This is a genomic window from Pantoea sp. Acro-807 (assembly GCF_011752675.1).
GTDB lineage: Bacteria > Pseudomonadota > Gammaproteobacteria > Enterobacterales > Enterobacteriaceae > Pantoea > Pantoea eucrina.
Window position 1 is genome coordinate 1308226 of the sequence record NZ_VWXE01000001.1, and the last position, 52217, is coordinate 1360442.

Annotated in this window: 41 protein-coding genes and 2 tRNA genes (1 of these 43 running past the window's edge); 20 read left to right on the forward strand and 23 right to left on the reverse strand. The window is 59.6% G+C overall.

The features are described 5' to 3' along the window. The 3 genes from F3J39_RS06335 to vsr form a co-directional block, all read right to left on the reverse strand. On the reverse strand, positions 1-277 hold the 5' portion of the coding sequence (locus tag F3J39_RS06335) for a DUF808 domain-containing protein (RefSeq protein WP_039385175.1). The gene continues 635 nt to the left of window position 1, outside the view; 277 of the gene's 912 nt are visible here — the first part of the coding sequence; the start codon lies at positions 275-277; its stop codon lies off the left edge, out of view. A 20-nt stretch (positions 278-297) separates the two neighbouring features. Then, positions 298-564, reverse strand: coding sequence for a hypothetical protein (locus F3J39_RS06340; protein WP_039385177.1), 267 nt, complete (start codon positions 562-564; stop codon positions 298-300). A gap of 70 nt (positions 565-634) precedes the next feature. Continuing rightward, entirely contained in the window at positions 635-1111 is a 477-nt protein-coding gene (vsr, locus tag F3J39_RS06345) for a DNA mismatch endonuclease Vsr (protein WP_166713953.1), read from the reverse strand. A 165-nt stretch (positions 1112-1276) separates the two neighbouring features. On the opposite strand from vsr, the gene dcm reads away from it, so the two are divergent. After that, positions 1277-2689, forward strand: coding sequence for a DNA (cytosine-5-)-methyltransferase (gene dcm / locus F3J39_RS06350; protein ID WP_166713954.1), 1413 nt, complete (start codon positions 1277-1279; stop codon positions 2687-2689). 46 nt (positions 2690-2735) lie between these two features. On the opposite strand, the gene F3J39_RS06355 is transcribed toward dcm, so the two are convergent. Next, a complete protein-coding gene (locus F3J39_RS06355; protein ID WP_094111324.1) occupies positions 2736-2990 on the reverse strand; it encodes a hypothetical protein in 255 nt (84 codons plus the stop codon). 72 nt (positions 2991-3062) lie between these two features. Then, positions 3063-3767 carry a phosphohydrolase gene (locus F3J39_RS06360; RefSeq protein ID WP_039385186.1) on the reverse strand — a complete coding sequence of 235 codons (705 nt, stop codon included), beginning with the start codon at positions 3765-3767 and terminating at the stop codon, positions 3063-3065. A 584-nt stretch (positions 3768-4351) separates the two neighbouring features. Here F3J39_RS06360 and F3J39_RS06365 point away from each other — a divergent pair. The 3 genes from F3J39_RS06365 (at position 4352) to F3J39_RS06375 (ending at position 6181) form a co-directional block, all read left to right on the forward strand. After that, on the forward strand, positions 4352-5041 hold the full coding sequence (locus tag F3J39_RS06365) for a hypothetical protein (protein WP_039385187.1): 690 nt from the start codon (positions 4352-4354) through the stop codon (positions 5039-5041). Positions 5042-5225: 184 nt separating this feature from the next. After that, entirely contained in the window at positions 5226-6002 is a 777-nt protein-coding gene (gene mtfA / locus F3J39_RS06370; RefSeq protein ID WP_039385190.1) for a DgsA anti-repressor MtfA, read from the forward strand. A gap of 103 nt (positions 6003-6105) precedes the next feature. Further along, positions 6106-6181 (forward strand) — tRNA-Asn (locus tag F3J39_RS06375). 58 nt (positions 6182-6239) lie between these two features. Here the strand turns inward: F3J39_RS06375 and F3J39_RS06380 are convergent. Next, positions 6240-7097: a glucose 1-dehydrogenase gene (locus F3J39_RS06380; protein WP_071667965.1), complete on the reverse strand. Its 858-nt coding sequence runs from the start codon at positions 7095-7097 to the stop codon at positions 6240-6242. 274 nt (positions 7098-7371) lie between these two features. Here F3J39_RS06380 and F3J39_RS06385 point away from each other — a divergent pair. Continuing rightward, positions 7372-7447: transfer RNA gene (locus F3J39_RS06385), tRNA-Asn, on the forward strand. Between the two features lie 62 nt (positions 7448-7509). Here F3J39_RS06385 and F3J39_RS06390 read toward each other — a convergent pair. Further along, on the reverse strand, positions 7510-8637 hold the full coding sequence (locus F3J39_RS06390; RefSeq protein ID WP_282097877.1) for a hybrid-cluster NAD(P)-dependent oxidoreductase: 1128 nt from the start codon (positions 8635-8637) through the stop codon (positions 7510-7512). 359 nt (positions 8638-8996) lie between these two features. On the opposite strand from F3J39_RS06390, the gene F3J39_RS06395 reads away from it, so the two are divergent. Further along, positions 8997-10262, forward strand: coding sequence for an aromatic ring-hydroxylating dioxygenase subunit alpha (locus tag F3J39_RS06395; RefSeq protein WP_094111323.1), 1266 nt, complete (start codon positions 8997-8999; stop codon positions 10260-10262). 68 nt (positions 10263-10330) lie between these two features. Here F3J39_RS06395 and F3J39_RS06400 read toward each other — a convergent pair whose 3' ends face one another. From F3J39_RS06400 to F3J39_RS06435, 8 genes are all read right to left on the reverse strand, one after another. Further along, positions 10331-11122, reverse strand: a complete 792-nt coding sequence (locus F3J39_RS06400) for an electron transfer flavoprotein subunit beta (protein WP_104085146.1) — start codon at positions 11120-11122, stop codon at positions 10331-10333. Next, positions 11112-12350 carry an electron transfer flavoprotein subunit alpha/FixB family protein gene (locus F3J39_RS06405; RefSeq protein WP_166713955.1) on the reverse strand — a complete coding sequence of 413 codons (1239 nt, stop codon included), beginning with the start codon at positions 12348-12350 and terminating at the stop codon, positions 11112-11114. Before F3J39_RS06405 ends, F3J39_RS06400 begins: the two co-directional genes overlap by 11 nt. Then, entirely contained in the window at positions 12350-14308 is a 1959-nt protein-coding gene (locus F3J39_RS06410; RefSeq protein ID WP_166713956.1) for a (Fe-S)-binding protein, read from the reverse strand. Before F3J39_RS06410 ends, F3J39_RS06405 begins: the two co-directional genes overlap by 1 nt. 87 nt (positions 14309-14395) lie before the next feature. Next, positions 14396-16459 (reverse strand): dimethylglycine demethylation protein DgcA, encoded by a 2064-nt coding sequence (gene dgcA, locus F3J39_RS06415; RefSeq protein WP_166713957.1) that lies wholly within the window; start codon positions 16457-16459, stop codon positions 14396-14398. 91 nt (positions 16460-16550) lie between these two features. Further along, positions 16551-17078, reverse strand: a complete 528-nt coding sequence (locus tag F3J39_RS06420) for a DUF5943 domain-containing protein (RefSeq protein ID WP_039385210.1) — start codon at positions 17076-17078, stop codon at positions 16551-16553. A gap of 37 nt (positions 17079-17115) precedes the next feature. Then, complete coding sequence (locus tag F3J39_RS06425) at positions 17116-18093, reverse strand: dipeptidase (protein WP_039385212.1); 978 nt, start codon at positions 18091-18093, stop codon at positions 17116-17118. Between the two features lie 214 nt (positions 18094-18307). After that, positions 18308-19456 (reverse strand): GlxA family transcriptional regulator, encoded by a 1149-nt coding sequence (locus tag F3J39_RS06430; RefSeq protein ID WP_039385214.1) that lies wholly within the window; start codon positions 19454-19456, stop codon positions 18308-18310. Positions 19457-19791: 335 nt separating this feature from the next. Beyond that, entirely contained in the window at positions 19792-21168 is a 1377-nt protein-coding gene (locus F3J39_RS06435; RefSeq protein ID WP_039385216.1) for an L-serine ammonia-lyase, read from the reverse strand. Positions 21169-21476: 308 nt separating this feature from the next. On the opposite strand from F3J39_RS06435, the gene glyA reads away from it, so the two are divergent. From glyA to F3J39_RS06480, 9 genes are all read left to right on the forward strand, one after another. Beyond that, the gene (gene glyA, locus F3J39_RS06440) at positions 21477-22742 is read left to right on the forward strand and encodes a serine hydroxymethyltransferase (RefSeq protein ID WP_039385219.1); all 1266 of its coding nucleotides are present in this window, start codon (positions 21477-21479) and stop codon (positions 22740-22742) included. An 85-nt stretch (positions 22743-22827) separates the two neighbouring features. Further along, positions 22828-24081: a sarcosine oxidase subunit beta family protein gene (locus tag F3J39_RS06445; RefSeq protein ID WP_166713958.1), complete on the forward strand. Its 1254-nt coding sequence runs from the start codon at positions 22828-22830 to the stop codon at positions 24079-24081. 11 nt (positions 24082-24092) lie between these two features. Further along, complete coding sequence (locus F3J39_RS06450; protein WP_065648985.1) at positions 24093-24380, forward strand: sarcosine oxidase subunit delta; 288 nt, start codon at positions 24093-24095, stop codon at positions 24378-24380. Between the two features lie 12 nt (positions 24381-24392). Next, complete coding sequence (locus F3J39_RS06455; RefSeq protein WP_166713959.1) at positions 24393-27413, forward strand: sarcosine oxidase subunit alpha; 3021 nt, start codon at positions 24393-24395, stop codon at positions 27411-27413. Next, on the forward strand, positions 27406-28077 hold the full coding sequence (locus F3J39_RS06460; protein WP_082032665.1) for a sarcosine oxidase subunit gamma family protein: 672 nt from the start codon (positions 27406-27408) through the stop codon (positions 28075-28077). Before F3J39_RS06455 ends, F3J39_RS06460 begins: the two co-directional genes overlap by 8 nt. Before the next feature lie 67 nt (positions 28078-28144). After that, positions 28145-29005 carry a formyltetrahydrofolate deformylase gene (gene purU / locus F3J39_RS06465; protein ID WP_039385228.1) on the forward strand — a complete coding sequence of 287 codons (861 nt, stop codon included), beginning with the start codon at positions 28145-28147 and terminating at the stop codon, positions 29003-29005. Positions 29006-29186: 181 nt separating this feature from the next. Then, positions 29187-30845, forward strand: a complete 1659-nt coding sequence (locus tag F3J39_RS06470; RefSeq protein WP_108569565.1) for a BCCT family transporter — start codon at positions 29187-29189, stop codon at positions 30843-30845. A 64-nt stretch (positions 30846-30909) separates the two neighbouring features. Beyond that, a complete protein-coding gene (locus F3J39_RS06475; RefSeq protein WP_166713960.1) occupies positions 30910-32787 on the forward strand; it encodes a DUF294 nucleotidyltransferase-like domain-containing protein in 1878 nt (625 codons plus the stop codon). Positions 32788-32794: 7 nt separating this feature from the next. Then, positions 32795-33553, forward strand: a complete 759-nt coding sequence (locus F3J39_RS06480) for a 3'-5' exonuclease (RefSeq protein ID WP_039385234.1) — start codon at positions 32795-32797, stop codon at positions 33551-33553. Here the strand turns inward: F3J39_RS06480 and F3J39_RS06485 are convergent. Next, on the reverse strand, positions 33542-34963 hold the full coding sequence (locus tag F3J39_RS06485) for an EmmdR/YeeO family multidrug/toxin efflux MATE transporter (RefSeq protein WP_039385236.1): 1422 nt from the start codon (positions 34961-34963) through the stop codon (positions 33542-33544). The genes F3J39_RS06480 and F3J39_RS06485 overlap by 12 nt on opposite strands. A gap of 272 nt (positions 34964-35235) precedes the next feature. Between F3J39_RS06485 and F3J39_RS06490 the strand changes: the two genes are divergently transcribed. Next, positions 35236-36690, forward strand: coding sequence for an AMP nucleosidase (locus F3J39_RS06490; protein ID WP_166713961.1), 1455 nt, complete (start codon positions 35236-35238; stop codon positions 36688-36690). 54 nt (positions 36691-36744) lie between these two features. Here the strand turns inward: F3J39_RS06490 and F3J39_RS06495 are convergent, their stop codons facing one another. Beyond that, positions 36745-38043 carry an NCS2 family permease gene (locus F3J39_RS06495; protein WP_217647492.1) on the reverse strand — a complete coding sequence of 433 codons (1299 nt, stop codon included), beginning with the start codon at positions 38041-38043 and terminating at the stop codon, positions 36745-36747. A 405-nt stretch (positions 38044-38448) separates the two neighbouring features. On the opposite strand from F3J39_RS06495, the gene F3J39_RS06500 reads away from it, so the two are divergent. Then, a complete protein-coding gene (locus F3J39_RS06500) occupies positions 38449-39189 on the forward strand; it encodes a response regulator transcription factor (protein ID WP_039385241.1) in 741 nt (246 codons plus the stop codon). Here F3J39_RS06500 and F3J39_RS06505 read toward each other — a convergent pair. The 5 genes from F3J39_RS06505 to F3J39_RS06525 all read right to left on the reverse strand — a co-directional run bounded on the left by F3J39_RS06505 (position 39132) and on the right by F3J39_RS06525 (position 44663). Next, positions 39132-40178, reverse strand: a complete 1047-nt coding sequence (locus F3J39_RS06505; RefSeq protein WP_071667971.1) for a carbohydrate kinase family protein — start codon at positions 40176-40178, stop codon at positions 39132-39134. The two genes, F3J39_RS06500 and F3J39_RS06505, sit on opposite strands and share 58 nt — an antisense overlap. Before the next feature lies 1 nt (position 40179). Next, positions 40180-41040, reverse strand: coding sequence for a ketose 1,6-bisphosphate aldolase (locus F3J39_RS06510; protein WP_145338969.1), 861 nt, complete (start codon positions 41038-41040; stop codon positions 40180-40182). A 115-nt stretch (positions 41041-41155) separates the two neighbouring features. Continuing rightward, complete coding sequence (locus F3J39_RS06515; protein WP_039385245.1) at positions 41156-42094, reverse strand: ABC transporter substrate-binding protein; 939 nt, start codon at positions 42092-42094, stop codon at positions 41156-41158. A 72-nt stretch (positions 42095-42166) separates the two neighbouring features. Then, complete coding sequence (locus F3J39_RS06520) at positions 42167-43150, reverse strand: ribose ABC transporter permease (RefSeq protein ID WP_108569559.1); 984 nt, start codon at positions 43148-43150, stop codon at positions 42167-42169. Positions 43151-43160: 10 nt separating this feature from the next. Continuing rightward, entirely contained in the window at positions 43161-44663 is a 1503-nt protein-coding gene (locus F3J39_RS06525) for a sugar ABC transporter ATP-binding protein (protein ID WP_039385247.1), read from the reverse strand. A gap of 145 nt (positions 44664-44808) precedes the next feature. Between F3J39_RS06525 and F3J39_RS06530 the strand changes: the two genes are divergently transcribed. Then, positions 44809-47391 carry an ATP-binding protein gene (locus F3J39_RS06530; RefSeq protein ID WP_104085159.1) on the forward strand — a complete coding sequence of 861 codons (2583 nt, stop codon included), beginning with the start codon at positions 44809-44811 and terminating at the stop codon, positions 47389-47391. A 10-nt stretch (positions 47392-47401) separates the two neighbouring features. Here the strand turns inward: F3J39_RS06530 and F3J39_RS06535 are convergent, their stop codons facing one another. Next, positions 47402-47974, reverse strand: a complete 573-nt coding sequence (locus tag F3J39_RS06535; RefSeq protein ID WP_166713962.1) for a phosphonate C-P lyase system protein PhnH — start codon at positions 47972-47974, stop codon at positions 47402-47404. Positions 47975-48253: 279 nt separating this feature from the next. On the opposite strand from F3J39_RS06535, the gene F3J39_RS06540 reads away from it, so the two are divergent. Together F3J39_RS06540 and F3J39_RS06545 are read left to right on the forward strand one after the other, a co-directional pair. Beyond that, on the forward strand, positions 48254-50410 hold the full coding sequence (locus tag F3J39_RS06540; protein ID WP_166713978.1) for an EAL domain-containing protein: 2157 nt from the start codon (positions 48254-48256) through the stop codon (positions 50408-50410). 297 nt (positions 50411-50707) lie between these two features. Next, positions 50708-51190 carry a transposase gene (locus F3J39_RS06545; protein ID WP_104085161.1) on the forward strand — a complete coding sequence of 161 codons (483 nt, stop codon included), beginning with the start codon at positions 50708-50710 and terminating at the stop codon, positions 51188-51190. Positions 51191-52217: the final 1027 nt, after the last annotated feature.

Below are 52217 nucleotides of genomic sequence, written 5' to 3' on the forward strand. Positions count from 1 at the left end.
GCATCAGCAACGGCGTGATAAGCCAGGGAGCAAACGCCGAAATCACCAGCGCCAGCGGCACCAGGATCAGCTTATTCAGAAATGAGCCTTTCGCAACGCCCCAGACCACCGGCAATTCGCGATTGGCTTTGACGCCCGTGACCTGCTGCGCATTAAGCGACAAATCGTCGCCCAGCACGCCAGCGGTTTTTTTTGCCGCAACCTTGCCCATGACTGAAATGTCATCCAGCAGCGTTGCAATATCATCCAGAAGCGTAAGTAAACTGGTTCCTGCCAAAATGGTAATCCTTATTCCGGTTAGTGTTCCTGACAACAGGGGCAGCGCTCAACCCACGTCACCGACATGTCGGCGATGCCCTCACAGTCCCATTCAACGCGTAACGTTTTTCCCTGCGTATCCGCTGCGTGCAGATATTTACTCACCGGACTTTCGGTCATGCCGCTGATCTCCTCTGTGGCAATCAGCCGATCGTCGAGCCAGATGCGTGCCGTGGCCTGTGTCGCCACCAGCCGCTCGTCACGCAGCTGATAGAGCCGCCTGACCGTCAGTTTAATACTGCTCATGGTAGTGCTCCGCGTCCCAGAGAAAAACGTGATCTAAACGGTTATTGCCGCGAAAAGCAATCATCGCCGGCTAGAGTGGTTGGTAATGATGCAATCCCTGGTGATCCAGCTCCGCGCTCTGCCCGGCGGCCAGCAGCCACTCCTCAAGGCGCTCAATCAGCTGATTGTCATTCAGCCGCAGCTTACCGCGCAGCGCGCACTCCCAGACAATCAGAACCTTCCAGCCGGTCTCCTGCAGCTGCTGCACATAGCGCCGGTCACGCTCAACGTTACTGTTGATTTTGCCGTTCCAGAAACTGGTGCGCGTGGCGGGCATTTTAAACAGATAGCAGTGATGACGATGCCAGAAACAGCCGTGCACAAAGATAATGGCCTGCTGCTCAGGCAGCACGAAATCGGGCCGCCCCGGCAGCGCTTTATCCTGCACGCGAAAGCTGAAGCCGCGATCTTTCAATATCGCGGCCACGCGCTGTTCAATCGCCGTATCCTGATTGCGGATCGCGCGCATATTTTTACTGCGGATCTCTTGTGAGTGAACGTCAGCCATGCCGTTTCCTTTTCCTGCGGGCCTATTCAACTTTAGCGTTTTACGGCAAAAGCGAAAGCGGCGGCGTAAAAGAGTGCGGCACGGCGCGCAGCGCCACACGACGCGCTAATTTCAACCCTGACAGATGAGTGGTAGCATAGCCGCTCAACTGTTAAGGAAAAACGCATGCTCGCTCCCGATCCCGCCGCACCGGCTACCCCCTCTTCATTAACCGCTGCGCAGGATGATTTAGCGCTGTTACTGCAGGTACTGGATATCTACGCGGCGCGCGATGTAATGCAGACCCTCAACGCCGCCGGCACAGGCCACTGGAGCGTGGCGAAGCTGAACCGTCTGCGCAGTGGCAAAGCCGCGTCGATAATGCTTCTGCCGTCTGAGATCGCCAGCCTGCGCGCCCTGCTGCCATCGCGACCGGCCCACTATGATAGGCCCGCCTTTCAGTTTATCGATCTCTTTGCCGGTATCGGCGGCATCCGGCGCGGCTTTGAGCAGGCCGGCGGCGAGTGCGTTTTTACCAGCGAATGGAATAAAGAGGCGGTCCGCACCTATAAAGCGAACCACTACTGCGATCCGCTGCGCCACCGGTTCAATACCGATATTCGTCTCGTCACGCAGCCAGCCGGCCTCACTGAGGAGGCGGCTATCTATCAGCATATCGATCGCGCTATCCCCGATCACCAGGTGCTGCTGGCCGGCTTTCCCTGTCAGCCTTTTTCACTGGCGGGCGTCAGTAAAAAGAACGCGCTCGGCCGGGCGCACGGCTTTGAGTGTGAGGCGCAGGGCACGCTGTTTTTTGACGTGGCGCGCATTCTCGCGGCTAAAAAGCCCGCGTTTTTTGTGCTGGAAAATGTCAAGAATCTGAAGAGCCACGATAAGGGCCGCACCTTCGCCATTATTATGGCAACGCTGGATGAGCTGGGTTATGACGTGGCGGATGCGGATGATAAAGGCACACCGGACGCCAAAGTGATCGACGCGCGCTATTTTCTGCCGCAGCACCGTGAGCGCATTGTGCTGGTGGGCATCCGGCGCGATAGCGGCGTTAAGCAGCCCTTTTCACTGCGCGCGTTGCCGGCGCTCTATCCGCCGCAGGTGCCGCCACTGCAGAGTTTGCTGGACGCAGATCCGGGTGAAAAATATACCCTGTCGCCAACGCTCTGGCACTACCTCTATCGCTATGCGCAAAAGCACAAGGCGAAAGGCAACGGCTTTGGCTTTGGCCTGAACGATCCGCAGAATCCGCACTGCTGCGTGCGCACGCTTTCAGCGCGCTACTACAAAGATGGCTCGGAGATCCTGATCGATCGCGGCTGGGATCGCGCGCTGGGTGAACAGAACTTTACCGCTGCTGAGAACATGGCGCGGCGACCGCGCCGGCTGAGCCCGCGCGAGTGCGCGCGCCTGATGGGGTTTGAAGCGCCGGGTGAAGCGCGGTTCCGCATCCCGGTCTCCGATACCCAGGCCTATCGTCAGTTTGGCAATTCCGTGGTGGTGCCGGTATTTGCTGCGGTAGCGAAATTACTGCTGCCGCTGATTGAATACTACAGGCTGAACGCGCCAGAGCAGGCTGATAGCTGATCGCGCATAAGAAATAGCTCACCCGCCGGGCGGCGGGTGGCAGAGACTACTTCTTCTTCTTGCTCTTTTTCAGTAGCGCACGGATCTGGCGCAGTTCCGTAGCGCTTAACCGGTCGTCCGGCGTCTCATCGGAGTGCAGATTATCTACCGCCGTCTCCTGCTGCGGGGCACTCTGCAGGCTCGCCTGCAGCCGGTTAACAATCTCCTGACTCATTGAAAGCTGATTGTCAGCAGCCAGCTGCTTAATCTCCTCTTTCAGTGCCGGATCAATTTTAATCGTAATGTTCACGGTTTCAGTCATTTCCACACTCCCTGCTATTTTTTTCACAAACGTAGCGGAAGATGAGGACAGTTAACAGCCTGTCATAAAAATTTAATATTCTTGTAACGTGCAGCAGAAGTCGCGCAGCACGGATTCATCAACCCCCGCCAGGTTCCCCTGTAGCTCCGCACAGAGTTTGGCCATATAGTGCACCAGAAAATCGGCGTTATATTCAGCCAGACGACGTCCCGCTGCCGTCTGCATGGTTTCAGGCAGGCGCAGCAGCTTTTTCTGAAAGTGATCCAGCGTCCACTTCACATCGTCGAGCTCGCGATCGCGCCCCAGCGGATCGTCACTGTCAAACAGCGGCCGGCCCAGTGCGCCAGCCGTATAGAATACGCGTGCCAGTCCGATAGCCCCCAGCGACTCCAGACGATCGGCATCCTGCACAATTTTTGCTTCTGCGGTCAGCGGCGTAATGGCAGCACTAAAACTGTGCGCCTGCACCGCGTGCGCCACGCTATCTATAAGTTCAGCGGGAAAATCGGGAAAATCCTGCTGCAGAATACGGCGCGTCTCTTCAGCGGCAAACGTAGAGGCAAGATGACGCTGCGGATGGTTCTTCGGCAGATTCACCACGTCGTGAAAGTAGCTGGCGGTCAGTACCACCATGGCATCGGCAGGCGTCTCCTGCATGATACGCGCCGCGCTCATCCAGACCCGACGCAGATGCCCTGTGTCGTGCGCCTTATCGTCATGCTGCCAGTTCAGCCGCAGCCAGTGCTCATAACGTTGTTGCCAGTGTGTAATGGACATGATGCTTCTCCTGTTATGACATGTGGTGCGCGGCGGGAGCTCTTCAGACTCAGCCCTATCTTAGCGGGCAGGTCATGACACTTTTCTTACAGCATTTTTGGGGTAAGAGGGAAAAATCTGCGATCCTGATCATGTTATAGCGTTGTTAAGCCCGCTTGCCCAGTAGCCTTTTTGTTTTCAGCTTTTCCTTATGACGTTTCACTATCGTCAGATTTAGTTAACATAGTTTATGTGTCGCGCTTAACCGCGATGCCAGTGCGCGGGGAATTTAAGCGGTCACTCCTCGCTGACAGATAGCCAGTTATTAGCGGAGAAAAAGGTGAAATAGTCTGAAAATATTTCTATTTTGGCCGTTATAACGTACTGTATAGGGGAAATTTCCGCATTTCGCCGGTACGTTAAGCGATCTGCACCCCACTTTTTGCCTGGATGTTTTTTTAATACCGGAACAGGAAGGGAACGCCTGATTATCAGGTGACAAATTATTAAGCAAATTTGTTTGAAACCTTTATGCTAAGGGTCTCGTCCTGTACAGGATGTAACGTCAACGCTTTCCGGGTTCGTGATATAACAAGAGGTAAAAAATGAAAGAACGGCCGATTCTTTTTTCCGAACAGCGGGTTCGCGCCCTGCTGGTTGGCCAGCAAACACAGACCCGACGCATTATGAAAACGCAGGCATTTGGTCCAGGACAGGACCACCATGAAGGCGTTCATGCGTTTGATGTCAGTGCGAATCATCTTCACGGCTACAAACTGATGTCGATGTCCGATATCAGCGCGCACTGTCCCTTCGGGCAGGTTGGCGATCGCCTGTGGGTACGCGAAACCTGGCGCGGCCCGATTGTGCCGGAAGCGCAGCTGGCAGAGTACGATCGCGATCCCCAGCTGTTTCGCCATCCCGACTTCTGCCAGTATCGTGCTGACAGCAACGAGTTTGGTCAGCTGGAGGACGATCTGCAGGACGCGGAGCAGTTTGGCTGGCAGACGGCCATTCACATGCCGCGCTGGGCAAGCCGCATCGATCTGACCATCACCGCGATCCGGGCTGAAAAAATCCAGGATATCAGCGAGGATGACATCATGGCAGAGGGCGTTCAGACGGACTCGCACTTCCTGAACAACTTCTTTACCATGAATATGAATTCAGAGTCGCCCAAAGAGGCGTATCGCAAAGCGTGGCAAAAACAGTATGGCGCGACCAGCTGGGAGGTTAACCCCTGGGTCTGGGTCATTGAATTTGAGCGCGTTCTGCGCGAAAGCCGATCGCTCTGAGCGAGCGCCCTGCGCCTCTTCTGCCCACCGGAAGAGGCGCTTACGCCCCACCCCGCTTATTTTTGCTTTTCACTTTGCAAGCGCAATCACAGACACCGTCCCGGCTAACAGGTTGAATAACGGGTTTGACGTCTGGCACATTCTGTCCCGTCGGCACTCCTTCTCTCCTTCTACAGGCGCTGCGATGTTTAAATGGTCCCGGAACGCGCATAAATCCGATGCTGTCGCTGAACTGCCCTGGACGCAGGCGCTGCGGCAGCCAGTGTTTTCTCTGCTTAATCATGACGAGCACGCCGTTCTGATCGGCATGGCGCAGCGCTTTCTGCAGCAGAAAAAATTTGTCCTGCTGCAGGGCACTGAACTGGATGCGCTGCACAGCGCCCGTCTGGCGCTGCTGTTTTGCCTGCCGGTGCTGAAGCTGGGCGTGGAGTGGCTGGATGGCTTTCACGACGTGCTTATCTATCCTGAACCCTTTGCGGTTGATGATCGCTGGGAAGATGAGAGCGGGCTGGTGCATCAGGCGCCCGCTGTACACGCCGGGCAGAGCTGGACGCAGGGGCCGGTGGTGCTCAACGCGCTGGATATTTCCGACGCGTTCGATCTCTCAGGCTATAACCTGGTGATCCATGAAGTGGCGCATAAGCTGGACGCGCGCGGCAGCGGCTACACCAGCGGCATCCCCGCTATTCCGCTGCGCGAGGTCGCTGGCTGGGAAAAAGATTTGCTGCAGGTGATGCAGGAAATTGACGATGAAGTGGCACTCGCGGGTGAAGAGGCCGCGACCTTTGATCCCTACGCAGCCAGCGATCCGGCCGAATGTTTTGCTGTGCTGTCAGAATATTTCTTCACTGCGCCCGACCTGCTCCTTCAGCGCTTTCCGGCGATGTATCGTCACCTGCAGCTGTTTTACCGTCAGGATCCTGCTGCCCGGCTTGCGACGCTGGCGGCGGAATCTGCCTGATCCCTGCGCGGGCTGTATCTTTGCTAGCCAGTTGAATGCAATTGTGTTTTAAGCTGTTGACAGGCTCGTCCGGGGCCACTACTATTCGCCTCGTTCACACGATTCCTCTGTAGTTCAGTCGGTAGAACGGCGGACTGTTAATCCGTATGTCACTGGTTCGAGTCCAGTCAGAGGAGCCAGAATTAGAAAAGCCCGCTCAGGGAAACCTGAGCGGGCTTTTTGCTGTCTGCGCCGGCGTTAAATCACCGCTACCCCGCCGGTTACGGCAATGGTTGCCCCTGAGATATAGCTGGCTTCGTCGCTGGCCAGCATGACATAAGAAGAGGCCAGCTCAGCGGGCTGCCCCATACGCTGCAGCGGCACCTGGCTGCCAAAACTTTCGACCTGCTGCGGCGGCATAGTGGCCGGGATCAGCGGCGTCCAGATAGGTCCCGGTGCGACCGCGTTGGCACGAATGCCCTTATCCGCCAGCAGCGCGGCAAGGCTGCCGGAAAAGTTAATGATGGCGGCTTTGGTGGCCGAGTAGGCAATCAGTTTTGGTTTTGGCTGATCGGCGTTGACTGACGCGGTGTTAATAATGGAGCTGCCGGCTGGCATATGCGGTACCGCGGCTTTACAGATGTAGAACATCGCATAGAGATTGGTTTTCATCGTGCGGTCAAACTCATCATCATCAATCTCATCCAGCGAGTCGCGCGTCATCTGGAAAGCGGCGTTGTTGACCACAATATCAATTTTGCCAAAACGATCCGCCGTCTGCGCCACGATGCTGCGGCAGTGTTCCGCCTGCATAATATCACCCGCGATCAGCAGCGCCTGCTGCCCGGCAGCTTCCACCAGCTGCGCGGTATCTTTTGCATCTTCGTGTTCATCCAGGTAGGAGATGACCACGTCGGCGCCTTCACGGGCGTAAGCGATGGCCACTGCGCGGCCAATACCGGAGTCGCCGCCGGTGATAATCGCGGTTTTGCCTTTCAGCCGGCCGCTGCCCTGATAGCTGGTTTCGCCGTGATCGGGCACCGGCTGCATCTCGCGAAAGCTGCCGGGCCACTGCTGCTGCTGCGCCTGTTGCGGATTTTCTGGACGATCGGTCATAACGCGTTCCTTTTTCAGCGAAGGGTAATCTGGCTCAGGTGAACAGCATTAAGTGTAGCAGCCATAACCAGAATGCAAGGCGGAGTGATAAGCGTAACGGCTTGAGAGATAAGCCTATTTCTGCAAAAAAACGGCCTTTTCGCAGGGTATCAGGCAGCGGCAGATGCTGACAAAATCAGCAGGTTGCTGCAGGAAGCAGCAAACAACCGGCAGGCGCTAAATCACGTTTTGACAGCCGCAGGAGAGTTGATTATTATGCGCGCCGAAACACAATTCCTCTGTAGTTCAGTCGGTAGAACGGCGGACTGTTAATCCGTATGTCACTGGTTCGAGTCCAGTCAGAGGAGCCAGATTAAAAAAGCCAGATGTCAGCTGACATCTGGCTTTTTGCTTTCCGGCGGTGCGCGGCGGGTCAGAATTCCACGACCACATTGCCTTTCGGCACGCTGCAGCAGGAGAGGATATAGCCCTCTTCGGCATCCTCGTCGGTAATGCCGCCGTTGTGGTTCATCTCAACCTCACCTTCCAGGCACTTCACCTTGCAGGTGCCGCAGATCCCCATGCCGCACGCTTTCGGGATATGCAGGCCCAGCTTGGCAGCGGCGGCGTGAACGGTTTCACCCGGCGCAATTTTCACGCTCTTATCACTCTGCGTAAACGCCACGGTCAGCAGCTCGGAACTGCAGAGTGCGTCGGCCAGTTCGGCCGCCTCTTCCGCCTCCTGCACCACCTGCTCCTGTACCATCTCCGGCGTGGCACCAAACGACTCTTCATGGTAGTGCGCCATATCGTAGCCGACGTTTTCCAGAATCGCTTTCACCGCGCGCATATAGGGCGTCGGTCCGCAGCAGAAGATCTCCCGCTCCATAAAATCAGGCGCGATCATCTGCAGCATGGCGTGGTTCAGAAAGCCGCGAAAGCCTGCCCAGTATTGTCCTGATTCATAGCGTTCGCAGATGATGCTCAGTTTGAAGTTAGGAATACGCGCCGTCATATTCTCCAGATCGCGGCGGAAAATAATATCTTCCGGCGTGCGGGCGCTGTGCACAAACACCATGTCTACATCAGCGTTAGTGTCAAAATACCAGCGCGCCATCGACATCATCGGCGTAATGCCAACGCCGCCGGAGAGAAACAGCGCCTTATCGCCGGGATAATCGATGCAGTTAAACTGCCCTACCGGGCCGTGCACCGCCAGATCCATGCCTTCGCGCATATTCGCGTGCAGCCAGTTAGATACCACGCCGCCCGGCACCTGTTTTACCGTGATCGAAAAGCTATACGGCACCGAGGGAGAGCTGGAGATGGTGTAGGAGCGAAACACGGTCTGCTCCTCAATCATCAGCTCCAGCGTGACAAACTGCCCCGGCTTAAAGAAGAACATCACCGGCTGCTCCGCCATAAAGCAGAAGGTTTTCACGTCCCAGGTTTCCTGTATGACCTTAACGCACCGCACCGCATGACGGCCATTGGTCCAGGTCTGCGTGGTGACAGGCTCAAAAGCATTGGTATTCAGTACCGTGATATTTCTCTCTGTCATACATTTCATTCCCGTCAGGATTGGAGTGATCAATTGCCTGTATCGACGCATGGATAACCACAGGCTTTTGAGCCAGAAACTGCGATTCTCCGTGTAACCCCGCCACAGCATTTAGTTATGCGCGACACGGAAATGCCTGAAAAAACCACATCCGCAGGAAATTCTGCACGCGCGTCTTTAATAGAGGGGATTTATGTCGCTGGCAGAACATTGACGGGCGCCGGACCGGTGCAGCATGTCTGTAATCCGTAGCGATCTTATGGGCTTCCGGTAACGCGGAAGTCCGGTTTTGTTGATATCCGGCTGCGCCTGTCGGGCGCGAACCACTCCCTTTTCAACTGCGCGAGAAGAGCAACATTATGAGCCACAACGATCTGCTGAATATCACCTGTACAAGCCTTGTCGATGCGAGCGACCGCATGCAGGATCTGCTCGAAAAACGCCAGCCCAACTATTCGCTGCCGCAGGCGCTCTATAATGACCCGACTCTGTTTCGCATTGATATGGAGGAGGTGTTTCAGAAAGAGTGGCTGTTTGCCGGCATGAGCAGCGAAATCCCGAAAAAGGGTGACTACTTTACGCTTGAGGTCGGACAGAACCCGGTGCTGGTTCTGCGCGATGCAGAGGGCAACATCAACGCGTTTCACAACACCTGTCGCCATCGCGGCTCGCGGCTCTGCTCAAAGGAGCGCGGCAAGGTGGCCAATCTGGTCTGTCCCTACCACCAGTGGACGTACGATTTAAAGGGCAACCTGCTCTTCGCCGGTTCAGAGATGAATCAGTCATTTGACATGAAGCAGCACGGCCTGAAAAAAGCGCACTGTAAAACCGCCGGCGGGTTTATCTTTATCTGCCTCGCAGAGACGCCGCCGGAGTCTGACTTCGATGAGTTTCTGGCCACGCTGGCGGAGTATATGGAACCCTATGATGTGGACAACACCAAGCTGGCGGCAGAGTCCCATATGTATGAAAAAGCCAACTGGAAACTGGTGCTGGAGAATAACCGCGAGTGCTACCACTGCGCCGGCAGCCATCCGGAACTGCTGAACAGCCTGCTGGAGTGGGATGACACCAACGATCCACGCGCACCACAAAGTTTCCATGACTACTACAACAAGCAGGCGGCGCTGTGGGATGAGCAGGGTATTCCGCATCGCCATCAGAGCTTTGGTCTGCGCAACCGGATTGTGCGTATGCCGCTGAAAGAGGGCACCAAAGTCATGACCATTGATGGTCGTGAGGGCTGCACCCGGCTGCTGGGCCGTTTTACCAGCCACTATCAGGGATCGATGCGTATTCTGCACCTGCCCAACTCGTGGAACCATATGCAAAGCGATCACTTTATCGTGTTCCGCGTGCTGCCAATCTCCGCGCAGGAGACGATGGTAACGACAAAATGGTTTGTGCATAAAGACGCGGTGGCCGGTATCGATTACGATCCGGAGCGTCTGCGCACCGTCTGGGACGCCACCAACGAGCAGGATCGCGTTCTGGGCGAAGAGAATCAGCGCGGCATCAACTCCATTGGCTATCAGCCAGGCCCCTATTCTGAAACCTATGAGTTTGGCGTGATTAATTTTATCGACTGGTACAGTGAAACCGTGCTTAAAAACGTAAAAGGCTGACCTGATAACAGAAAACCCGGCTGGCGTCGTTAACCGCCAGCCGGTTTTTTTATCGTTCAGGCACGCAGCTAGCGGATCACGCCCTCCTCCAGCAGCAGATCAAAGACCGCCTGCGCCATCTCATTCACCGGTTTATTCTGCAGCACTTTGCCACCTTCATTCTGTGACTTCGCCGTGGCCGCTTTAAAGCGATCCGCCGCCGTTTTCGCTTTTACTTTTTTCAGGCGCTTCGGCCGCTTACGCGCCGGCGCTATCTCCCAGGCTGCCATCGCTGTATCCGGCACGTCCACGCCCGCAGCGGTGGTGATCTCTGCCCGGTTTGCCGGGCCAAACGCGCTCTGGCGCGGCGCGGCGGCGGCCATGTCCACGCTGGCGATAAACGGCAGCGCCACACGCAGCAGACGCCGCTGACCGCGCGGCAGCGCCTGCAGCACTTCAGCATCGGTGCCGTTCAGGCTGACAATCTCCGCCACGCCGACCACAACCGGGATCTCCAGCGCTTCTGCCAGCAGAAAAGGCAGCATACCGGATGACTCGCCGCGCTCCGCCCGGCCGCCGGTGAGGATCACATCCGGGTGATCCTGCTTAAGATAGTGACTCAGCACCGCCACCGCATCGCCCTGCTCCGTCATCGGCAGCACGCGCAGCGTCTCAACGCCCATGCCCGCATAGCTGCGCAGCGCCGCGTTGTGCGGATCGCCGGCGTGAAGAAGCTCCAGATCGCCGGAAGCCAGCGCCAGCCCCATCTCTACCGCACGCGCATCCTGCCCGGCGCGGCGTGCCCTGCCCGACTCGGGATGGAGTCCGACGGATATCAGCGCCGTAATGCGGCAGCCGCTGTGGTGTGCTTTATGCTGCATGGTTAAGCTCCTTATTACGCCAGGCGCGCGCCAGACGCGCCAGTTCAGCCAGGATCGCATCGCTGTCGCCAATCACGCTCAGCGACGCGCGGCTGACCATATCGCAGCCGGGATCGGTATTAATGGCGATCACCCGGTCGCACTGCGCAATCCCCTGCAGATGCTGCACCGCGCCGGAGATGCCCACCGCCAGATAGACCCGCGCCGTCACCCAGGTGCCGGTAGCACCCACCTGCCGGAAACGCGGCATATGGCCATTATCCACGGCCACGCGGCTGGCGCCTTCGGTCGCTCCCAGACTCTCTGCGGTAGCGTGAAACTGCGCCCAGTCGCTGACGCCGTTACCGGCAGACAAAATAAACTCCGCCTCGCCCAGCGGCACCGCTGCCGGATCGACCGGCATCAGTCCGCAGTCGGTAATGCGCGCAGCGCCAATGCTTCGCAGCCCGACGCTCACCGGCAGCGCTTCATGGCGGGTCTCATCCACCGGATCGGCGCACTCTGCGGTCAGCAGCATGACGCGCGCAACCGGACGCGTAATATCGGCGCTGCCGCCCGCCGCCCGGCTGATACAGCTGTCGCCCTCTATGCGCCACACCTGCGTGGCGGGTCGCTCCCCGCAGCGTGCGGCAAAGCGACAGCCCAGCTCAAAGCCTCCGGCAACACTGTCCGGAAACAGCCAGAAGCGCGGTGCCAGTTCGTTTTCTGCCGCCATCAGCGCATGGATGCGCTGCTCCGGGCTGTAACCCTCATAGCGTTCGCCGCTGAAGTGGAGCAGCCGGTCAGCGCCCGCGGTGGCAAAACTCTCTTCACGATGCTCACCAAATACCACGGCCACGACCACGCCTGCACCGCCAGCATCACGCACCAGCTGGTGCGCCTGCCCCAGCACGTCGCGATCGTGGCTGGTCAGGCGGCCGCCGGTCATATCCAGCACCGCCGCTACGCAGTAATCCGGCTGCGCCACGCGGTGCAGCGGCAGCTCAGCGACGTGCGGCGTGCCGGCGCTGCGCCGGCCGGAGAGCTGGGAAAACGCGTTAACGTTCTCGCGATCGATGCGCTTCAGTCCGTTGGGTCCGGTAAAGCCGACGGCGTGCGGATTTTTACGCAGCAGCCCGGACGGGCCGCGGCTCTCCTGCACCGGCTGCATCAGCTCTGCATGCTGCGGATGCAGCCGGTTGCGGGCAATCCACTCAAGACGCGGATCGCGGCGTACAGTGGTTTTCATCAGATCACCTCCACAGCAATTTGGCGCTCGCGCAGCTTCGCCGGCAGCGGTTTTTTCGGTTCGCTGAGGACTTCCGCCACCAGTTCAGCGATATCTTTGACCTCCGGACGCGGCCCGACGACACCTTCCAGCATCGCGGTACACTGCTGGCAGCCAACGGCAATCAGCTCTGCGCCGGTCTGTTTTGCATCCTCCATCCGCATGTCAGCGATGCGCCGCTCCCCCGGAATATCCGTAATCGGCGCACCGCCACCGCCGCCGCAGCAGCGTGAGCGGAAACCGGAGCGGTCCATTTCGCTGAGTTTGATCCCCAGCTCCGCCAGCAGTTCACGCGGTGATGCATATTCACCGTTGTAGCGGCCGAGGTAGCAGGGATCGTGCCAGGTCACGCTGCCGCCTTTGTAATCTTTCAGATCCAGCAGCTGCGCCTTAACCAGCTCATTAATAAAGGTGGTGTGATGCAGCACCTCATAGTCAGGCTGAGTGTCTGCCGGGTAGAAATCGGGATACTCATTTTTCAGGCAGTGAAAGGCGTGCGGATCGGTGGTCACGATGCGGTTAAAACGATATTTTTGCAGCGTGGCGATATTGCTGCGCGCCAGCCGCTGAAACGTGGCGTCATCACCCAGGCGTCGCGCCACGTCTCCGCTATCGAGCTCCTCATCGCCCAGCACCGCAAAGTTTACGCCGGCGGCCCTGAGCACTTTGACAAACGCGCGCAGAATACGCTGGCTGCGCATATCAAACGCCCCGTCGGAGACCCAGAACAGCACGTCGGCCTGCCCGACATCCCGCATCAGCGGCAGGTTCTGATCGGCTGACCAGTGCGTGCGGCTGCGCGGGTTAAAGCCGCCAGGATTATCTGTCTGGCTGAGGTTATCCAGCACCTCCGCGCCTTTGCCGGGCGTTTGCCCCTTCTCCAGCGTCATAAAGCGGCGCATGTCCACAATCGCGTCAACATGCTCAATCATCATCGGACACTCCTCCACGCAGGCGCGGCAGGTGGTGCAGGACCAGAGCGTCTCTTCTTTGATCAGCCCTCCGACAATCGGCTGATGCGGCGCTCCGCACGCTTCGCCCACCGGCACGCCCGGATAGGGGCTGCCGGCAAAGCGCGCGTCGCTGCCGCCCGCCATCCCGATAACCATATCCTGAATCAGCTTTTTGGGATTGAGCGGCTGACCCGCCGCAAACGCCGGGCACATCGCTTCACACTTGCCGCACTGCACGCAGGCGTCAAAGCCCAGCAGCTGGTTCCATTTGAAATCGGCCGGTTTTTCAACGCCGAGCGTTGGGGCAGCCAGATCCACCGGCTTCAGGCCCACGGATCGGCCGCCGCCAAAGCGGGCGGGACGACGATGAAAGGCAAGATGCAGCGCACCGGCGAACGCGTGTTTCATCGGCCCGCCCCACGCCATGCCAAACACCATCTCGCCCAGACCCCAGCAGATGCCTGCCAGCAGCAGGACCGCCATCACCCAGCGCCCCGCCTCGCCAAACAGATCGGAGACCGGCAGCGTGGTGATAAAGAACGTTGCCGCAAACACCAGCAGGCTCTTTGGCAACCGCATCCACGGCCCGCGTGAAAGACGGGCTGGCGGATTGCGACGGCGATACCAGATAAACAGCGCGCCGCTGAACATCACCAGCAGCGCGCCCGCCAGCACGCCATCCACCAGCGTGCCGCTGACGCCCGCCAGATGAACCACGAGGATCAGCAGCATCGACAGCACAAAGCCGCCGGCGGTGGCCACATGGCTGCGCGACATATATTTATCACGCGCCACCACGTGATGCAGGTCAACCAGATAGCGGCGAGGCATCGCCATCAGGCCGCTCAGCAGCGCAACCTGTTCCGGTTGTCCGCGCCGCCAGAGCAGGACGCGCCTGACCATACCCACGATGGCCAGAATCACCGCGCCAAGAAGTAACCAGGGGAGTATCCGATCAAGTACCATGATGTGCCCTTTCCAGACAATTTCTGTTAGATGCGGCGTGCGGTACCGCTTCCGGATACCGCACGCTTTACGTCAGCGACGGCGAAGCTACAGATCCTTGCAGAGACGCAGCGCGTCGTAGATCGCGGCGTGAACGTTACGCTGCGAGACGCAGTCGCCGAGCCGCCACAGGATCATGCCGCTGCCCGCCTGCGCCAGCACCGGCTGCGGACGGATATCAAACAGCGCTTCCACGTCAATCTGCCCCTTGTTGCGCGATTCCGCTTTCAGCGCGTAGTAGAGTTCCTCATTAGGACGGGTACCGTTTTCCACCACAATCTGATCCACCACCCGCTCCTCTTTCTGCCCGGTGTATTCATTTTCCAGCACCGCCACCAGCTTCTCGCCTTCGCGATAGACCTTCTCCAGCGCCAGATCGGAGGTCATCACCACCGCTTTTTCATACAGGCTGCGATAGTAGGTCGGGAAGGTGGTGCCGCCAATGCCCACGCCGGGTTTGATATCGCCGGTTACCAGCTCCACCAGCGCACCGCGCGCGGCGAGGAAATCGGAGACGGACATACCGGAGAACTCACAGATAGCGTCATACACCAGTACGTTTTTGCCGTGCTCCACCACGCCGTTCAGCACATCCCAGCTGGAGACCACCAGCCCTTCCGCCGCTCCCCACTCCGGGTTCTGCTCCAGGAAGGGCTCTCCGCCGGTAGCAAGGATGCAGACGTCGGGGGTGAGATCGCGGATCATCGCCATATCCGCCGTGGTATTAGTCAGCACCTTCACGCCGAGACGCTCAGTTTCCATCGCCAGCCAGCGCGTGATACCGGCCATCTGATCGCGCTGCGGCGCTTTTGCCGCAATCGTAACCTGCCCGCCCAGCTCGCTGGCGCGCTCAATCAGCGTGACCTTATGCCCGCGCTCTGCCGCCACGCGCGCTGCCTCCAGCCCGCCCGGTCCGCCGCCAATCACTACGACGTTGCGCACCGGCCCTTCGGTTTTGGTAATGATATGCGGCAGCCCCATATATTCGCGCGAGGTGGCCGCGTTCTGAATGCACAGCACATCCAGCCCCATATATTGCCGGTCTATGCAGTAGTTGGCGCCGACGCACTGGCGGATCTGATCGACCTGATTCATTTTGATCTTGGCGATCAGGTGCGGATCGGCGATATGCGCCCGCGTCATCCCGACAAAATCGACGTAGCCCGCTTCGAGGATACGCTGCGCCTGATTGGGATCTTTAATATTCTGCGCGTGGATCACCGGCACCGTGACCACCTCTTTGATACCCGCCGCCAGATGCAGAAACGGCTCGGGCGGATAGCTCATATTCGGAATAACGTTCGCCAGCGTGTTATGGGTGTCGCAGCCGGAGCCGACCACGCCAAAATAATCGACCATGCCGGTTTTATCGTAGTACGCGGCGATCTGCCGCATATCTTCATGGCTGAGGCCGTCGGGATGAAACTCATCACCGGTAATGCGCATGCCGACGACAAAATCGGGGCCGACCGCGTCACGCACCGCTTTCAGCACCTCAATGCCAAAGCGCATCCGCTTTTCAAAACTGCCGCCCCACTCATCGGTACGCTTATTAACGCGCGGTGACCAGAACTGGTCGATCATATGCTGATGCACGGCGGAGAGCTCCACGCCGTCGAGACCACCCGCTTTGGCGCGCTGCGCCGCTTTAGCGAAGTCGCCGATAACGCGCCAGATCTCCTCTTCCTCAATGGTTTTGCAGGTGGCGCGGTGCACCGGCTCACGGATGCCGGAGGGTGACATCAGGTTAGGCCAGTTCTCGCCATCCCAGCGCGAGCGCCGCCCCATGTGGGAGATCTGGATCATGATTTTGCCGCCGTGCTGGTGCACGGCATCGGCGAGATTCTGAAAGTGGGGAATAATCCGGTCGGTACTCAGGTTAACCGAACTCCACCAGCTCTGGGGGCTGTCGATCGAGACCACGCTTGAGCCGCCGCAGATACAGAGTCCGCAGCCGCCTTTGGCTTTCTCTTCGTAATAGCGCACATAGCGATCGGTGGTCATCCCGCCGTCAGTGGCATACACCTCGGCGTGGGCGGTGCTGACAATACGGTTGCGGATAGTCAGTTTATTTATCTTCAATGGCTCAAACAGCAGATCAAACTGTGACATAGCTTCACCTTAATTCCGTTCTGATATCCGGCCCGCCAGCCTGCGGTTCAGTTGTTGTGCAGGGTACGCAGCCGGCGCTGCGTACCCGGTTTTATACTGGCGAAACGGTAAAAATGCCGTACTCACATCCCTCTTCGGCCGCGCTCTGCGTCTGCACCGCCCGGGTTTTCACGCTGTAGCCGAGGCTCTGCGCAATCTGATCCATCGCGCCGGCAAACCAGCCGGTAAACATGTAGTCCACCTTGCGGTTGACCTTGCCGTACTGATAGACAAACGCAGAGTGATCGAGTCGGATCCGCGCCGTGCCCTGTTTCAGATCGAGCGCTTCGGTGGAAAAGAAGCCCCAGCCGCGCTGAGAAAGACGTTTCATGTAGTGCTCAAATACGGCGTCACCGGAGAGGCCGTGCAGCGCAGCCTCTTTTTCGCACCAGTGCCAGGCCGATTTATAGCCCGCTTTGTAGAGGATGGCGGCGTAGCGTTCAGCGCCAATCTCCTCTTCAATGCCCATATGGTTGTTCACGAAGAAGTGCCGGGGCACGTACAACATCGGTAACGCATCGGTGGTCCAGACGCCGGTTTCATCATCGACGCTGATTGGCATTTCAGGCGCATGTGCCATGGTTTACCTCGCTTAGTGGTGTGAACAGGCCAGACGATCACTCATGCCAGACATTTGCCAGCAGGTTGAGCCAGTTCTCGCCCATAAATTTGCGCACCTGCTTCTCGGTAAAGCCGTGGCGCAGCAGTGCAGCCGTTAAGTTCGGGAATTCACCCAGCGTGCGAATGCCTTCCGGGTTGATGATTTTGCCGAAGTCGGTGAGCTGGCGGGCGTAGCCCTTGTCGTGCGTCAGCCACTCGAAAAATGCCTGACCGTGGCCCTGCGTGAAGTCGGTGCCGATGCCGATCTGATCTTCACCCACCAGGTTGAAGATGTAGTCGATCGCTTCCACGTAATCTTCAATCGTGGAGTGAATGCCATTTTTCAGGAACGGGGTAAACATGGTGACGCCCACAAATCCGCCGTGGTCCGCAATAAATTTCAGCTCTTCATCAGATTTATTACGCGGGTGATCTTTCAGGCCAGAGGGAAGGCAGTGGGAGTAACAGACCGGTTTTTTCGACGCGAGGATCACCTCTTTTGAGGTCTGCGCGCCCACGTGCGAAAGGTCGCACAGCATGCCGACGCGGTTCATCTCCGCCACGACTTCATGACCATAACCGGAGAGGCCGCCATCACGCTCATAGCAGCCGGTGCCGACCAGATTCTGCGTGTTATAGGCCATCTGCACCACGCCCACGCCCAGCTCTTTGAACACCTGAATGTAGCCCAGCTGATCTTCAAACGCGTGCGCGTTCTGGAAGCCCATCAGGATGCCGGTTTTGCCTTCATCTTTGGCGCGCCGGATATCGCGGGTGTTGGTTACTTTGGTGACCAGATCGGCGTTCTGCGCAATCAGGTTATTCATTTCCACGATATTATTAACCGTGCCCTGAAACCCTTCCCAGACGGAGACCGTGCAGTTGGCAGCCGTCAGCCCGCCGCGGCGCATATCCTCAAACAGCTCTCTGTCCCATTTCGCAATTACCAGCCCATCGATGACAATCGCAGAATCGTGCAATTCAGTAGCGTTCATATCTTCCTCTCTGGTTTGATTCATAACCGGGTGCGGCCGAATGAAAACAGAATAGGGTTTACGCTGCGGATGAATTGTTCTGAAAACGTCACTTGCCTGACAGCTGGCGCAGCCCCGGAAAGTGAACGGATGGTTTAAACCGATGAGCGGACATAAAAAAGCTGCCCTGAAGGCAGCGTTTTCAGCCGGCACGCATCACAGGCGGCGGGTGGCGTCAGAGATCCGTTGACAGTGCCACTGAGCCAAAGGTTGGCTCAAAGCGCGCCTCATTCAGGATGCGCAGAGAGGCGGATACCGTGCTCTCCTGCTGCCAGTTTGTCAGGCCGGGCATTTCCGCCATAAAGAACTGCGTCAGCGTCTTGCCGCCTCCCTGACTGTGTACGCCCCGCCGCTCTTCGCGCGGCGGCACGCCAAGATGTTCGCGATAGCATTTGCTGAAGTGCGGCGTAGAGACAAAGCCGCACGCCAGGGCGATTTCAATAATCGACATGGAGGTCTGCTTCAGCAGCTGGCGGGCGCGGAACAGCCGCAGCTTCAGATAGTAACGTGAGGGCGAGCAGCGCAGGTATTTCTGAAACAGCCGCTCCAGCTGACGGCGCGACAGGCCGACGTAACCTGCCAGCTCATCCAGATCGATCGCCTCCTCAATGTTGGCCTCCATCAGCGATACTGCCTCCACCAGGCTTGGCTGCGCCGTGCCGAGCACGTGACGCAGCGGGATACGCTGATAGTCTGATTCATTGCGTACGCGGTCGCAGATAAACATCTCTGAAATGCCGGCGGTGAGCTGGTGGCCAAAGTGGCGCTGGATCATGGTCAGCATCATATCCATCGGCACGGTGCCGCCGCTGCTGGTCATGCGATCGTGCTCAATCACAAACAGCTGGTTGGTACAGATGACTTTGGGGTACGCCTCCTGCATGGACGCAATGCACTCCCAGTGCGCGCTGCAGTGATACCCATCCAGCAGCCCGGCTTCCGCCAGCAGATAGGGTCCGGTACAGATGCCGCCAATCAGGATTTTGCGGCGCGCCATGCTCTGCAGCCAGCTCACCTGACGGCTGGTATAACTGCGGGTAATGTTGACACCCCCGACCACGATCAGCACATCCAGTGCTGCCACGTTAGCCATCGAATGATCGGGCGTAATTGAAATACCATCACTTGCCACAACGGGCGCACCCTCTTCACTGACGGTACACCAGCTATACAGTTCCTTGCCGCTTAGCTGGTTCGCCATGCGTAAAGGTTCAACTGCGGTTGCCAGAGCCATCATGGTGAAATTATTGACCAGTAAAAAGCCTACGCTGCGCTTTTTAATATCAGTAGAGGGACTTTTCAAAATTGCGTCTGTGTCGAACATGTGCGCTGACCTCTATTAGGCTAAACAGAAACATTACCCGGGGGCATCTCCCCCAATCGCTTTCCATCACCTATAGAGTAAGCAACAGACATGCCATTCGTCACCAGGATGGCCCTGCGGAAAATGACACACAGTTAACATAAGCGAAACAAATGTTTGTTCAGCTTCACAGATTTGATCATTGCTGCACGAACTGCTCCCTTTAGCCTCAAAACAGTGCAGACGCTGACCCGTTTTGGTTAAGTCAGCGCATTTTGCACTCTTTTACATCACTGTCCACTGCCTGTCCGTATGGCGATCCGCATAAGCTGTCGTAACCAATTAGTTACACAGAATTAACATTCAATCGCGTTGACTGCCAGACCCCCTTTCGACGTCTCTTTATATTTATCCTGCATATCGCGGCCGGTATCGCGCATGGTACGGATCACTTTATCCAGCGAAATAAAGTGCTGACCATCGCCGCGCAGCGCCATCTGCGCGGCATTAATCGCTTTCATTGCCGCAATCGCGTTGCGTTCAATACAGGGCACCTGCACCAGCCCGCCCACCGGATCGCAGGTCAGGCCAAGATTGTGTTCCAGCGCAATTTCTGCCGCGTTCTCAACCTGTTCCGGCGTGCCGCCCAGCACGTCCGTGAGGCCAGCCGCCGCCATGGCACAGGCGGAGCCGACCTCGCCCTGACAGCCCACCTCAGCGCCGGATATAGACGCATTCTTTTTGCACAGCGCCCCGACCGCGGCCGCCGCCAGCAGAAAGTCCACCACATCCTCTTCGCGCGCGCGGGGTTCAAACTGCATGTAGTACATCAGCACGGCCGGGACAATGCCGGCGGCGCCGTTGGTCGGTGCCGTCACCATCCGCCCGCCCGCGGCGTTCTCTTCGTTGACCGCCAGCGCATAGAGATTGATCCAGTCCATAGCGGAGAGCGTCGAGCTGATGACATTCTCCGCTGAGGCGCGGCGCAGAGACTGATAGAGCGCTGGCGCACGGCGGCGCACCTGCAGGCCACCCGGCAGGATACCCTCCTGGGCCAGCCCGTTAGCGATACACTGCTGCATCACCTGCCAGATCTGCGCCAGCCCGCTGCGGATCGCCGCTTCGTCACGCCATACCTTTTCATTTTCCAGCATCAGCGCGCTGATACGCAGCCCCTTTTCGCGGCAGTGGGCCAGCAGCTCCGCTCCGCTGTTAAAGTCATAGGGCAGCGTGCACTGCGGCACCAGATGTGCAGTGGCCGTGGCCTCCTCTTCATCCAGCACAAAGCCGCCGCCGATGGAGTAATAGACCACCGAGAGGCTGTCGCCGGTGCGGAAATAGGCGTTCAGCCGCATGGCGTTCGGGTGATAAGCGAGCACGTCATCCACAAACAGCAGATCCTGATGCCAGTCAAATTCAATGTTTTCCCCCCACGGCAGCGTCACTGAACCGGTTTCACAGATCGCCTGTACCGTGGCGTCAATGATGTGCGGATCGATGGTATCCGGTGAGGCCCCCATCAGCCCGAGCAGCACCGCTTTGTCCGTGCTGTGCCCGCGTCCGGTTGCGCTCAGCGAGCCAAACAGTTCAATTTTAATGCGGCAGAGCGCCTGCCGCCTGGCACTCTGGCTCAGCTGCTCAACAAAGCGCTGCGCCGCGCGCATGGGCCCGACGGTGTGCGAACTGGAGGGGCCAATTCCGACCTTAAATAAATCGAAGACGCTAATACTCATTCTGCTCTCCCGGGCTCACGGCCATGTAGTGTTTACCTGCCGCATTATCGATGGCGTAAAAAATCGATGGATGCCGGAGAACGACGCATTTCACCGTGAACTCGCCATTTTCCGCCCGGCGTAGCCGCCTTACCCTGCCGCACGGTGGCGGGTAGCGCCCTATGTCGCAAATTGACATAGCCCCGGCGTTACCAAACATCCTGGCCGCAGTGGCGCTGGGTATTATCAACCCACACTCAATTTACCGCTGCCCTGAATGGCTCAGTTCCGGAGCAGGCGCCGCGCGATTATCCGGGCAAGGAGAGAGCATGTTTGCGAAAAGCGACACCATTCAGAGCTTTGACAGTGAACTGTGGCAGGCAATAGAGCAGGAAGCGGTACGTCAGGAAGAGCACATCGAGCTTATCGCCTCAGAGAACTACACCAGCCCGCGCGTTATGCAGGCGCAGGGCACGGTACTGACCAATAAATATGCGGAGGGCTATCCGGCCAAACGCTACTACGGCGGCTGTGAATATGTCGACATCGTGGAGAAACTGGCGATTGAACGCGCCTGTACGCTGTTCGGGGCCGATTACGCCAACGTGCAGCCGCACTCCGGCTCGCAGGCTAACGCGGCGGTCTATATGGCACTGTGCCAGCCGGGTGACACTGTGCTGGGCATGAGCCTGGCGCACGGCGGCCATCTGACGCACGGCGCACACGTCAATTTCTCCGGCAAGATCTATCACGCCGTGCAGTATGGCCTGAACGAAGCAACGGGCGAGATCGACTACGACCAGGTGGAAGCGCTGGCGCTGGAGCATAAGCCAAAAATGATTGTGGCTGGCTTCTCCGCCTATTCACGCGTGGTTGACTGGGCGCGCTTTCGCGCTATCGCCGATAAAACGGGCGCGTGGCTGTTTGTCGATATGGCACACGTCGCGGGCCTCGTCGCCGCCGGTATCTATCCTAATCCGCTGCCGTTCGCTGACGTGGTCACCACCACCACGCATAAAACCCTGCGCGGTCCGCGCGGCGGTCTGATCCTGGCGAAAGCCAATCCGGAGCTGGAGAAGAAACTGAATGCCGCCGTATTCCCCGGCGGCCAGGGCGGTCCGCTGATGCATGTTATCGCCGCCAAAGCGGTAGCCTTTAAAGAGGCGATGCAGCCTGACTACGCAAACTATCAGCGCCAGGTAGTGAAAAATGCGCAGGCGATGGCGGAGGTCTTTATTGCGCGTCAGTACGATGTGGTCTCGGGCGGTACCGATAACCACCTGTTTCTGCTGAGCCTGATCAAACAGGGCCTGACCGGCAAAGCGGCGGACGCCGCGCTGGGCCGCGCCAATATCACCGTCAATAAAAATGCTGTACCGGGCGATCCGCAGTCGCCGTTTGTGACCTCCGGCCTGCGCATCGGTGCACCGGTGATCACCACGCGCGGCTTTAGCGAGGAGAACTGCCGCACGCTGGCAGGCTGGATCGCAGACATCCTCGACGTCATGCACAACGAGGAGCAGCTGGAAGTGAAAATTGCGCAGGTGAAGCAGCAGGTGCTGTCGCTGTGTGCAGATTTCCCGGTTTACCGCTAAGCCAGAACGCCCCCGGCCTGCCGCGGGGCGCCGTCTTACCCTCTGTCCATTCGCACACGCGGTATCGTTACGGGAGTAGATAAACATGCAACGCTATTCAGGATTTGGCCTGCTCAGACACAGTCTGAGCTTTCATGAGAACTGGCAGAAGGTCTGGCGCAATCCGACACCGCAGAAACGCTATGACGTGATTATTATCGGCGGCGGCGGTCACGGTCTGGCTACCGCTTACTATCTGGCAAAGGAGCACGGCATCACCAATGTGGCGGTGCTGGAAAAGGGCCACCTCGGCGGTGGCAACATCTGCCGCAACACCACCATTGTCCGCTCTAACTACCTGTGGGATGAGTCCGCCGCGCTCTATGAGCACTCCATGAAGCTGTGGGAAGGCCTGTCGCAGGAGCTGAACTACAACCAGATGTTCTCGCAGCGCGGCGTCTACCACACCTGCCACACGCTGCAGGATCTGCGCACCAATGAGCGGCTGGCGAACGCCAACCGCCTGCAGGGCATCGATAACGAAATGGTCTATGGCGACCAGCTGCAGCGCGAGATCCCGGCGCTCGACTGCAGTAAAGATGCGCGCTATCCGGTGCTGGGCGCCTCGGTGCAGCGCCGCGGCGGCAACGCCCGCCACGATGCGGTGGCCTGGGGCTATGCCCGCGCCGCCGACAGCCTGGGCGTGGATCTGATCCAGAACTGTGAAGTGATCGATATGGAGATCAGCGACGGCAAGATCACCGGCGTGAAAACCCGCAACCACGGCGTGATCAAAGCCGATCGCGTGGGCTGCGTCACCGCCGGCAACTCCGGCGTGATGGCGAAAATGGCGGGCTTTGAACTGCCGGTGGAGTCGCATCCGCTGCAGGCGCTGGTCTCAGAGCCGATTAAACCCTTTCTCGATACGGTCGTGATGTCCAACCACGTACACGGCTACATGAGCCAGTCTGATAAAGGCGATCTGGTGATTGGCGCCGGCATCGACGGCTGGGTCGGCTATGGCCAGCGCGGATCCTACAGCGTGATTGAGCACACGATCCAGGCGATTGTTGAGCTCTTCCCCTGCACCAGCCGCGTACGCATGAACCGCCAGTGGGGCGGCATTGTTGATACCTGCCCTGACGCCAGCCCCATCCTTTCCGCGACCCCGGTACGCAACCTGTTTTTCAACTGCGGCTGGGGCACCGGCGGCTTCAAAGGCACCCCCGGCTCCGGCAACCTGTTTGCCCACCAGCTGGCGCACGGCACGCCGCATCCAATCGCTGAACCTTTTGCAATGTCCCGTTTTTACACCGGGGCCCTGGTTGATGAACATGGCGCTGCGGGCGTGGCCCACTAAGGACTTTTAGCATGCTGCACATTTACTGTCCTCACTGTGGTGAGTATCGCGAAGAAGAAGAGTTTCATCCGCGCGGTCAGGCGCATATCGCCCGGCCCGCTAATCCGGATGCCTGCAGCGACGAGGAGTGGGGAACCTTTCTCTATTTCCGCAAAAATCCGCGCGGTATGCATAACGAACTCTGGGTACATAGCGCCGGCTGCCGTAAATTTTTCAACCTGACGCGTGACACACAGACGTATGAAATCAAACGTGTTTATACACTCGATGAACAGCCTGAAGCCGGCGAGCAAGGGTAAGGAGCGCAGAGCATGAGCCAGAAAAATCGCCTGCCGTCCGGCGGCAGAATCAACCGTTCCACCACGCTGAACTTTACCTGGAACGGCCGTCAGTATCAGGGCTACGAAGGCGATACCGTCGCCTCTGCCCTGCTCGCCAACGGTATCGATATTGTCGGACGCAGTTTTAAATACAGCCGCCCGCGCGGCATCGTTGCCGCGGGCGCGGAAGAGCCGAATGCGGTGCTGCAGCTGGGTGCAACGGAAGCGACTCAGGTACCCAACGTGCGCGCCACGCAGCAGACGCTCTATGAGGGCCTGGTCTGCTCTGCCACCAACGGCTGGCCCAATGTGGAATCTGACCTGATGGGGCTGGTGGGTAACCTCGGCGGCAAAGTGATGCCGCCCGGCTTTTACTACAAAACCTTTATGTATCCGCAGTCAATGTGGCCGACTTACGAGAAATTTATCCGTAAGGCCGCCGGGCTGGGACGCGCGCCGCGCGAAAAAGATCCTGATATCTACGATGCCATGAATCAGCACTGCGATGTGATGATCGTCGGTGCCGGGCCGGCGGGCCTGATGGCGGCGCTGACCGCCGGCCGCAGCGGCGCACGCGTGATCCTCGCGGATGAGCAAAGCGAACCGGGCGGACACCTGCTCGCCAGCCGCGAACTGATCGAGGGCAAGCCGGCCGCCGACTGGGTGGCTGAGGTGGTGGCTGAGCTGGCCACTATGCCGGAAGTGACGCTGCTGATGCGCGCGACGGTGAACGGCTATCACGATCATAACTTCTTAACCATTAATGAGAACCGCACAGATTACCACGGCGACCGCGCGGCAGCCGGACAGGTACGCCAGCGCATGCACCGCGTGCGGGCGCACTGGGTGGTGCTTGCCACCGGCGCGCAGGAGCGCCCGCTGGTCTTCAGCCATAACGATGTGCCCGGCTGCATGATCCCCTCCGCCATCTCCGTCTATATCAACCGCTACGGCGTGGTGCCCGGCAATCAGCTGGTGCTGATGACCACGAACGACAGCGCCTATCAGACCGCGCTGGACTGGGCCGATGCCGGGCGCGAAGTGGTGGCCGTAGTGGATACCCGCGCCGCCACCAAAGGCGAGCTGGCCGCCGCCGTGCGCCGCCGCGGCATTCGGGTAATTAGCGGCAGCGCGGTGATCGACGTGCAGGGTAAAAAGCGCGTCAGCGGCGTCACTATTGCCGCCATCGATAAAAAAGGCGACGCCCTCACCGGTAAGCCCTTTACCCTCTCCTGCGATACCGTCGCCAGCTCCGGTGGCTGGAGCCCGGTGATCCACCTCGCCGGACATACCGGCAGCCGTCCGGTCTGGAACAATGAAGTGATTGGCTTTCTGCCCGGCCCGACCGCGCAGCAGCAGCTGACGGCGGGCGGCATCAACGGCCGCTACGCGCTCGACAATGTGCTGCAGGAAGGGATCAAAGCGGGTCAGGATGCCGTACTGCAACTCGGCCTGACGCCGGTTGAGGTCGCCCTGCCCGAAGTGAAAAAGTGGATTGAGCATCCGCCCGCCGCGCTGTTTCATATTCCGCACACCAAACCGATCAGCCGCGCGCCAAAGCAGTTTGTTGACTATCAGAATGATGTCACAGCGGCCGGCATTGCGCTGGCAACGCGCGAAGGATTTGAGGCGATTGAGCATATCAAGCGCTATACGGCGATGGGGTTTGGTACCGATCAGGGAAAGCTCGGCAACATCAACGGTATGGCGATTGCCGCCAAAGTAACGGGCAAAACCATTCCCGAGACCGGGACCACGGTGTTCCGTCCGAACTATACCCCGATCGCTTTTGGCGCTATCGCGGGGCGTAACTGCGGCGAGCTGTTCGATCCCAAACGCTTTACCGCGATGCATAAGTGGCACGTGCAGCAGGGGGCGAAATTTGAAGATGTTGGCCAGTGGAAGCGTCCGTGGTACTACCCGCGTCCGGGTGAAACCATGCAGCAGTCGCTGGATCGCGAATGCCGCGCGGTGCGCAGCGGCGTCGGCATCCTTGATGCCTCTACCCTCGGCAAAATTGATATTCAGGGCAAAGATGCGCGCGAATTCATCAGCCGCGTCTATACCAACGCCTGGGCTAAACTCGGCGTCGGCAAGTGCCGCTACGGCCTGATGTGCGGTGAAAGCGGCATGGTGTTTGATGACGGCGTAACCTCCTGCCTCGCGGAGAACCACTTTCTGATGACCACCACCACCGGCGGCGCGGCGCACGTTATGGAGTGGCTGGAACTCTACCACCAGACCGAGTGGCCGGAACTGGAGGTGTTCTTCACCAGCGTAACCGATCACTGGGCGACCATGACCATTTCCGGTCCGGAGAGCCGCAACCTGCTGGCGGAACTCTGCAGCGATGTGTCGCTGGATAAAGAGACCTTTAAGTTCATGGACTGGCAGGAAGGCACGGTCGCTGGCGTACCGGCGCGTATCTTCCGCATCTCGTTTACCGGTGAGCTCTCGTTTGAGATCAACGTGCAGGCAAACTACGGCCTTGCGGTCTGGGAGAAGCTGTTTGAGCACGGCGCGAAATATGATCTGACGCCGTACGGCACGGAGACCATGCACATTCTGCGGGCGGAGAAAGGTTTTATTATTGCCGGTCAGGATACGGATGGCTCGGTGACGCCGCACGATCTCAATATGGGCTGGTGCGTCGCCGATTCAAAGCCGTTCAGCTATATCGGCAAGCGCGGTATGGCGCGGGCAGACTGCGTGCGCGAGCAGCGTAAACAGCTGGTCGGCCTGAAAACGCGCGATCCGCTGGTGGTCCTGCCGGAAGGCGCGCAGGCGGTAGCCAATCCGCAGCAGCCGGTGCCGATGGATCTGCTGGGCCACGTCAGCTCCAGCTACTGGAGCGCCAATCTGAACCGCAGTATCGCAATGGGCTTTATCAAAGGCGGACTGCAGCGTATGGGCGAAACCGTGTTTTATCCGCTGGCAGATGGCCGCGTGGTGGAAGCGGAAATCTGCAGCCCGGTCTTTATCGATCCGAAAGGAGAACGTCAACATGTCTGAAACCCTCTTACCTGAAACCAAACCCGCAGAGGCCGTCAGACAGGTCGCGGTAATGAACCAGAGTGCGCCGCAGGTACGCGCTGAATCGCCGCTGCACCATGCCGATCGCGGTAACGTCACTGCCAGCCAGTCGCAGCAGGCGGGCGTTGAACTGCGTGAGCTGGCGCTGCGCGGGCATCTGGTGCTGCGCGGTTCGCAAAACAGCGCGAGCTTTATGCAGGGCTGCCTGACGGTATTAGGCCTGCCGCTGCCCACCGCGCCGCTGACCTCCGCCGAAGATGGCGATATCTCCGTGCGCTGGCTGAGCCCCGATGAGTGGCTGGTGGTACTGCCGATGGATCAGCTGTTCCCGGTGGAGAAAGCGCTGCGCGCTGAAATTACTGGTCACTTTTCGGTGGTGAACGTCAGCGGCGGACAGACCATTCTGGCGCTCTCCGGTAAACACGCGGTCGATGTACTGAAAAAGAGCACGGTGCTTGACCTGCATCCGTCACAGTTTCCCGTCGGCAAAGTTGCCGGATCGGTGTTTGCGAAGAGCAGCGCGCTGATCCGCCGCACCGGTCCGGAAAGCTGGGAGCTGGTGATCCGCCGCAGCTTTGCAGAGTACATCTGGCTCTGGCTGCGGGATGCCAGCCGCGAATATGGGCTGAAGATCACCGCGTAATATCCGGCCGTGCTGGCGCGGCTCTCTGTCCGCCGGCACGCCTTTCCCTTATTATCAGGAGTCGCCCATGAGCGTGCTGCCCGATTCATGGATTTTTACCGCCAGCTGCCCGAGTAAATTAGGCACGGTGGATGTCGTGACCCGGTTTATGGCGGAATCGGGTCACTATATTAATGAGATCCATTCGTTCGACGACCGCGTCAGCCACCACTTTTTTATCCGCGTCGCTTTCTCACCAGCCGCGCACTTCAGTACCGATATATTTCGCGATAATTTTACGCCGCGCGTCACTCCGTTTGAGATGCAGTGGCAGCTTACCCCGCCGCAGCATCGTGAGCGCGTGGCTATTCTGGTCTCTAAATTTGATCACTGCCTGAACGATCTGTTATTCCGGCATCGCACCGGACAATTATCTATTGATGTGCCGCTGATTATTTCCAACCATCCCGATCTCTGCTCCCTGGCGGAATGGCACGGCATCCCCTGGTACCACCTGCCGGTAAATAATGCGAATCGCGCAGAACAGGAAGCGCAGATTCTCGCGCTGCTGGAACAATATAATATCGACCTGGTGGTTCTGGCACGTTACATGCAGGTTCTTTCACCGCGGATGTGTGAAAAGCTCGACGGTAAAGCCATTAATATTCATCACTCTCTGCTGCCGGGATTTAAAGGCGCGCGTCCTTATCATCAGGCGTGGGAGAAAGGAGTCAAAATGGTCGGTGCCACGGCGCACTACGTTAATAATGATCTGGATGAGGGACCCATTATTACGCAGGGTATTCAGAGCGTGGATCACGCGCTCTATCCCGACGATCTTATCAGCCGCGGCCAGGATATTGAACGCGTCACGCTATTTAACGCGGTGCGTTATCACGTCGAGAAACGCGTATTTTTAAGCGGCAAGCGCACGGTGGTATTTAGTTAGCCGGTGCAGTGTTGAATATAAATGTGCAGCCAATGCACCCGCAGGCTGCACGCTTTTATCTTTTTGCGGAAAACAGGGTAATCAGGGATTGATCACGACCTTCAGCGTTAAATAAAACAGAACCTGGCCTGATAGCAGTGCCGGTTTTTAACAACAACACGTAAGTCGCGAGGAAATCACTATGGCGGATTCCAGAGATCCGATGACGCCTGATGGCGAAGTATCGCCCTATGATACTGACTATCAGGTAGGCCAGGATAATATTATCGTGAACGTCGGACCCTTTGGTCTGGATATTCACAACCGGGTATTTGCGATATCCGGCATTGCCGTAATCGTATTCGTTATATTAACGCTGGTGTTTCAGAGTGACGTTGCCCCGCTGTTTAAAGGTATGCTTAACTGGCTTACCAGCAAACTCGACTGGTTCTTTCTTTCTGCCGGTAATGTCTTCGTGATCATCTGCCTGGGTCTGGTTTTCTCCCCGCTGGGCAAGGTGCGTCTCGGCGGCACCCTCGCCCGACCCGATTACAACTATGTCACCTGGTTTTCGATGCTGTTTGCCGCCGGTATGGGCATCGGCCTGATGTTTTACGGCGTCTCGGAGCCGCTGTCGCATTTCTCCAGCGCGATAGGCGGCACGGCCACTGAAAATGGCGTGCGTACCGACTGGGCGCCGCTGGGCGGTGCGAGTGGATCAGCAGAAGAGGCTACGCGGCTGGCCATGGCGGCTACGATTTTCCACTGGGCGCTCCATCCGTGGGCGATCTATGCGGTTCTTGCCCTGGGACTGGCCCTCTTCACCTTTAACAAAGGCCTGCCGCTGACTATCCGGTCACTCTTTTATCCGCTGCTGGGTGACGCCGTATGGGGCTGGCCCGGTCATCTGATCGATATCCTTGCCGTGCTGGCCACGCTGTTTGGCCTCGCTACCTCGCTCGGGCTGGGTGCCTCGCAGGCGGCGTCCGGACTCAATTTCCTGTTTGATGTACCGCTGGGACAAACCACGCAGATTGTACTGGTGATCGCGATTACCGCTATTGCCACCTTTTCTGTGGTCGCCGGGCTGGACGCCGGGGTGCGGCGCTTATCAGAAGCGAACATGATCCTCGCCGGTCTGCTGCTGCTGTTTATTATCGTGGTCGGCCCGACCATGCTGCTGTTTAGCGGCTTTTTCTCTAACCTCGTCTCCTATATTGAGTTCCTGCCCGCGCTCTCCAATCCGGTCTCCCGTCCAGACAGCAATTTTGCCGCCGGCTGGACCTCCTTCTACTGGGCGTGGTGGATCTCCTGGTCACCGTTTGTCGGCATGTTTATCGCGCGTATTTCACGTGGTCGCACGGTACGGGAGTTTATCATCTCCGTGCTGCTGGTCCCGTCACTGGCGTGTGTACTGTGGATGACGGTACTGGGCGGCACCACTATCCATCAATATTTTACTGAGGGATATCAGAGTATTGCTGATGCCATTCTGCCGCTGCAGCTCTTTACCATGCTCGACACGCTGCCGCTGGCCAAAATCACCTGCGTGGTCGCCATCATTCTGGTGGTGGTGTTCTTTGTCACCTCAGCTGACTCCGGCACGCTGGTGATCGATATCATCGCCTCCGGCGGTAAAATTGAATCCCCGACTGCGCAACGCGTATTCTGGTGCGTGTTTGAAGCGCTGGTCGCCATCGTACTGATCCTCGGCGGCGGGCTGGATGCCCTGCAGGCAATGGTGGTCTCCACCGGATTGCCCTTTGCGCTGGTGCTGCTGGTCGCGTCGGTCGCGGTTGTAAAGGGATTGCTCTCTGAGCCGCGCCCGACGCGCCCGGCTCCCGCCGTGCGCAATCAATAGCACGTAAGCAGGCGGATAGCCGACCGGGCTATCCGCCGCTGCCGGTGCAGGAAGGGAGATCGCTATGCAGGCCGGACATCAGGAAATCATCGATTTTATTCAGCGCTACCCGCCGTTTAACACCCTGCCGCTGACGGCGCTGGCGCGGATCGCAGCCACCCTTGAGGTGAGCTATTACAAAGCCGGCACGCCGATCCTCACCTTTGGTCAGCAGGTTGACGCCTGGTACCTCATCCGCAGCGGCGCAGTGGAGATCTATCGCCGCAACGGCGACCTCTATAATCGCCTCAGCGCCGGCGGCTATTTTGGTGAGTTCGGCTTATTGCGCGAGAACAGCGTGCGCTTTCCGGTTACCGCCCTGGAAGATACGCTGACCTATCTGATTCCCGCCCCGATTTTTAATGAGCTGTTCAGCAAACATGAAGAGTTTGCCGACCTGGTAGAGGTGGAAGATCGCACCCGGCTGCGGCAGACCGTGGCGCGTACCGAAGAGGCGAGCGGCCTGATGACGTCGCGCATCGAGGCGCTAATCAGCCGGCCACCGGTGACCATCGACAGCCGCGCCACGGTGTGTGAAGCCGCACAGAAAATGAGTAAAGAGGGCGTCTCATCCCTGCTGATTGTGACCCCGGAGGCGGATGGGGAGCGTTCCCAAACGCTGGCTGGGATCGTCACGGATAAAGATCTGCGCGACCGGGTAATTGCCCGCGGCCTGAGCTTCGATACGCCAGTCGCGACAATTATGACCGGGCAGCTGACCCACGTCAGTCACCACCAGCTGGTGTTTGAAGCGATGCTCATCATGATGCAGCACAACATACATCATCTGCCGGTGCTGAAGCAGGATCTGCCGGTAGGAGTGATTTCCCAGTCAGATATTATCCGCTATGAGTCACAAAACAGCCTGTTTCTCGTCAGCCGCATTTTTCACTGCAACAGCATCAGTGAGCTGAGCACGCTGAAAAATGAGGTACGCGCCTGCTTTAGCCGCATCGTGCGTGAAGACGCCAATTCGCAGATGACGGGCCGCGCCATGGCGGTGATTGGACGCAGTTTTACGCAGCGGCTGCTGGCGCTGGCTGAAGCGGAGCTGGGGCCGCCGCCGGTGCCCTACTGCTTTATCACGCTGGGGTCGATGGCGCGCCAGGAGCAGCTGCTGGTCACCGACCAGGATAACGCACTGATCCTCGACAACCGGTATGATGCATCCCGCCATGAAGCCTATTTTATGGCGCTGGCGCGCCGCGTCTGTGACGGCCTGGCGGCGTGCGGCTATCACTACTGCAGCGGCAACATCATGGCCACTAACGGCCGCTGGCGGCAGCCGCTGGCCGTCTGGGAAGGATACTTTGATGAGTGGATCGACACCCCTTCCCCGCAGACATTGCTCGACAGCGCAATCTTCTTCGATCTTGATGCCGTCTGGGGCCAGCTGGCGTGGGGCGAGCAGCTGAATAAACGCATTACGCATAAAGTCCGGCACAACTCGCGCTTTCTCGCCTGCATGGCGCGCAACGCGCTGCTGCGCAAACCGCCGCTGGGGTTCTTTAAAAATTTTGTCATGGAGCCTTCCGGTCAGCATACGCAGTCTATCGATATGAAACGGCGCGGCACCGCGCCGCTGGCGGATCTGATCCGCGTGCACGCGCTGGCGGCCGGTTCAGCCGCTCGCAACTCATTTGATCGGCTGCAGGATATTATGCAAACCGACCTGCTGCCGCACGGACGCGGTCAGGATCTGCGCGATGCGCTGGAGTTTATCTCGATGGTGCGTATCCGCCATCAGGCGCAGGACGTGGAGAGCGGTCAGGAGCCGGATAACCGCATTGAACCGCTTAATCTTTCTGAGTTCGAACGCAAAAATCTCAAAGATGCGTTTCAGATCCTGAGCAACGCACAAAAATTTCTCAAATACCGCTATCAGCCAGGCCGGAAAGTGTGAGGTAAACATGCTGCACATCAGTAAACAGCTGCTGCGTTCCGCCCCCGCGCCCGCGCCGCATGCGGGAGTCGCGCCCGCGTGGCCCGCGCTGCTGGCGCAGCAGGCCGCGACGGCACGCCATCCGGCGCTGCAGCACTACTACCGGGCGGGCGTACCGGACGCGGCGACGCCGATCGGCGAGGTGCCGCTGCTGGCAATGGATTTTGAAACCACCGGGCTGAATACCCGGCGCGACGATATTGTCAGTATTGGCCTTATCCCTTTCAGCCTGACGCGTATCCGGCTGAGTGAAAGCGCACACTGGATCCTCAACCCGCGGGCCGACTTGCGCCATGAATCAGTGGTGATCCACGGCATCACCCACGCGACGGTCGCGCAGGCGCCCGACCTGAGCGAGCGGCTGCTGAAGCTGCTGACGATGATGGCGGGTCGCGTCATGGTGGTGCACCATCGCGGCATTGAGCAGCATTTTCTGAACGCGGCGCTGCAGCGGCGCATCGGAGAGGGCATTATTTTCCCCTGTATCGACACGCTGGCGCTGGAGGGGCTGCTCTGTCAGCACGCGCCGCTCAGCCGGCTGAAGAGACTCTGGCGCGGCAGGTCACGCCCCTCGCTCTGCCTGCCGGAGAGCCGGGCGCGCTATCATCTGCCGCACTACCCGGCCCATAACGCGCTGACGGATGCGCTGGGCTGTGCCGAGCTGCTGCAGGCGCAGTGTGCCCACCATTTTCCGCCGCAGACGCCTTTGCGTGAGTTATGGTGCTGAGCCAGCCGCTTTTGCCACCATACGCCGGTAGTTATGCAGCCACTTGCCGCTATTGAGCCGCCACCAGAAGCAGAGACCGCGCACCGTCCAGTCCAGGAACATGCCAAGCCACACGCCGATCACCCCCATGCCCAGTTCGATGCCCAGCAGGTAGCCTGCCACCACGCGAGCGCCCCACATGCTGAACATTGATACAAACATGGTATAGCGCGCATCGCGGGCGCCTTTCAGTCCGGCAGGCAGCACCCAGGAGGCGGTCCAGATCGGCATAAACGCGGCGTTGAGCCAGATCAGATGTTTCGTGACTTCAATCACTTCCGGGTCGCGGGTATAGAAGCGCGCCAGCGTACCCGCCAGCGGCACGGTGATCAGCGCCAGCGTACAGAGCCCGATCATCGCCAGCCAGAACACATGCCTGATCTGCCGCTCCGCCTGCATCACCTGATTCCGGCCCAGACGCTTGCCGGTAATAATGGTAGAGGCCGAACCCAGCGCGTTGCCCGGCAGGTTAATCAGCGTGGCGATAGAAAAGGCGATAAAGTTGCCGGCGATTTCATTGGTGCCCATACCGGCGACAAAGATCTGCGTCAGCAGCTTACCGCCGTTAAACAGCACGGACTCAATACTCGCCGGCACCCCGATGCCCAGCACCTCCATCAGAATGGCGCGATCCCAGCGGCGGAAGTAGCTGCTGAGCGTAAGCTTCAGCGCCGGGCTGATACCGCGCCAGAGCGCATAGAGCACCGCCAGCGCCCCGATATAGCGCGAAATCGTCAGCCCGAGGCCCGCCCCGACGAAGCCCATCCCTTCCCAGCCCAGCGCGCCATAAATCAGCACGCTACTGATCATGATGTTCAGGATATTCATGCCGCCGTTGATCAGCATCGGGATTTTGGTGTTGCCCGCCCCGCGCAGGGCGCCGCTGCCGATCAGCGCAATCGCCGCCGCCGGGTAGCTCCAGGCGGAGGTCTGCAGGTAGCTCAGCGCCAGCTGTTTGACCTGCGGATCGGCGCTGCCGGCGATAACGTCGATAATCAGGTGTCCCCAGAACTCTATCGCCAGCGCCAGTACCAGCGCCAGCACGGTCATCAGCCCCAGCGACTGCCGGGTGGCGGCGCGGGCGCGTTTACCGTTACGGCGCGCCAGGCTAAACGCCACCACCACCGTGGTGCCAAGATCGATAGCGGCAAAAAAGGAGATGATCACCATGTTGAAGCTGTCTGCCAGCCCGACACCCGCCATCGCCTCTTTGCCCAGCCAGCTGACCAGAAACGTGCTTAGCACGCCCATCAGCATTACGCAGAGGTTTTCAATAAAGATAGGGATCGCCAGCGGCGCGATCTCACGCCACAACAGCGTGCGGTACATCCGGCGCCGCGGATACCACGCCGTATTACGCACCGCCCGCATTACTGCCACACCGGGATTTTGCAAGAGAGTACCAAATCACTTTGGATGAGAGAGGAGAGGTAATGATGATAGGCGGCCAGCGATTATGCAAAGTCTTTGCAGCGGCCATTTAATCATTATTACAAACTTTTTATTTCTGCCCGCTTTGCGCAGCCACGTTAATTTCTGTACGCAATAATTACGCTGGCATAGCGTCACAGATTCTTAATTATATCAGCCGGTTTATCCGCTATGCTCTGCTCAACCTGATCCATTTTCCTGAAGGAGAATCAATGCAAACACAACGGAACGGATTGACTGCCCATCAGGCACTGGATGAACTGGAGCGCTGCTACGATGCGGCGGTTGAGGCGCTGCGCAACGCTATCCGCGGCTTCACTGAACGAGGCACGCTGCCTGACGCAGAGCAGCGGCAGCAGGGGCTGTTTGTCTATCCGGAGCTGCGCCTGACCTGGCAGGGAGAGGGTCCGCAGCAGAACCGCACCCGTGCCTGGGGCCGCTTTACCCATACCGGCCGCTACAGCACGACGATTACCCGCCCTGCGCTGCTGCGCCACTATCTCAGCGAGCAGCTGCAGATGATTGAGAAAGAGTATGAGGTGCTGATTGAAGTGGGGCCGTCGCAGCAGGAGATCCCCTACCCTTACGTGATTGACGGCTCGGATCTGTCGCTGGATCGCTCAATGAGCGCCAGTATTGCCCGCCACTTTCCGACTACCGAGCTGTCGCAGATTGGCGATGAAACCGCTGATGGCCTGTTCAACGCCGATGCCCGCTTCCCGCTCTCCCACTTTGACGCGCTGCGCACCGACTTCTCGCTGGCGCGTCTGCGCCACTACACCGGTACGGCAGTGGAACACTTCCAGCCTTTCGTGCTGTTTACCAACTACACCCGGTACGTCGATGAGTTTGTGCGCTGGGCGATAGAACAGGTGCAGGATCCCGCCACGCCGTATGACAGCCTCGCCTGCGCCGGTGATGTCGTGATCACGGCGGAAACGGCCGATCCTGCGGCGATGATGTCCGATCTGGCGTGGAAAAAGCACCAGATGCCCGCCTGGCATCTTACCTCGCCTAACCGGCGCGGGATTACGCTGGTCAATATTGGTGTGGGCCCTTCGAATGCCAAAACGATCTGCGATCACCTGGCGGTAACGCGTCCGCACGCCTGGCTGATGATTGGCCACTGCGGCGGCCTGCGCGAAAGTCAGAACATTGGCGACTATGTGCTGGCGCACGCCTACCTGCGTGATGACCATGTGCTCGACAGCGTGCTGCCGCCGGATATTCCGGTACCCAGCATCGCCGAAGTGCAGCGTGCGCTCTATGACGCAACCAAGTCAGTGAGCGGCATGCCGGGTGAAGAGGTTAAACAGCGGCTGCGTACCGGTACGGTGGTGACCACAGACGATCGTAACTGGGAGCTGCGCTACGCCGCTTCCGCGCTGCGTTTCAACCTGAGCCGCGCCGTGGCGGTGGATATGGAGAGCGCGACCATCGCGGCGCAGGGCTACCGCTTCCGCGTGCCTTACGGCACGCTGCTGTGCGTATCGGATAAACCGCTGCACGGTGAGATCAAGCTGCCGGGTCAGGCGAATCGCTTTTATGAAGGGGCCATCTCTGAGCATCTGCAGATTGGCATCTGTGCGGTAGAGCTGCTGCGCGCCGAGGGCGATAAGCTGCACTCCCGCAAGCTGCGCACCTTTAATGAGCCGCCGTTCCGCTAACGCACCGGCCAGCCATTATCAGCAGGGAAGCCCGTCCGGGCTTCCCTTTTTTCATCAGGCGCTGAGCCAGCCCAGCTTGATGACAAACAGCAGCGAGAGGATCACCAGTGCGCTATTCACTTCACGGGCGCGGCCGCTCAGCAGCTTAACAACGGTCCAGGTAATGAAACCAAAGGCGATGCCGTTCGCAATTGAGTAGGTCAGCGGCATGGTCAGCGCCGTTACCGTTACCGGTGCCGCCGTCGTCACATCTTTCCAGTCGATTTCCGCCAGGCCCGATGCCATCAGCACGGCGACGAACAGCAGCGCCGGGGCGGTGGCCCAGACCGGTACGCTACCCGCCAGCGGCGAGAAGAACAGGCTCAGCAGAAACAGCGCGGCCACCACAATGGCCGTCAGGCCGGTGCGTCCGCCGGCGCTGACGCCAGCCGCAGATTCCACATAGCTGGTGGTGGTTGAGGTACCGAGCAGTGAGCCAAACAGCGCAGCCGCGCTGTCAGCAATCAGTGCACGTCCCATTTTTGGCACGTTGCCCTGCTCATCCGCCAGACCTGCGCGCTTAGTTACGCCCAGCAGGGTGCCGGTATTATCAAACACATCAACAAACAGAAAGGCAAAAATTACGCTTACCAGCCCCACATTAAAGGCGCCGGCAATATCGAGCTGCATAAAGGTCGGTGCGATTGAAGGCGGCGCGGAGAAGACGCCGCCAAACGGCGTCAGGCCGATGCCCATAGAGATAAAGGTCACCACCAGTATGCCAATCAGCACCGCGCCGGTCACGCGGCGCGCTTCCAGTACCACGATGATAAAAAAGCCGAGCAGCGCCAGCAGTGGCCCTGGTTTGGTCAGATCGCCCAGCCCGACCAGCGTCGCCGGGTTATCCACCACAATGCCGGCCCCTTCCAGCGCAATCAGCGCCAGGAACAGGCCGATACCGGCGGCGATGCCGGCGCGCAGCGGCAGGGGGATGCTGGCAATAATCCACTCGCGGATTTTAAAAATCGAGAGCGCAAAGAAGATCACCGCCGACAGAAACACCGCGCCCAGCGCAATCTGCCAGGTGTAGCCCATATGCAGCACCACGGTGTAGGTAAAGAACGCGTTCAGCCCCATGCCGGGTGCCAGCGCAATCGGATAGTTAGCAATCAGTCCCATCAGAATTGAGCCGATCGCCGCCGCCAGGCAGGTCGCCACAAACACCGCCCCTTTATCCATGCCGGTCGCGCCCAGAATAGAGGGGTTAACAAACAGGATATAGGCCATGGCGAGGAAAGTGGTGATCCCCGCCACGATCTCCGTGCGCACGGTGGTGTTGTGCGCTTTAAGCTTAAACAGTTTCTCTAACATCATTTTCTCTCATGAGCGGAGACGCAGCGGCTGCGCGTTCTCACTGGCCAAAGTGGTTAACAGCTGATCGTTGTTGCTGAAAGCGAGCCTGCCGGACGTGAGGTGTCCCCTCCGCTTTCCCCTGTCCTGATAGCAATTGCTGTGCCATCTCCTGCGCAATCGTTTACGTTTTCCGTTGCGCATCCGGTTAAGAAAAGTCTGAACCAGAAAGAAGCGCGATTATGGTGCATTGCCCCGCTGCTGCGCAATCGTTTTCCTTGCTGCCCTATAAAGCGCGATAATTTTGCGGTGCCGCACGCTTTCGCGTTCTGCCTGGCGATATCGCTCACGTTTCTGCTGCACGATTCAGCAGGCTAAAAACAGCAGGTTATAGTGCCTTTACTCTCTGCATGATAACGAGGCCGCGCCATGAAGCCCGCGATACTGATCGTTGACGATGATCGTGCCATCTGCGAACTGCTGCACGATGTCTTAAGTGAGCACGTTTCCGCCGTGTATCGCTGCCACCTCGGGCGCGATGTTCAGGCGCTGCTGACGCAGCATCCGGATATTTCGCTGGTGATGCTCGATATGATGCTGCCGGATACGAACGGGCTGCTGGTTCTGCAGCAGATCCAGCGTGAGCGGCCGGATGTGCTGGTGATCATGCTGACCGGAATGGGCTCGGAAGCGGAGATGGTGGTGGGCCTGGAAATGGGTGCCGATGACTATATCGCTAAACCCTTTAATCCGCGCGTGGTCGTGGCGCGGGCGCGCGCCGCACTGCGCCGCAGCGGCAGGCAGGATGAACCAGACGCTGTTATCCCTGCGGGCTGGCAGTTCAACGGCTGGCAGCTGGATGAGGTGCGCTGCCAGCTGCTGAATCCGCAGCGTGAAAGCGTGCCGCTGACGCAGGGGGAATATACGCTGCTGCGCGCGCTGGTCGCACACGCCCGCAAAGTGTTAACCCGCGACCAGCTGCTGGAGCTGACGCACAGCGAAACGCTGGATGTCTTTGACCGTACTATCGACGTGCTGATCATGCGGCTGCGGCGCAAAATCGAAGCTAATCCGCATCAGCCAAACCTTATCCGCACCATTCGCGGCCTCGGCTATGTATTTTCAGCTGACGTGGTGCGTCCGGCAGCGCGCGTATCGCAGATCGCCTGATCCATCCAGCGCTGCATCTCCGGCAGCGGCCGGATCCCATCCAGCGCGTTCGCCGCGCGCAGGTTAAAGCAGGCGCAGGTGTGCGCCAGCTGCAGCGTGGCTGACAGCGTAAAGCCCTCGTGGCTGGCGTACAGCACGCCGGCGCAGAAAGCGTCACCCGCTCCCACGCTGCCGACAATGTCGCTGGCATTCAGCCGCCACGCCGGCTGCCAGCACGCCTCTCCGCCCCTTTCTGTCCCCCACGCCCCTTCCGGCGCGTGGATCACCACGCGCTGACGCACCCCCTGCTGCAGCAGCCACGCGCCCGCGGCAGCAAACGTCTCCGGCGATGCCAGCCCGGCGCCGTGCCGCAGCGGGATACCGGTCAGCGCCGCCGCCTCCAGCTCATTAATGATTAAATAGTCGAGCCAGCGCAGCGCCGGCAGCACCAGGCTGCGGTGATCGCCGGCGCGCGAGACCAGATCGAGCGAGGTCAGATAGCCGCGCTGCTGCATCTGCGCCAGCAGCCGCGCGCTGCGCGTGCCGAACTGCGCGTCGGGCCGGTCAAGCTGGTCGAGCAGCAGCAGATAGCCGAGGTGAAAAATGCGGTGCGGAGTAGTGAGGTCGCGGAAATGCGCCACATCAAGCAGCGCGCTGGCGCCGCGCGCGTGAAAAAAGGTGCGCTGACCATCCGGCGCGGTCATTACCTGCGTCATGGCAGTGGCCGCTGCGCGGGTGCGCGTTACGCCGCGGCAATCCACCCCCTCCTCGCGCAGTCGCTGCAGCAGATAGTCACCGTCCGCATCCTCGCCCGTGATACCGGCAGCCGCCAGCGGTAAACCTGACTGCATGCGCGCCAGCGTCAGGAGCACATTCGGCACCGCGCCGCCGCTGCAGCGCTCGCGCGCCACGATTTCGGTCAGCCAGCCCTGATCCGGCCAGTGCGTAATGCGCTGGACATGATCGACCAGCAGAGTACCGGCGGCCAGAATGCCGCTGCGTGCCGTCATCTCAGGCGCGTCCGCTGCTGCCGAAAATCTGCATCTGCTGCGCGACCACGCGGCTGATATTGCGCTCCACCGCCATAAGCAGCTCAGCAAAGCTGTCATAGCGGGCGTCGCGCTGATCCATCTGCGTTTCTATTGCGTCCAGCGCCGCCTGGGACATGCCGGTGTAGAAGTTGATTTTATGAATGCCGAGCGTAATGGCGCGGCGAAAGTCGGCGTCGCTAATCCCTGAGCCGCCGTGCAGCACCAGCGGAATACCTGCCGCGCTGCGGATCGCTGCCAGCCGGTCAAAATCGAGGCGCGGTTCGCCTTTATATTTACCGTGTGCGTTACCGATCGCCACCGCCAGGCAGTCGATGCCGGTACTCTGCACAAAGTCAGCCGCCAGCGCCGGATCGGTAAATTTTGCGCTGTCCGCTTCACCGGCCAGCGCCCCGCCCTCGTCGCCTCCCACCGCGCCTAGCTCCGCTTCGACCGAGACGCCCACCGCATGACAGAGTTTTACGACCTCCTGCGTTTGACGCACATTCTCGTCATAGCTCAGCCCGGAGCCGTCAAACATCACCGAGGTAAAGCCCAGGCGCACCGCCTGCACCACCGCCTCGAAATGCAGACCATGATCGAGATTGAGCACCACCGGAATCGCGTGCCGCGCCGCCTCGCAGCGAATCGCCGCGACCAGGTGATCGAGGCTGACATACTTAAAGTGCACCTCTGCAAGGTTGATGATAAAGGGTGAACGCTGCTGCTCCGCTGCCTGAAACAGCGCGCGCAGAAAGTGGGTATCGAGGACGTTAAATGCGCCCAGCGCGTAGCCGTGCTGCTGCGCATGGGCCAGCCCCTGCGCCAGAGATATCAGTGCCATGAAGTGCTCCCGTCACGTGAGGGGTAATGGAGGCTGCGGCGGCCAGGCAACATACCTGCCGCCGCAGCCCTCTCCTGCAGGCAGGAAAGGGATGACGACCGGAAAATCTGCCGCGTTATTTCACTGTCCAGCCTTTGTAACTGCTCACGTTGTCGCGATCGATCATCGTCACCGGGATCAGCACCGGTTTGTCGGGAGCAGACTTGCCTTGCAGTATGTTGTAACCAATTTCCACCGCTTTCTCCGCCATCACCTGCGGGTCCTGCGCCGGGGTCGCCACAAACAGCGAGCCTTTACGCTTCAGCGCCTCTTCCCCGTCCGGTGAACCATCGACCCCTACAATAAAGAATTCGCTGCGCTGCGCCTGTTTGGCCGCCAGGTCAGCGCCGATTGCGGTCGGATCATTGATAGCAAACACGGCGTCGATTTTCGGATTAGCGGAGAGCAGACCGGTCATCACCTCCAGCCCGCCTTCGCGGCTGCCTTTAGCGTTCTGGTTGTAAGAGAGCAGCTTAATATCGGGGTGCGTCTTCAGCTCGCTCATGCAGCCTTCGACACGGTTCTGCACCGCCGAAACCGGCGGTCCGTTGATGATCACCACGTTGCCCTTCGCCTTCAGCCGGTCAGAGATATATTTACACGCCATCGCGCCTGCCTGGGTGTTATCCGAGGTAATGGTGGCGTTAGCGCCATCTGCGGCCACGTCCACCGCCACCACGACGATGCCGGCGTCGCGCGCCCGCTTCACCGCTGGCGCAATGCCTTTGGAGTCGGCGGCGTTGAGAATGATCATATCGACTTTGGCGGCGATAAAGTTATCGATCTGTCCCACCTGCTGACCGAGATCGTAGCCGCTGGAGACCAGCGTCACGTTGACCTTGTCACCTGCCAGCTCGCGGGCTTTCAGCTCGGCACCTTTGGTGATCTGCACAAAGAACGGGTTGGCCAGATCGCCTACGGTCACCCCTATCGATTTCAGCTCTTTTGCCTGTACCAGCGGCGCGCTCAGCAGCGTGGCGGCCAGCAGTCCGGTTACAATCGGATTAAAACGCATAGTTGATGTTCTCCTGCTTTTTTTATTGTCAGCGGTCCGCGGGATCGCCACCTGGAAATGTTCTGCCGGCCTTCAGCTGACGTGATGACGGGTACGGTATTTATCGATTAACACGGCGACGATGATCACGCCGCCTTTGATCACCAGCTGCCAGAAGTAGGAGACGCCCATCAGCGTCATGCCGTTGTTGAGCGTGGCGATAATCAGTGCGCCAATCAGCGTGCCGGTGATGGTGCCGATACCGCCGACAAAGCTGGTGCCGCCGAGGATCACCGCAGCAATCGCATCCAGCTCATAGCCCACGCCAAGGTTGCCGTTGGCGCTGTAGAGTCGTGAGGCGCTCATCAGCCCTCCCAGCCCGGAGAGCAGGCCGCTCATCGCGTAGACAAAAATCAGCACCGCGCCGACTTTGATCCCGGTCAGACGGGCCGCCTGCATATTGCCGCCCACCGCATAGATATGGATGCCTAAAGTGGTACGGCGCAGAATGAACCAGCAGAGCGCGATAACCGCAAAGGCGATGATGATCAGCCACGGCACCGGCCCGAGATAGCCGTTGCCTATCCACTCAAAATTGATGCTGGAGTTAATGACCGTTGTGCCGTCAGCCAGCAGATAGGCGGCCCCGCGCAGGGCGGTATAGGTGCCAAGCGTGACGATAAACGGCGGCAGCCCGGCCCAGGCGACCAGGATGCCGTTGAACAGTCCCATGATCAGCCCGGCACCCAGTGCAGCAGGGATCGTCAGGCCGGCAAAGGCGGGATCGAGCGACACCACCATCGCGACCACTGCCGTGGTGCCGAGCATGGAGCCCACAGACAGATCGATACCGCCGGTCAGAATGACAAACGTCATCCCCGCCGCCAGCACGATATTGATAGAGGCCTGCCGGGTAATGTTCAGCAGGTTCGCCTCGGTGAAGAAGTTAGGTGCGATAAAGCCAAACACCGCCACAATCAGGATCAGAATCGGCAGGATCCCGATCGTCTGCAGCAGATCGCTCATTAACGCCCGTTTCAGCGTCGGGCTGGTTACGCGTGCGGTTTCGCTGGTCATTCCTTTCTCCTCAGGCTGTAACCGGCTGAGCGCCGGTGGCCAGTGTCATGATATTTTCCTGGCTGATGGCGTCACCGCTCAGCTCGCCGGCAATGGTGCCTTCACGCATGACGTAGACGCGATCGCTCATGCCCACCACCTCCGGCAGTTCGCTGGAGATCATCAGAATCGCCACGCCCTGCTGCGCCAGCTGATTCATCATGCGGTAAATTTCACTCTTCGCACCGACGTCCACACCGCGCGTCGGTTCGTCCAGAATCAGAATGCGCGGCGCAATAGATACCCAGCGGGAGATCAGCAGCTTCTGCTGGTTGCCGCCCGATAGCCCGCCCGCGCGAACCTGCGCATGCGGCACGCGAATATTGAGCGAGGCGATAGCGTCAGTGGCGATCTTCTGCCCCTTACGCCGGTTCAGCAGGCCGTAGCTGGCGTCGCGCTCCAGCGTCGCCATCACAATGTTTTCCCGGGCGGCCAGTTCCAGAAACAGCCCCTGCTCTTTGCGGTTTTCAGTGAGAAAGCCGATGCCGCGCGCGATCGCCTCGCGCGGGGAGCGGATGTGCACTTTTTCTCCGTCAATCCAGATTTCGCCGCCGGCGGGCTGCTGCACGCCAAATATCAGCTGCGCCAGCTCGCTGCGTCCGGCGCCCACCAGGCCGGCGAGGCCGACAATTTCGCCCGCGCGTACCGCCAGGCTGCTGGGGTGGACCTTGTTGCGGTCAGTCAGGTGATTGACCGCCAGGCGGATAGCACCAAACGGAATGTCGCGCGCTTTGTTAAACAGATCGCTGAGCGGACGCCCGACCATCATGCGCACCAGTTCGCTGGCGTTGAGCTGCTCACGCGTCAGGCTGCCGACATACTCACCGTCGCGCAGCACGCTGACGCGATCTGACAGCTCATACACTTCAGCCATGCGGTGACTGATGTAGATAATCGCCATGCCTTCGCTGCGCAGCCGCTTGATCAGCGCAAACAGCTGCTCTGTTTCCCGGCTGGAGAGCGCGGCGGTAGGTTCATCCATCACCAGAATGCGGCTGTTGCGGTGCAGCGCGCGGGCGATCTCCACCTGCTGCTGTTCGGCGATGCTCAGACGGCCGACCAGATCGGTGGCGCTGAAGCGCGCGCCAAGCCGCGCAATCACCTGCTGCGCCTCTTCCGCCATCTGCCGGCGTTTCACCAGCCCGCCGCGCGCAATCTCGCTGCCGAGAAAAATGTTCTCTGCCACCGTGAGGTTGGGTGCCAGATTGATCTCCTGATAGATCAGCGTAATGCCCGCCGCCAGCGCCTCTTTAGGGCCGCGGATGGCGTACGGCTTGCCCTCAATCAGGATCTCCCCGCTGCTGGCGCTGTAGGCACCGGCCAGGATTTTCATCAGGGTGCTCTTACCGGCCCCGTTTTCGCCCATCAGCGCGTGTACTTCGCCCGGCCAGATAGTGAGATCCACGCCCTTCAGGGCGTAAAAGCTGCCGAAGCGCCGGGTAATACCGCGCATCTCCAGTATCGGTGCTGTCATTGCCGCGCTCCTGCTGCCGGATAGTGCTGAGCAGTGTCGCCGCGCAACATAAATGGAAAATGTCAGCGCCCGTTCATATTTGTCATATTGCCTCTGCGCGCCACTTTTATACTCGGCTGACGTTCCGCATTGCGAGGGGTGGCGCATGAGTCAGACTCTGCCGTGGTATGCCGGTGCCCGTGGACGCCTGCTGCTGTTTAATCTGCTGGTGGTCGGCGTGACGCTGGCGGTCAGCCTGGTGGCGATTACCGGATTCCGCCACGCCGGCACGATTCAGGAACAGGCGCAGGCGCAGACGCTGGCCGATATGAATGGCAGCCTGGCGCTGGCGCGTGATACGGCCAACGTGGCGACGGCGGCGGTACGCCTGTCGCAGGTGGTGGGTGCGCTGGAGTATCAGAGTGAGTCGGCCCGCCTGCAGCAGACGCAGCAGGCGCTGCAGCAGGCGCTGACGCAGCTGGCGGCGGCCCCCGTGGCCAGGCAGCAGCCCGCCCTGCTCAGCCGTATTCGTGAGCGCAGCCAGATGCTGGAGCAGAGCATCACGCTGCTGCTGCAGCGGGGGCATCAGCGCCACCTGCAGCGCAACACCATGCTAAGCGGGCTGTGGCAGGCGCAGCTGCTGCTGAACCGGATCTCAGCGCTTGCGAGCGACGCCGCTTTTCTGCCGCTGCGCCAGCAGAGCGAGAGCCTGCTGGCGGTAGCGATCCGCTCTGCCGCGCCGCAGGCTGCGGTGCAGCAGCTCTCATCCATTCTTCCGGTCTGGTCAGCCCTGCCGCTGGAAGGCGTGCTGGCGCTGCAGCGGGCGCGCTTTGTCCATGCCCTCCGTGCGCTGGAGCCGGTCGCCGCCGGGCTTGAGGAGAGCGATACCGGCATCGCCTACGCGACCTACCGTATCAAGGCGCTGGTGGCGATGCTCAATGAGGATATCACCCGCTATGTACAGCAGGTGGCGCAGCAGAGCGATGCGCGCAGCGCCAGCACCCACCGTGAACTCAACTCGGTCATCGGTTTTATCGCGCTGTTTATGCTGCTGGCGCTGCTGATCACCGGTTACGCCGGCTACTACATCTACCGCAATCTCGGCTCCGGCCTTACCGCTATCGCCCACGCGATGACGCAGCTGGCGCAGGGGGAGAAAGGCGTCAGCGTACCCGGCCAGTCGCGGCGCGACGAACTGGGCGATCTGGCGCGGGCGTTTAACGTTTTTGCCCGCAACACCGCCTCACTGGCGCACACCTCTTCACTGCTGAAAGAGAAAAGCACCCAGCTGGAGTCAACCTTTCTCGCCATGCGCGACGGCTTTGCGCTGTTTGATAACAGCGGTCAGCTGGTGGTCTGGAACGCGCAATATGCGCAACTGCTCGGTATTGCGCCGCATGAGCTGCAGCGTGGCCTGCACTATCAGCAGCTGCTGGCACGGCTGGATCTGCAGCTGCTCAGCCTGCAGGATGCGCAGGAAGTGCGGCTGCCGGACGGGCGGACGCTGGAGCTGCGCTTCAGTCCGGTGCCGCGTCGCGGCATGGTCAACACCGTGCTGGAGCGCACCTCGCGAAAAGCGCTGGAGGAGGCGCTGCTGCACAGCCAGAAAATGAAAGCGGTGGGCCAGCTGACCGGCGGACTGGCGCACGATTTTAATAATCTGCTGGCGGTGATCATCGGCAGCCTGGCGCTCACCGCCGATCAGCTGCCGGCTGGCACGCTGGCAACCCGTATCGAACGTGCCCGCCAGGCGGCGGACCGCGCCGCGCAGCTCACCCAGCGACTGCTCGCGTTTTCCCGTAAACAGGCGCTCTATCCACGGGCGGTCGCGGTCGTGGATCTGGTAGAGGATCTGCATTCGCTGCTGCAGCACGCCCTGCTGCCCGGTCAGCAGCTGGTAACAGAAGCAGCACGCCCGGGCTGGCCGGCATGGATCGATGCCGGTCAGCTTGAAAATGCGCTGATGAACCTGGTGGTTAACGCGCGCGACGCGCTGCAGCAGCAGCCCGGTGAGATAGTGCTGCGCGTCTGGAACCAGCGCAAAGCGTCCGCGGCGGGTAAACGCGAGTGGGTCGTGGTGGAGGTGATCGATCGCGGCTGCGGCATGTCAGCGGAGGTGCGTCAGCAGGTGTTTGAACCCTTCTTCACCACCAAGCCCACCGGCAGCGGCAGCGGTCTGGGGCTATCGATGGTGTATGGCTTTGTGCGGCAGTCGGGCGGTGAAATTGCGCTGGAGACCGCACCGGGCCAGGGTACCACGGTACGCCTGCTGCTGCCGCGCGCGGCGGAGGCGGTACAGCCGGTGGCGGCTCCTCCACCCGCGCAGCCCGGTGCGAGCCGCGATCGGCTGGTGCTGGTGCTGGATGATGAACCCGCCGTACGGCAGACGCTGTGTGACCATCTGCATCAGCTTGGCTATCTGACGCTGGAGTGCGCCGACGGTGCCAGCGCGCTGGCGCTGCTGCAGCAGACACCCGATATCGATCTGCTGATCAGCGATCTGATGCTGCCCGGTGCGCTCAACGGCGCCGATGTGATACGCCAGGCGCAGCAGCAGTGGCCGCAGCTCGCCACGCTGCTGGTCAGCGGGCAGGATCTGCGCCGGTCGCAGGTGACGTTACCGCTGTGTGAACGGCTGGCGAAGCCGTGGCAGCAGGCGCAGCTGGTTCAGGCGCTGGAGCGGGCCTGGCAGCGCAGCGCACGGCTTAACCGCGCGCGGCAGGCTGCTGCCACACCGCTTTCCCGCTGATAGCCTGCGCTCAGCACACCGCCACCCGGACAGTATGCGGCAGCGCCATGAGCGTTTCACCGCAGGTAAAAATGAGATCTGACCGCTGCCGGCCGGGATGCGGATGCTCACGCAGATAAGCGAGCACCGCCGGCGGCAGCTGCGGTGCAACCGCGCGCGTTTCACGCAGCCCGTCGCCGCTGAGACGCAGCGTCAGGCCGCCGTTCAGACCTGGCAGCTCAATAATCAGCGTGCGGTTATGCCCGGCGGCAGCCTGCCGGGCCATCAAAGTAGCGGGATCGGGATTCGCACGGGCGTGACTCAGGGCCAGCGAGGCGTTGCAGGCGGAGACAAGCGGCATGCCGGTACAAAAATGCAGCGTGCTGCGCAGCGCCGCACTGTCAATCTGCGGATCGAGCCACAGCGTATCTGCCCCCTCTTCCCGCTTCAGCAGCAGCGCGCTGGCAGCAGAGGAGAGTTCGCGCTGGCCTGGCATCAGCGGCAGCGACACGATAACGCCTGGCTCGCTTATAGCTTTGTGTACGCGACGGGACGCCTGCTGAGCATCCGCGACGGAATAATGAAAACTGGCCAGTAAAGTCATGGGTCCTCTCCGGATACCGGAATAAACAATAAATAGCCGGGCGCTTTCAGCGCCGTGTCCGGCTGCCCCGCCCGTTTTAATGAACGCTCAGGATGCGCGCAGCAGATGACAGTGCGGTGATGATGACGTGACGGCGCGATGAATCAGCCGCGGCCAATGAGCAGCTAACGCATCAGGATGATTAATAAGTGCATCTCGCGCCGCGCCGCTCTCCGCCAGGCACAAACCCGTCTTTCTGCTAACTTATTCAATACGGCCGCCTGTTTATATGAAGAAAAAATAATGAATTCAATCAGAACATCCCGTCAATTCCGGCACAGTTTTTTGCGTCAGGTGGTCGCGCCGCTGATCGCAATTCTGGTGCTGTCGTTTGCCGGGGCCGGCAGCGGACTTTACTGGGGGACATCCGTGACCAACAGTGAAGCGCGTGAGCAGCAGCAGCGGATGATTGCCGCCTCATTCGACCAGAGCCTCAGCGAGCATTTGCGCCAGCTGCGCAGCCTGACGCGCTGGTCGCCGCTCGCCAGCCACCTGACGCTGCGTGACGCCGACCGGGCGTGGCTGGATCAGAACGTCGGTAGCTGGCTTTATGAGATGTTTGCCCATCAGCTGATCCTGCTGCTGGACAGCAGGCAGCAGCCGGTTGCCGCCTGGCGCAACGGTGAGCCGGTCAGCCCACAGGCAGTCGGTCCGTGGCTGCGCGATCTGCTCGCCACGCCGCTGGTAGCCAGCGCGGCTGGCGCAGAAGATCGGGCCGATTTTGTGCGCATTGCCGGTCGCGCTGCCGCGCTGGCCGTGGGTGAAATTAGCACGCCTGACACGACAAACCGGTTTAGCCTGGTGAGCGTCGCGTTTCTTGACGATGGCTATCTGCGTCACCTTTCCGATCGCAGCCAGCTGGCGCAGCTGCACTTTAGCAACGCGCCACCCACTGATAAGGAGATGGCTTTCTGGCCCCTCTCATCGCAGAGCGGCCAGCGGGTAGGCTATCTGAGCTGGCAACCCGATAAGCCCGGCGCGCAGATGCTGCGCACGATCGTGCCCTCAACGCTGCTGTCGGTGCTGATTATCACCCTGCTCTGCCTGTTTATGGTACGGCGCATCTGGACCTCCTCGCTCAGCCTGTCGCAGTCGCTGGTCCGGCTGGGTGCCAGCGAGGCGCAGGCGCAGCACCTTGCGTTTCATGACGTGCTGACCGGCCTGCCCAACCGCGCGCTGGTGGAAGATCGCCTGACCCAGGCGCTGGCCGCGGCGCTGCGGCACGATCGCCGCGTGGCGCTGCTGCTGCTCGATCTTGATCGGTTTAAAAATATCAATGACACCTGGGGCCATCACGCCGGCGATGAACTGATCCGCGAAGTGGCGCGGCGCCTGAGCGAGATTGTGCGCACCAGCGATACCGTGGGACGCATCGGCGGCGATGAGTTTATTATCGTGATGCCGGATACGGAGACTATCGGCCAGGTGCATACGCTGGCGCAGCGCATTATCAGCGCGCTCAGCGCTCCTTATCATCTGCTGGGCAATGAGCTGTGGGTTGGCGTCAGTATCGGCCTGGCGCTGGCACCGAAAGATGGCGTGGACCGGCTGGAGCTGATGCGTAAGGCGGATATCGCGCTGTATGACGCCAAAAATCACGGGCGCGGTCAGTTTCGCCAGTTCGAAAAAGCGATGGATGAGTCGCTGCGTACCCGGCAGGAGCTGGCGGCAGAGCTGCGTCAGGCGCTGGTTAATTTTACCGGGCTGGCCGTCTGGTATCAGCCGCTGATGGAGATTAACGGTGAACGCGTTGTCGGCGTTGAGGCGCTGCTGCGCTGGCACCATCCGACCCGTGGCGATATCTCACCGGCTGACTTTATCGCTATCGCCGAAGAGACCGGGCTGATCCTGCCGCTGGGCGAGTGGGTGCTGCGCGAAGCGTGTAAGACGTCGCTGAAGCTGCCGCAGGTGGTGGTGGCGGTGAACGTTTCACCGGTGCAGTTTCGCAGCAGCGGCTTTGTCTCCCGGCTGCTTGAGATTGTTGCGAGCGAAGGCGCCGATCCGCAGCGCCTGGAGCTGGAGATCACCGAAGGCGTGCTGATTGAGGATGAGCATGCGGCCCGCAGCTCTATCATTGCGCTGCGCGAAGCGGGCTTCCGTATCGCGCTGGATGATTTTGGCACCGGCTACTCCAGCCTTAACTATCTGAGCAGTTTCCCGGTCGATAAGATAAAAATCGACCGTTCTTTTACCCAGTCGCTGGGCGTGGCAGATAACTCAACCGCGATTATTGAATCCGTCGTTCGGCTGGGGCACGCCATGGGCCTGACTGTCACCGCCGAAGGCGTAGAAACCGAAGGACAGATGCACGCCCTCGCCAACGCCGGCTGTAACCAGCTGCAGGGCTATCTGTTCAGCCACGCCGTCCCGCTGACCGAGATTGAAAAAATGGTATAGGAAACGACAGGATAAAACCCCGTAGGGGCGCCATTTATGGCGCCCTGGTAACAACCGGGCACGGCACATAAACGACGTTAGGTCCACATAAACGAATCCAGGGACGCATAAATGCGTCCCCTACCGGCACCGGAGATGCGTTATTTATCGCGCCCGAACACAACTTTGTAGGGGCGCCATTTATGGCGCCCTGGTAACAACCGGCACCGTTTTCTTTTTCGCGACATCTCGCATCGTTAACGTGGCTGACTCGCCTTTCTGCGCTGAAAAGAGAGAATAAAGGCGCAAGGAGGCACAATGCGAAACCGAAAAAATCCGCGCCTGACGCAATTTGATTATCGTACGCCCGGCGCTTATTTCGTTACCCTGGTCACCCGACAGCGTGCGCTGCTGCTGGGTGAGATCCTGTCCGGCAGTATGCACGCTTCGCCGTCCGGCCTTTGTGTTGCCGAAGAGTGGGAGCGCCTTTCTGCCCGTTATAACACGCTGGCAACCGATACATTTATTGTGATGCCCAATCACCTGCACGGCATCATCTGGCTTCAGCCGGGTAATATCTGTTGTTTATCAGCCATTATTAATCACTTTAAAGCGGGTATTTCCCGCCAGCTCGGAACGCCTGTCTGGCAGCGTGGCTTTTATGACCGCGTTATCCGCTCGGAACAGGAGCTGTCTGCAGTTCGCCGTTATATTGCAGAGAATCCATTGAAGTGGGAGCTGGACCGGTTGTTTGTACGAGGAGAGACGAGACATTTAAAGGATGCGGGGGTGAATAGATGATGTCAGGGGCGCATAAACGACGCCAGGGACGCATTAATGACGTCAGGGGCGCATGAATGCGCCCCCTACAGCGGCAACGGGGATGCGTTATTTATCGCGCCCGAACACAACTTTGTAGGGGCGCCATTTATGGCGCCCTGGCGACAGTCGGGCACAGCGCATAAACAACGCCAGGGACGCATTAATGCGTCCCCTACGGCGGCACCGGAGATGCGTTATTTATCGCGCCCGAACACAACTTTGTAGGGGCGCCATTTATGGCGTCCTGGCGACAGTCGGATACGGTGTATTGACAATGCCGGGGCATATAAACGACGCCAGGGACGCATAAATGCGTCCCCTACGAGCACCGGGGGATACGTTATTTATCGCGTTCGGATAAAACCCCCGTAGGGGCGCCATTTATGGCGCCCTGGCGACAGTCGGGCACAGCGCATAAACAACGCCAGGGACGCATAAATGCGTCCCCTACGGCGGCACCGGAGATGCGTTATTTATTGCGCCCGAACACAACTTTGTAGGGGCGCCATTTATGGCGCCCTGGCAACAATTGGACACGGTACATTAACGACGTCAGGGACGCATAAATTACGCCAGGGACGCATAAATGCGTCCCCTGCGAGCACCAGGGGATACGTTATTTATCGCATCCGCACATAATCTGTAGGGGCGCCATTTATGGCGCCCTGGTAACAACCGGGCACGGCGCATAAACGACGCCAGGGACGCATTAATGCGTCCCCTGCGAGCACCGGGGGATACGTTATTTATCGCGTTCGGATAAAACCCCCGTAGGGGCGCCATTTATGGCGCCCTGGTAATAACCGGGCATGGCGCATAAATGACGGCAGGGACGCATAAATGCGTCCCTGCGAGCACCGGGGGATACGTTATTTATCGCATCCGCACATAATCTGTAGGGGCGCCATTTATGGCGCCCTGGTAACAACCGGGCACGGCGCATAAACGACGCCAGGGACGCATTAATGCGTCCCCTGCGAGCACCGGGGGATACGTTATTTATCGC

Excerpts from the sequence above, each read along its gene's own strand:
- F3J39_RS06340 (WP_039385177.1), bottom strand. The coding sequence starts at position 564 with ATGAGCAGTATTAAACTGACGGTCAGGCGGCTCTATCAGCTGCGTGAC.
- vsr (WP_166713953.1), bottom strand. The coding sequence starts at position 1,111 with ATGGCTGACGTTCACTCACAAGAGATCCGCAGTAAAAATATGCGCGCG.
- dcm (WP_166713954.1), top strand. The coding sequence starts at position 1,277 with ATGCTCGCTCCCGATCCCGCCGCACCGGCTACCCCCTCTTCATTAACC.
- F3J39_RS06355 (WP_094111324.1), bottom strand. The coding sequence starts at position 2,990 with ATGACTGAAACCGTGAACATTACGATTAAAATTGATCCGGCACTGAAA.
- F3J39_RS06360 (WP_039385186.1), bottom strand. The coding sequence starts at position 3,767 with ATGTCCATTACACACTGGCAACAACGTTATGAGCACTGGCTGCGGCTG.
- F3J39_RS06365 (WP_039385187.1), top strand. The coding sequence starts at position 4,352 with ATGAAAGAACGGCCGATTCTTTTTTCCGAACAGCGGGTTCGCGCCCTG.
- mtfA (WP_039385190.1), top strand. The coding sequence starts at position 5,226 with ATGTTTAAATGGTCCCGGAACGCGCATAAATCCGATGCTGTCGCTGAA.
- F3J39_RS06380 (WP_071667965.1), bottom strand. The coding sequence starts at position 7,097 with ATGACCGATCGTCCAGAAAATCCGCAACAGGCGCAGCAGCAGCAGTGG.
- F3J39_RS06390 (WP_282097877.1), bottom strand. The coding sequence starts at position 8,637 with ATGACAGAGAGAAATATCACGGTACTGAATACCAATGCTTTTGAGCCT.
- F3J39_RS06395 (WP_094111323.1), top strand. The coding sequence starts at position 8,997 with ATGAGCCACAACGATCTGCTGAATATCACCTGTACAAGCCTTGTCGAT.
- F3J39_RS06400 (WP_104085146.1), bottom strand. The coding sequence starts at position 11,122 with ATGCAGCATAAAGCACACCACAGCGGCTGCCGCATTACGGCGCTGATA.
- F3J39_RS06405 (WP_166713955.1), bottom strand. The coding sequence starts at position 12,350 with ATGAAAACCACTGTACGCCGCGATCCGCGTCTTGAGTGGATTGCCCGC.
- F3J39_RS06410 (WP_166713956.1), bottom strand. The coding sequence starts at position 14,308 with ATGGTACTTGATCGGATACTCCCCTGGTTACTTCTTGGCGCGGTGATT.
- dgcA (WP_166713957.1), bottom strand. The coding sequence starts at position 16,459 with ATGTCACAGTTTGATCTGCTGTTTGAGCCATTGAAGATAAATAAACTG.
- F3J39_RS06420 (WP_039385210.1), bottom strand. The coding sequence starts at position 17,078 with ATGGCACATGCGCCTGAAATGCCAATCAGCGTCGATGATGAAACCGGC.
- F3J39_RS06425 (WP_039385212.1), bottom strand. The coding sequence starts at position 18,093 with ATGAACGCTACTGAATTGCACGATTCTGCGATTGTCATCGATGGGCTG.
- F3J39_RS06430 (WP_039385214.1), bottom strand. The coding sequence starts at position 19,456 with ATGTTCGACACAGACGCAATTTTGAAAAGTCCCTCTACTGATATTAAA.
- F3J39_RS06435 (WP_039385216.1), bottom strand. The coding sequence starts at position 21,168 with ATGAGTATTAGCGTCTTCGATTTATTTAAGGTCGGAATTGGCCCCTCC.
- glyA (WP_039385219.1), top strand. The coding sequence starts at position 21,477 with ATGTTTGCGAAAAGCGACACCATTCAGAGCTTTGACAGTGAACTGTGG.
- F3J39_RS06445 (WP_166713958.1), top strand. The coding sequence starts at position 22,828 with ATGCAACGCTATTCAGGATTTGGCCTGCTCAGACACAGTCTGAGCTTT.
- F3J39_RS06450 (WP_065648985.1), top strand. The coding sequence starts at position 24,093 with ATGCTGCACATTTACTGTCCTCACTGTGGTGAGTATCGCGAAGAAGAA.
- F3J39_RS06455 (WP_166713959.1), top strand. The coding sequence starts at position 24,393 with ATGAGCCAGAAAAATCGCCTGCCGTCCGGCGGCAGAATCAACCGTTCC.
- F3J39_RS06460 (WP_082032665.1), top strand. The coding sequence starts at position 27,406 with ATGTCTGAAACCCTCTTACCTGAAACCAAACCCGCAGAGGCCGTCAGA.
- purU (WP_039385228.1), top strand. The coding sequence starts at position 28,145 with ATGAGCGTGCTGCCCGATTCATGGATTTTTACCGCCAGCTGCCCGAGT.
- F3J39_RS06470 (WP_108569565.1), top strand. The coding sequence starts at position 29,187 with ATGGCGGATTCCAGAGATCCGATGACGCCTGATGGCGAAGTATCGCCC.
- F3J39_RS06475 (WP_166713960.1), top strand. The coding sequence starts at position 30,910 with ATGCAGGCCGGACATCAGGAAATCATCGATTTTATTCAGCGCTACCCG.
- F3J39_RS06480 (WP_039385234.1), top strand. The coding sequence starts at position 32,795 with ATGCTGCACATCAGTAAACAGCTGCTGCGTTCCGCCCCCGCGCCCGCG.
- F3J39_RS06485 (WP_039385236.1), bottom strand. The coding sequence starts at position 34,963 with ATGCGGGCGGTGCGTAATACGGCGTGGTATCCGCGGCGCCGGATGTAC.
- F3J39_RS06490 (WP_166713961.1), top strand. The coding sequence starts at position 35,236 with ATGCAAACACAACGGAACGGATTGACTGCCCATCAGGCACTGGATGAA.
- F3J39_RS06495 (WP_217647492.1), bottom strand. The coding sequence starts at position 38,043 with ATGATGTTAGAGAAACTGTTTAAGCTTAAAGCGCACAACACCACCGTG.
- F3J39_RS06500 (WP_039385241.1), top strand. The coding sequence starts at position 38,449 with ATGAAGCCCGCGATACTGATCGTTGACGATGATCGTGCCATCTGCGAA.
- F3J39_RS06505 (WP_071667971.1), bottom strand. The coding sequence starts at position 40,178 with ATGACGGCACGCAGCGGCATTCTGGCCGCCGGTACTCTGCTGGTCGAT.
- F3J39_RS06510 (WP_145338969.1), bottom strand. The coding sequence starts at position 41,040 with ATGGCACTGATATCTCTGGCGCAGGGGCTGGCCCATGCGCAGCAGCAC.
- F3J39_RS06515 (WP_039385245.1), bottom strand. The coding sequence starts at position 42,094 with ATGCGTTTTAATCCGATTGTAACCGGACTGCTGGCCGCCACGCTGCTG.
- F3J39_RS06520 (WP_108569559.1), bottom strand. The coding sequence starts at position 43,150 with ATGACCAGCGAAACCGCACGCGTAACCAGCCCGACGCTGAAACGGGCG.
- F3J39_RS06525 (WP_039385247.1), bottom strand. The coding sequence starts at position 44,663 with ATGACAGCACCGATACTGGAGATGCGCGGTATTACCCGGCGCTTCGGC.
- F3J39_RS06530 (WP_104085159.1), top strand. The coding sequence starts at position 44,809 with ATGAGTCAGACTCTGCCGTGGTATGCCGGTGCCCGTGGACGCCTGCTG.
- F3J39_RS06535 (WP_166713962.1), bottom strand. The coding sequence starts at position 47,974 with ATGACTTTACTGGCCAGTTTTCATTATTCCGTCGCGGATGCTCAGCAG.
- F3J39_RS06545 (WP_104085161.1), top strand. The coding sequence starts at position 50,708 with ATGCGAAACCGAAAAAATCCGCGCCTGACGCAATTTGATTATCGTACG.